Here is a 57,459-nt window from a genome sequence, read left to right as displayed (position 1 = left end):
TCGCTCGCACGATCACCGCTGCCGCGAGCAGGGCGACGTAGCCCGTGACATCCTCGAACCGCCCCTCGATCGCACCGACGACGAGCTGGGCGAGCGCCCACGCGAACGCGATGATCGCGAAAGTCTGCGCGAGCCCCACGACTCCGCCCGCAGCGAGGGTCAGCGAAGCCGTCCGCGAGTGGGTCAGGAGTCGGGGGTCGAACGGTTTCACGAGTGGACGGCGGCCTCGATCGATGCGCGGGTGATGCGCTTGCGGAACACCCAGTAGGTCCACCCCTGGTAGAGGAGGATGAGCGGCAGGAAGATGAGCGCCGTCCAGCTCATGACCGTGAGCGTGTACTCCGAGCTCGACGCGTTCGCGATCGTGAGCGAGTTGGCCGGATCGTTCGAGGCGGGCATGACCGCGGGGAACAGCGCGGCGAACAGGCCGAAGACCGCGGCGGCGATCGTGACGACCATGAAGGCGAACGACCAGCCCTCGGCACCGCGCGCGTTGGCGACCCACGCGGCGATGAGCGCGACGGCGGCGACAGCGGCGAGGATCCAGAATGCCGTCGTGCCGAACGCGAGACCCGTCCAGAGGAGGAAGGTCGCCGCGATCACGATCGTGATGATACCGGCCCGGCGAGCGAGGCGCTGGGCGCGCACCCGCAGGTCACCGTCCGTCTTCAGTGCGACGAAGGTCACTCCGTGCGTGAAGAAGAGGAGCAGGGTCGTCACGCCGCCGAGGAGCGCGTACGGGTTCACGAGGTCGAAGAAGGTGCCGGTGTAGTTGTGGCCTTCGTCGAGGGGCACGCCCTGCACGATGTTCGCGAACGCCACACCCCAGAGCAGCGCGGGCAGCGCCGAGCCGATGACGATGAGTCGGTCGAACCACGCCTTCCACTCGGACTCGGGCCGCTGGTGCCGGTACTCGAACGACACCCCGCGACCGATGAGTGCCGCGAGGATCAGCAGCAGAGCGAGATAGAAGCCGCTGAAGAGCGTCGCGTACCACTCGGGGAAGGCCGCGAAGAGCGAGGCTCCCGCGACGATCACCCAGGTCTCGTTGAGGTCCCACACGGGGCCGATGGTGTTGATGATCTGACGACGATCCGTCTCGTCGCGACCGAGGAATGGCAGCGACATGCCGACGCCGAAGTCGAATCCGTCGAGCACGAAGTAGCCGACGAAGAGGAAGGCGACGATCCAGAACCAGAGTGTGGCGAGGTCCATGCTGTGCTCCTAGTAGACGGTCGTGGCCGGCTCGACGCGGCCGGTCTCGGGGTCGGGGGTCGGGGCTTCGACGGGTCCGCGGTGGATGGCGCGGAGGATGAGTTTGAACTCGACGACGGCGAGAGCGCCGTAGATGAGCGTGAACACGATGAGCGAGATGAGCACCTCGAGACCCGAGACGTTCGGGGACACCGCCGATTCGGTCATCATCTGGCTGAACACGATCCAGGGCTGTCGGCCCATCTCGGTGAAGGTCCAGCCCACGAGCATCGCGAGGAGCGAGAGCGGGAACGACCAGATCGCGGCCTTCCAGACCCAGCGGTTCTTGGGGCTGCGTCCCTTGCGGGTGAGCCACAGGCCGACGACGGCGACGAGGATGTGGAGGAGGCCGAGGCCGATCATCCAGCGGAAGGACCAGTAGGTCACCCAGATGATGGGCGTGTAGTCGGCCGGACCCCAGAGTTCGGTGTACTGCGCCTGCAGGTCGTTGATGCCCTCGACGCAGCCGTCGAACGTGTGCGTCGACAGCAGAGAGAGCAGGTAGGGCACTCGGATCGAGAACAGCTCGCTCGTTCCGTCGGGGGTTCCGAGGGTGAAGATCGAGAACGAGGCATCGGCTCCGCACACCGTGTCGTACGTCGCCTCGGCGGCCGCCATCTTCATCGGTTGGGTCGCGACCATCGCGAGGCTCAGCTGGTCGCCGAAGACGGTCGTGAGGATGCCGGAGACGATCATCGTCCACAGTCCGAACTTGAGCGCGGGACGCATGACGTCGATGTGCTGGTTGCGCGCGAGGTGCCACGCGGCCGCGCTGATGATGAGGCCGGCCGTGACCATGAACGCCGCGGCGATCGTGTGCGGGAACGCGGCGAGCACGACGGGGTTCGTGAGCAGTGCGCCGATGTCGGTGAGTTCGGCGCGGCCCTTCTCGGCGTTGATCTCGAAGCCGACCGGGTTCTGCATGAACGCGTTGGCGGCGAGGATGAAGTACGCCGAGAGCACGCTGCCGACGGCGGTGGCCCAGATCGTCGCGAGGTGGAGCTTCCGCGGGAGCTTGTCCCAGCCGAAGATCCAGAGACCGATGAACGTCGCTTCGAAGAAGAAGGCGAGGAGGCCCTCGAGCGCGAGGGGGGCGCCGAACACGTCACCGACGAAGCGGGAGTACTCCGACCAGTTCATTCCGAACTGGAACTCCTGCACGATGCCCGTCACGACGCCCATGGCGAAGTTGATGAGGAAGATCGTGCCGAAGAATCGGGTCAGCTGGTAGTAGATGATCTTGTCGGTGCGCACCCACGCCGTCTGGAAGATCGCCGTCGTCGTGACGAGGCCGATCGTGAGTGGCACGAACAGGAAGTGGTACAGAGTCGTCAGACCGAACTGCCAACGAGCGAGTAGCAGCGGATCGAGGATCTCGTTCATGTTCTCCCGTTTCGGCTCGGCTGCTGGGGACGTTCGAGTGTTCCTCTACGCAGCATAGAGCAATTTCTACACCATGTAGAGCATCGACCGCGAATCGCGGTAAACTGCTCGTGTGAACACCCTCGGCGACCTCGAACGCTCCATCATGGAGACCCTCTGGAACTCCGTCGAGCCGCTCAGCGCCACCGAACTGCAGTCGCGACTCTCCGCGGTCGGATCGGGTCGCGAGCTCGCTCAGACGACGATCCTCACCGTGCTCTCCCGCCTCGAGAAGAAGGGGTTCGTCGCGTCGCTCCGTGACCGTCGCCCCCGACTCTTCCGAGCCGACCGGTCGCGCGAGGACCACACCGCCGACCTCATGCTCGAAGTGCTCGGCGGCGCCGGCGACCGCGATGCGGCCCTCGCCCGATTCGTCGACACCGTCTCGTCTCGTGAGGCCGACACCCTGCGCCGCCTCCTCGGCTAGCGCCGGCCTGCCCGATGCAGCTCGCCTGCGCCCTCATCGCCAGCCTCGCCATCGTGCTCGCCTGGCCGGCACCCATCATCCTGTCGCGGGCCGAGTGGACGGCGCGCTCCCCCGGTGTCGCGCTCGCGCTCTGGCAGGCGATCGCCCTCGGCGGCGGACTCTCGATGATCGGGGCGTTGCTCGGCTTCGGCATCCTCCCGCTCGACGACGGCTTGCTCGAGGCGATCCCGATCTTCGCCGAGGCCGCCTTCCACGGTCCCTTGCCCGCTCCCATCGGCGTCGTCCAGATGCTCGCGCTGAGCGGCGCCGTCATCCTCGGCGCCCACCTCTTCCTGAACCTCGCGCAGACCGTCATCCGCACGGAACGCCGACGCCGACGCCACCACGCTCTCGTCGGCATCCTCAGCTCGCCGATGACCGAGCGACCCAGCACGCGCGTGCTCGATCACCCCGCGCCGCTCGCGTACTGCGTACCCGGGGTCCGCACCGTGACGGTGCTCTCGAACGGACTCGTCGACCTGTTGGACGACGACGAACTCGATGCCGTCCTCGCCCACGAGCGCAGCCATCTGCGTCAGTACCACCACCTCGTGCTGCTCGCGTTCCAGGCGTGGAACACGGCACTCCCCTGGTTCCCCATCGCGAATCGAGCGGAGTTCGCCGTCGCGGGTCTCGTCGAGATGCTCGCCGACGACGAAGCGACCCGCACGGTGTCGAAGGCGACCCTCGCTCGTGCCATCGCCCGCGTCGGCGACGCGTGGGACGCGCCCGATGCGTCGGGTGGAGCCGGTCGCTCGGTCGACCGCACCGCCCTCGAACTGCGGGCGAACCGCCTCGACGGCACACGCGCTCCGCTCGGTCGGGCTGCCCGGGGGCTCGTCCTGGGAATCGCCTCACTCATCGTGATCGCACCGACGGTCTTCCTGCTTCTGCTCCTCTGACCCCGTACCCTCGAAGAGTGAACGAGCTGCTCACCTGGATTCTGGACACCGTTCAATCAGTCGACCCGGTACTGCGCACCGTCCTCGCGGGCATCGGCATCATGCTCGAGACGTCCGTCCTCATCGGCCTCATCGTGCCGGGCGACACCGTCGTCATCGTCGCGAGCACCGCCGTCGACGGGCCCGTCGAGTACTTCGTCCTCGTCGTCACAGTCGTCGTCGGAGCGCTCCTCGGCGAATCGTTCGGCTTCGCTCTCGGCCGCTTCTTCGGCCCGCGCATCCTGCACTCGCGCCTCGGTCGACGCATCGGCGAGGAGAACTGGGCGAAGGCCCAGCGCTACCTCGACCGTCGTGGCGGCATCGCGGTCTTCATCTCACGATTCCTGCCCGTGCTGCACTCGCTCATCCCGCTGACCGTCGGCATGAGCACGATGCGTTACCGGCGCTTCATGGCGTGGACGGTGCCCGCGTGCATCATCTGGGCGTTCGCCTACGTGAGCGTGGGCGCTCTCGCCGCCGGCAGCTACCGCGACCTCGCCGACGACCTGCACTACGCCGGGTACATCTTCGTCGGCATCATCGTCGTCTTCCTCCTCGTCGTGTTCGGCGTGAAGAAGATCCTTCAGCGCGTCGAGGCGCGCCACATGACGGATGACGGCGAGGACGACTCGGCCTGACCGAGTGTCAGGCCGCCGACGCCCGGCTCTCGGCCGTCGCGAGGTGCTCGCCGAGGTAGCTGTGCAGGATGCGGCGGCACTCCGCGATGTAGCGCTCGTCGCCGGCGGGGTCCGTCGCGAACGCGCGCGCCACGAGGGCCTCGCCGATCTCGACGCAGATGTCGAGCGAGAAGCGCAGGTCGGCGTCGTTCTCGACGTCGAATCCCTCGGCGATCTCACGGGCGAGCCGCACGGCGAAGATGCTCGGGCGCGACTCGTCGCCATCGTCCTCGACCCGCTCGCGGTTGCCCGCGCCGATGACGCTGAAGCCGGGCTCCGAGCGGTACATCTCGACGTAGACGTCGACGACGGTGTCGAGGAGGCTCATCCAATCCTCGGGGTGCTCGATCGAGAGCTCCTCGGCGAGCTTCTGGCGGAAGCGGCGCGTCGCACGCTGACGGAGGGCGGCGAGGATCGCGAGGCGATCGGGGAAGTACCGGTACACCGTTCCGATCGACGCTCCGGCCCTCTCGGCGACCTCGGCCGTCGTCATCCGCTCGGCTTCGCCGTCGTCGACGATCGCCGCGGCGGCGTCGAGAAGATGGTCCAGTCGCTTCGAGCTGCGCGACTGCGTCGGTTCCGTTCGCACGTTGGCCAACGTGTCGTCGTCATCGGTGATGTGTTGGCCGAGCGCCACAGAACCTCCCAAGGTTTTTCGGCTCCCCACCCTACCGGCGGAACCTGGCGGCCGACGACGACCGTCGCACCGCGAGCGTGAGAGACTGGAGGAATGCCGGGAGATCTGCACGCACCTCACAGCGGCAGTCTCCCCTTTCGGAAGCCTCACCGGGCGGCCCGCTTCGAGGACATGGTCCACGCCTTCCGTGAGCGCTGGGTGCGACGCCGCGGACACGTGCCGACGGTCGTGCCGTACACCGGCTACGGCTCGTCCGAATGGGTGCGCATCTTCTGCCGGGTGCTGCTCAGCCGCCCGCCGGGAACCCTGAAGTCCGAGCGCCGGCGCCGTCGCCGCGAACAGGGCATCCGCGGATGGCGGAGCTTCACGAGCGTGCCCGTCGGCGACGTCTCGGTGACGATCGAGGTCGGCGGACAGCGCACGACCGTCGTCGCCGATCGCGGCGGAGTGGTCGACACTCGTATCCCCGCGCAACTCGAGCCCGGCTGGCACACGGCGACCCTCTCGGTCGCCGGCTCGAAGCCCGTCGAGGCCCCGATCCGCATCGTGCCGCCCGAGACGCGCTTCGGCATCATCTCCGACATCGACGACACCGTCATGGTCACGGCCCTGCCGCGGCCCTTCGTCGCCGCCTGGAACACCTTCGTGCTCGACGAGCACGCGCGCACGCCGACGCCCGGCATGGCCGTGCTGCTCGAGCGACTGTCGGCGAAGTACGAGGGCGCCCTCGTCGTCTACCTCTCGACCGGCGCCTGGAACACCGCACCCACGCTCACGCGCTTCCTCTCGCGCAACCTCTACCCCGCCGGGCCGATGCTGCTCACCGACTGGGGCCCCACCCACGACCGGCTCTTCCGCAGCGGCAAGGAGCACAAGCAGAAGAACCTGCGCCGGCTCGCCGAAGAGTTCCCCGACATCCGCTGGCTCCTCATCGGCGACGACGGCCAGCACGATCCCGACCTGTACGCCGAGTTCGCGGCCGAGAACCCCGACAAGGTCTCCGCGATCGCGATCCGCGAGCTCTCCGCCGGTGAGGCCGTGCTCGCGGGTGGTCGCACGAAGCAGGAGTCGTCGGCCAACGCGGTTCCCGTCGTCTCCGGCGCCGACGGGTCGCAGATCGCCGACCGCCTCGGCGAGATCGGCCTGCTCTAGCTTCGAGCGCTCTGCCGTCGCGGCGGGGTGCTCGGCCGCTGCCGGGCGGCTGCCGTTCGAGCGGATGCCGCGGCGGCGCGCCGCGCTGCAGGCACGCGTGACCGGCGTGTCGCGCGGATGTCCGCCGCAACGGTCACGCGCGGCGGCGCGAGACCAGGCCGTCGGGCGGCGTTCAGCCGAGTCGGCGGGCGAGACCGCGATTGATCGAACGCGCCCAGAGCGGGCCGCGGTAGATGAAAGCCGAGTAACCCTGCACGAGGGTGGCCCCCGCGTCGAGTCGCTCCTGCACGTCGTCAGCGGTGTCGACTCCGCCGACCGAGATCACACACAGCTCGGCGGGCACGCTCGCGCGGATGAGCCGCAGGACCTCGAGCGAACGCTTCGCGAGCGGAGCACCCGAGAGTCCTCCGGCACCGGCGGCCTCGACGGCGGCGGCCGACGATCGCAGGCCCTCGCGCGAGATCGTCGTGTTGGTCGCGATGATGCCCGCGAGTCCGAGACGGACGGCCAGCTTCGCGATGCGCTCGACGGCGTCATCCGTCAGGTCGGGCGCGATCTTCACGAGGAGCGGAGTCTCACCGGCCTCGGCCTTGACCGCCTCGAGCAGCGGGGCGAGCTCATCGAGCTCCTGCAGGCCGCGGAGCCCGGGCGTGTTCGGCGAGCTGACGTTCACCACGAGGTAGTCGGCGTGCGGCGCGAGCACGCGAGCGCTCCGCACGTAGTCGGCTGTCGCATTCTCGACGGCCGTGACGCGGCTCTTGCCGATATTCACGCCGAGCACCGGGCGCCGCGAACGTCGGGCGAGTTTCGCGAGACGCAGGGCGGCCGAGTCTGCACCATCGTTGTTGAAGCCCATGCGGTTGATGAGCGCACGATCGGGCACGAGCCGGAAGAGTCGCGGCCGCTCGTTTCCCGGCTGCGCGAGCGCCGTGATGGTGCCGACCTCGACGTGACCGAATCCGAGTTCTCCGAGCCCGAACACGGCGAGTCCGTCCTTGTCGAAGCCCGCGGCGACGCCGAACGGCGAAGGGAAGCGGAGGCCCAGCGCGTCGACCGCAAGGCGCGGATCGGGCCGCGTGACGAGGTTCACGAGGCGGCCGATGCCGAGCCAGGGCAGGCGACGGATGACAGCGAAAGCGAGGTGGTGCGCGTCTTCGGGGTCGAGGCGCGAGAGGAACGTCGAGAAGAGCAGACGGTACATGGCGCTCACTCCGCCGGCCGTGCGGGAAGACGGCCGTGCTCGGCGCGCAGCTGACCGATGGCGTCCTCGAAGTCGTCGAGCGATTCGAAGGCCTGGTAGACGCTCGCGAACCGGAGGTAGGCGACCTCGTCGAGTTCACGGAGGGGCGGGAGCACGGCGAGTCCGATGTCGTTCGCCTCGATCTGCGATGCACCCGTCTGACGGATCGTCTCTTCGACCTTCTGCGCGAGCACCGCGAGGTCGGAATCCGTCACGGGCCGGCCCTGGCAGGCCTTGCGCACACCCGACACGACCTTCTCGCGGCTGAAGGGCTCGACGACGCCCGAGCGCTTGATGACGCTGAGGCTCGCGGTCTCTGTCGTCGAGAAACGACGTGTGCACGACGGGCACTGGCGCCGACGACGGATCGACAGACCGTCGTCACTCGTGCGCGAGTCGATGACGCGCGAATCAGGGTTGCGGCAGAACGGACAGTACATGGTCTCCTCAGGCTTCGGTGCGCGCGCGGTCGAAGCGAGCGGTGACGGCCTCGCCGTGAGCGGGGAGGTCTTCGGCGGCCGAGAGAGCGGCGATGTTCTCGGCGACCTCCCGCAGTGCGGCCTCGGAGTAGCGTACGACCTGCTGCGGCCGGAGGAAGGTCGCGGCCGAGAGCCCGGAGGAGAATCGCGCGTGGCCTCCGGTGGGGAGGACGTGATTCGATCCCGCCGAGTAGTCGCCGAGGCTTACAGGTGAATACGACCCGAGGAAGATCGCGCCGGCATTGACGATCGACGCGAGCACGGCGTCAGGATCGGTCGTCTGGATCTCGAGGTGCTCAGGCGCGAAGGCGTTGCTGAACGCGGTGGCCCCGGCGAGGTCATCGACGAGGACGACGGCAGACTGGCGGCCGCCGAGGGCCGTCTGCACGCGTGCCGAGTGCTTAGTCGCCGCCGCGCGCACGGCGAGCCGCTCGACGACCGCGTCGGCGAGGGCCTCCGACGTCGTGACGAGGACGGCGGCGGCCACCTCGTCGTGCTCGGCCTGGCTCACGAGGTCGGCCGCGACGAGGTCGGCATCGGCCGAGTCGTCGGCGATCACGAGGATGTCGGTCGGACCGGCCTCCGCGTCGATTCCGATGACACCGTGCACGACGCGCTTCGCGGCGGCGACGAACCGGTTACCCGGGCCCGTGACGAGGTCGACGCGCTCGACGAGACCGGGAACGCCGTAGGCGAAGGCGCCGACCGCGCCCGCGCCGCCCATCGCGTAGATCTCGTCGACGCCGAGGAGTTCCGCGACCGCGAGGATCGTGGGGTGGACGCGTCCGCCCTGATCGGCCTGCGCCGGTGAGGCGAGCGCGATCGAGGCCACGCCCGCGGTCTGCGCGGGCACGACGTTCATGACGACGCTCGAGGGGTAGACGGCCTTGCCGCCGGGCACGTAGAGGCCGACGCGCCCGACGGGCGTCCAGCGCTGGACGACCTCGGCGCCGTCGCCGAGCTCCGTCGTCTGCGTGGGGGGCACCTGTGCGGCGCTCGATTCCCGCACCCGTCGGATCGTCTCCTCGATCGCCGCACGGACAGCGGGGTCGAGCCCGGCGAGTGCCTCCGCACGATGCGCGGCGGGAACGCGGAGTGCCTCGGGACGGACGCCGTCGAAGCGCTCGGCCTGCGCCACGAGGGCGGCTTCGCCGTCGCGACGCACGTCGTCGATGAGCGCTGCAGCGGCCGCCATGGCGTCCGAGACGTCGCTCGACGTGCGCGGCACGAGAGAGAGGAGTTCGGCGGGGGTGGGGGTCTGACCTCGAAGGTCGATGCGCTGGATCATCGGGACTAGTTTAGGCCGCACCCGTCACCCGGTTCAGCGCCCCGTCGGATGCCCACCCGCCCGCTCAGAGCAGACAGTTGGGCCCGAGCAGACTCTTCAGCTCCCCGTAGAGATCGGCGGTGAGCTTCACCGGGTATCGGTCGATCCCGAAGATGCGATCGCCTTCCCTGCCGGTCAGCGCGACCTTGACGTCGTTCTGCCCCGGGTGGCGGAGGAGGATGTCTCGCAGGTTCTCCATGCGCTCCGTCGTCGCCGTCCGCTCCGAGAAGCGCAGGCGCAGAGTGCCCTCTTCACCGACAGCTCCGAGCTCGGGCGAGAAGATGCTGAACGCGTGCAGGTTCATGCCGTCATCCCGCATGCTCACCCGCCCCCGCACGACGACGATGGTGTCGGCGACGAGCGCGGACGAGAACTCCTGGTACGCCTTGCCCATGAACATCGCCGTGATCTCACCCGCGAAGTCTTCGACCTGGATCATGCCGTACTGGTTGCCGGACGCCTTCGCGATGCGGTGCTGCACGCTCGTCACGAGTCCGGCGACGGTGACGGTGTCGCCGTCCTGCGTCGACTCCGAGGCCATGAGGTCGGTGATCGTCGTCGAGGCGTGCTTCGCGAGCGGCACCTCGAGCCCCGCGAGCGGGTGGTCGGAGACGTAGAGGCCCAGCATGTCGCGCTCGAACGCGAGCTTGTCGCGCTTCGCCCACTCGGGGCGGTCGGGCACGAGCGAGACGGGCTCGCTCGCCACATCGGCGAGCAGGGAGTCGAAGTCGAACCCGGCCTGACCGGTCGCCTCGACGCGCTTCTCGCTGACGGCGGACTCGACCGCCGACTCGTGGATCTCGACGAGGGCACGACGCGTCGACCCGAGCGAGTCGAACGCGCCGGCCTTGATGAGCGACTCGACGGTGCGCTTGTTGGCGACGGGGAGCGGCGACTTCTTGAGGAAGTCGTGGAACGACTCGAAGCGGCCCTTCTCGTCGCGCGCGGCGCGGATCGCCTCGACGACGTTGAAGCCGACGTTGCGGATCGCCCCGAGCCCGAAGCGGATGTCGTCGCCGACGGCGGCGAAGAAGCCGATCGATTCGTTGACGTCGGGGGCCAGCACCTTGATGCCCATGCGACGGCACTCGTTGAGGTAGAGCGCGAGCTTGTCGCGTGCGTCGCCCACCGAGGTGAGGAGGGCCGCCATGTACTCGGCCGGGAAGTGCTCCTTCAGATAGGCGGTCCAGTACGACAGCACGCCGTAGGCCGCGGAGTGCGCCTTGTTGAAGGCGTAGTCGGAGAACGGCAGAAGGATGTCCCACAGGGTCTTGACCGCGGCGTCCGAGTAGCCGTTGGCGTTCATGCCGCCCTTGAAGCCCTCGAACTGCTTGTCGAGCTCGGACTTCTTCTTCTTACCCATCGCGCGACGCAGGATGTCGGCCTGACCGAGCGAGAACCCGGCGACCTTCTGCGCGATCGACATCACCTGCTCCTGGTAGATGATGAGGCCGTAGGTCGTGCCGAGGATCTCTTCGAGCGGTTCGGCGAGCTCGGGGTGGATCGGGGTGATCTCCTGCAGCCCGTTCTTGCGGAGCGCATAGTTCGTGTGCGAGTTCGCACCCATCGGGCCCGGCCGGTAGAGCGCCAGGATGGCCGAGATGTCCTCGAAGTTGTCGGGCTTCATGAGGCGCAGGAGCGAGCGGATCGGGGGCGAGTCGAGCTGGAAGACGCCGAGGGTGTCGCCGCGCGTCAGCAGTTCGTACGCCGGGGCGTCGTCGAGATCGAGGTCTTCGAGCACGGGACGGAACCCGCGGTTCGACTCGATGTTGTCGAGCGCGTCGTCGATGATCGTCAGGTTGCGGAGCCCGAGGAAGTCCATCTTGATCAGACCGAGCGACTCGCACGCCGGGTAGTCGAACTGCGTGACGATCTGGCCGTCTTGTTCGCGCTTCATGATCGGGATGATGTCGATGAGCGGGTCGCTCGACATGATGACGCCGGCTGCGTGCACGCCCCACTGACGCTTCAGGTTCTCGAGCCCCTGAGCGGTCTCGAAGACCGTGCGCGCCTCGGGATCGCTCTCGATGACGTTGCGGACGTCGGCGGCCTCTTTGTAGCGCGGGTGCTTCGAGTCGAAGATGCCCGAGAGCGGGATGTCCTTGCCCATGATGGGCGGCGGCATGGCCTTCGTGAGCTTCTCGCCCATGCCGAAGGGGAAACCGAGCACGCGCGAGGAGTCCTTGAGCGCCTGCTTCGCCTTGATCGTTCCGTATGTGACGATCTGCGCGACGCGCTCGTCGCCGTACTTCTCGGTCACGTACTTGATGACCTCGCCGCGACGACGCTCGTCGAAGTCGACGTCGAAGTCGGGCATGGAGACGCGGTCGGGGTTGAGGAACCGCTCGAAGATGAGGCCGTGACGAAGCGGATCGAGGTCGGTGATCTTCATCGCGTAGGCCGCCATCGAACCGGCACCCGATCCGCGGCCAGGGCCGACGCGGATGCCGTTCTCCTTCGACCAGTTGATGAAGTCGGCTACGACGAGGAAGTAGCCCGGGAAGCCCATCTGCACGATGACGGAGGTCTCGTAGTCGGCCTGCTTGCGCACGTCGTCGGGGATGCCCGAGGGGTAGCGCTCGTGGAGGCCGCGTTCGACCTCCTTGACGAACCAGCTCTCCTCGCTCTCGCCGTCGGGAACCGGAAAGTTCGGCATGTAGTTCGCGTTGGTGTTGAACTTCACGTCGCAACGCTCGGCGATGAGGAGCGTGTTGTCGCACGCCTCGGGGTAGTCGCGGAAGAGCTCGCGCATCTGCTGCGGCGTCTTCAGGTAGAACTCGTCGGCGTCGAACTTGAACCGGTTCGGGTCGTCGAGCGTCGAGCCCGACTGCACGCACAATAGAGCCGCGTGACTCTTCGAATCGTGCGCGTGGGTGTAGTGCAGATCGTTCGTCGCGACGAGCGGCAGATCGAGCTCTTTCGAGAGCCGGATGAGGTCGCCCATGATGCGCTTCTCGATGCTGAGACCGTGGTCCATGATCTCGGCGAAGTAGTTCTCCTTGCCGAAGATGTCGCGGAAGTCGGCCGCGGCCTTGACGGCCTCGTCGTACTGCCCGAGGCGGAGTCGCGTCTGCACCTCGCCGGAGGGGCAGCCCGTCGTCGCGATGAGCCCGTCGGAGTACTGCGACAGGATCTCGCGATCCATACGGGGCTTGAAGTAGTAGCCCTCGATCGACGCCCGAGACGACAGCCGGAAAAGGTTGTGCATGCCCGCGGTCGTGGCCGAGAGCAGGGTCATGTGCGTGTAGGCGCCAGCACCCGAGACGTCGTCGCCGCCGCCGTTGCCCCACCGGATACGCGTCTTGTCACTGCGGTGGGTACCCGGCGTGACGTATGCCTCGGTACCGATGATGGGCTTGATGCCGGCCTCGGTCGCCGTGCGCCAGAAGTCGAAGGCGCCGAACACGTTGCCGTGGTCGGTGACCGCGACGGCAGGCATGCCCTGCTCCTTCGCGGCGGTGATGAGCTCGCCGACCCGTGCGGCACCGTCGAGCATCGAGTACTCGCTGTGCACGTGCAGATGGACGAAAGAGTCGCCGGACACGGTCCTCCAGAAGGTGGTGCGGGTGGGGATTACAGCCTACGTCGATGCACCGACGCTCAGTCCGCTCCGAGCACCTCGAGCGCGTGAGCGAGGTCGGGAGCGTAGGGCGCCTCGAACTCGACGTACTCGCCGTTCGCGGGGTGCGCGAAGCCGAGACGCACGGCGTGCAGCCACTGGCGCTCGAGCCCGAGCCGCGCCGACAGGGTGGGGTCGGCCCCGTACATCGAGTCGCCGGCGCACGGATGACGCTGTGCAGCCATGTGAACGCGGATCTGGTGCGTGCGCCCGGTCTCGAGCTTGATCTCGAGGAGCGAGGCGTACGGGAAGGCCTCGAGCGTGTCGTAGTGGGTTACGGCGTGCTTGCCGTCACCCGTGACCGCGAACTTCCACTCGGAGCGCGGGTGCCGGCCGATCGGAGCATCGATCGTGCCGGAGAACGGATCGGGGTGCCCCTGAACGACGGCGTGGTAGTACTTCTCGACCTGGCGATCGTGGAACAGGCGCTTCAGGTAGGTGTAGGCGTACTCCGACTTCGCGACGACCATAAGGCCGCTCGTGCCGGCGTCGAGGCGGTGCACGACGCCCTGCCGCTCGGACGCGCCGGAGGTCGAGATGCGGAACCCCGCCGCGGCGAGGGCGCCCACAACCGTCGGACCGTTCCAGCCGACCGACGGATGTGCCGCGACGCCCGCCGGCTTGTTGACGACGACGAGATCGTCGTCGTCGTGGACGATGCCGAGGTCGGGCACGGGGATCGCCTCGAGGACGGCTTCCCGTCGCTCCTCGACCCACTCGACCTCGAGCCAGGCTCCGCCGCGCAGCCGATCGGACTTGCCGACGACACGGCCGTCGAGGGACACTCCCCCGGCTTCGGCCGCCTCGGCGGAGATCGTGCGCGAGAGCCCCAGCATCTTGGCGAGGCCCGCGTCGACGCGCGAGCCCTCGAGGCCGTCCGGAACGGGCAGTGATCGGGACGGCATCAGTTCTCAGTCGCGGGGCGGGGCGAGGACGTCTCGGCAGCCGCCTCGGTCTCGACCGGCTCCGCCGTCTTCTTCGTCTCACGCACGCCGTCGAGGCCGACGCCGCGCAGGGTCAGGATGAGGAAGAGACCCATGCTCGACACGATGGCGATGTCGGCGACGTTGTAGATCGCCGGCAGCATCCACGGGGTGTAGATGAAGTCGATGACGTGGCCCTGACCGAAGCTCGGCTCGCGCACGAGCCGGTCGGTCAGGTTGCCGAGCACTCCACCGAGGAGGAGGCCGAAGACGACCGCCCAGCCGATCGAGCGGATGCGACGGGCGAAAACGATGATGAAGCCGATGACGCCGACGGCGAGGATCGTGAAGATCCACGTCATGCCGCTCGCGATGGAGAACGCGGCTCCGGGGTTACGAACGAATTGCCATTGCAGAACAGAGCCGAAGACCTCGACGACCGCCCCCTCGGTGAGGTTCGTGACGACGAGGTACTTCGACAGCTGGTCGAGACCGTAGAGTGCGGCCGCGACCAGAGTCAGAACGACGAGCGCTCTGGCACTGATCGACGGACGCTTAGGCTCCAAAGCCCTGGAAGCTCGACGCGGGCTTCGCGTCGTCGGCGGCTGCACCGAACGACGTCGGAGCGTTGGGGTTCACGGGAGCCGAGGTGTCGAGATCGCGCAGCTGGCCCTCGATGTAGCTCTTGAGCTTCTGGCGGTACTCGCGCTCGAAGACGCGGAGCTCGTCGACGCGCTTCTCGACCGACTGACGCTCCTGCTCGAGGATGCCGATCTGGGCGCGCTGCTTGGCCTCGGCCTCGGCGACGATACGAGCCGCGGTCGCGTGGCCCTCGGCGATGAGCGCATCGCGCTTCTCGACGCCCTCGCGGACGTGCTCTTCGTGCAGACGACGAGCGAGCTGGAGGAGGTTGGTCGTGCTGGCCTGCTCCTCTTCCTCCGTCATGGTGGCTGCGGGAGCGGCTGCCGGCACCGGAGCGGCCACGACGGCCGGCTGGGGCGCGGGAGTGGGCTCGGCGAATGCGGGAGCGGGCTCGACGACGGCCGCGACCGGCGCGGGGGTCTCGGAGGGAGCGGAGCCCTGACCCTCGCCGGCGAGGCGCTGGCGGAGCTCTTCGTTCTCCTGGTTCAGGCGGCGCAGTTCGACGACGACCTCGTCGAGGAAGTCATCGACCTCGTCCTGGTCGTAGCCCTCTCGGAACTTCGTCGCCTGGAACCGCTTGTTGACTACGTCTTCCGGAGTGAGCGCCATGGGCCTTCCACCTTTACTTCAGTCGTGCGCGCCGATCGGCGCTCGTATAACGCTAGCAAAGAGGCGAGCTCCCTGCAGCGTTCGGATGAGGTCGACGTCATGATCGTGACGGCGAACGGGGATGTCTTTCAGCGGGCGATCCACGACACGACGGACATCGCGATGATGACCGTGAGCATCGCGATGGACCACCCGAAATCGAGGGCGATGCCGCCGAGCCGCAACGGAGGAAGCAGCCGACGGAAGAACTTCACCGGAGGATCGGTGAGCGTGTAGACGAGCTCGACCGCCACCACCCAGCCGCCGCGCGGACGCCACGACCGGTTGAAGTTCTGGATCAGATCAAGGATGAACCGCGCCCACATCATGAAGAAGTAGATGAGCAGCACGTAGTACAGAATGCTCGCTACGAGCTGTATGACTCCCACAGGAAGAGTCTACGGGCGTGCGAAGAACGAGGCGTCGACGTCGCCCTCGGCCTCGCCGTTCTCACCGGAGACGAGCACGTGCTCGGGCGAGAGGAGGAAGACCTTTCCGGTCACTCGCTCGATCTTTCCGTGAAGTCCCTGAGAGAGTCCGCTCGCGAAGTCGATGAGGCGACGAGCATCGCCGTCGCTCATCTGCGAGAGGTTGATGATGACCGGCACGCCCTCGCGGAACGCCTCGGCGATGACCTGGGCGTCGCGGTACTGGCGGGGGTGGACGGTAAGGATCTCGTTCATGTCCGGCACCTGCGTGTTCTTCTGGACGGGGGTCGCCTTCCGCAGCGGTGTCACCGGTGCGGCTGCGCGGACGGGAGCCGCCTGCTGGGCGGCGGGAGCTTCGTGTCGCTCGGAGCGCTCGTGTCGCTCGGAGCGCTCCGAACGCTCAGGGCGCTCGTGAGTCTCCTGCTCGAGTTCCTCATCGGCGAGACCGAGATACACCATGGTCTTCTTGAGCGGGTTCGACATCACTACCTCCGTGTCAGGATCGTCAGTTCGAGGTTAAGCCGGGAGTCGGTCGATTCCCGGTAATGAGGGTGCCGATCCGAAGGTGTGTCGCACCCTCGAAGATCGCCTCCCTGAAGTCCTGCGACATCCCCATCGACAGGGCGGACGCCTCGGGGGCCGTGCGCCTCACCGACTCGGAGAGTTCACGCACACGTGCGAACGCGCGGCGCGGTTCGCCATCGAGGGGCGCGACCGCCATGAGTCCGCGGAGCCGGATGCCGGGCGTCTCGAGCACCTTCTCGACGAGTGCGTCGAGTTCGGCGGGCAGGACCCCGCCCCGGCCGGCGTCATCGGTGAGGTTCACCTGGACGAAGCCGTCGATCACGTCGTCGTCGGAGCGCAGCGCGTCGACGAGCGCGGGACGATCGATCGAGTGGATCGAACTCGCGTAGGCGCGGACCTGCCGCGCCTTCTTCGACTGCAGCTGGCCGATGAAGTGCCAGGAGAGCCCGAGGCCCGAGAGCTCGGCCGCCTTCGCCTGCGCCTCCTGATGACGGTTCTCCCCCACGTCTCGCACGCCCAGGTCGGCGAGCTCGGCGACGAGCGCCGCGGGGTGGAACTTGGTCACGACGATGGTCGTGATCTCGGAGGCGTCGCGATCGGCGTCGGCGGCCGCCGCAGCGACCGCCGATGATACGTCGCGGAGCCGGGAGGCGAGGTTCTCGCTCACTCCCGGCCCCGTCGATTGTGCACGCCCGACCTACTTGAGGAAGTCGGGGATGTCGATCTCGTCGTCGGCCTCGGCGAAGGCCGGGTCGGTGACGATCGCGTCGGCCGTCTGCGTCTCGTTCCAGGCAGCGGTGTCGACGAGCTCGTCGATGTTGAACTCCGAGACGCCGGACTCGCCGAGGACGGCGAGCGAGCTCGGGTCGGCGGCGGCGCCCGTGCCCGCGAAGTTCGCGCGCAGAGCGTCATCCTGTCGGGCCTGCGGCTCGCCGCCGTCGAAGCCGGCGGCGATGACGGTCACCCGCACCTCGTCGCCGAGCGTGTCGTCGATGACGGCACCGAAGATGATGTTCGCTTCGGGGTGCACGGCCTCCTGCACGAGGCGGGCCGCGTCGTTGATCTCGAAGATTCCGAGGTTCGAACCACCCTGGATCGACAGCAGGACTCCGTGAGCGCCGTCGATGGATGCCTCGAGGAGCGGCGACGCGACAGCGAGCTCGGCAGCCTTGATGGCACGATCGGCGCCGCGCGACGAACCGATTCCCATGAGCGCGGAACCCGCACCCTGCATGACCGACTTGACGTCGGCGAAGTCGAGGTTGATGAGGCCCGGCGTCGTGATGAGGTCGGTGATGCCCTGCACACCCGCGAGGAGCACCTGGTCGGCCGTCGCGAACGCCTCGAGCATCGAGATGCCGCGGTCGCTGATCTCGAGCAGGCGGTCGTTCGGCACGACGATGAGGGTGTCGACCTCGTTCTTGAGGGTCGAGACGCCGAGTTCGGCCTGCGTCTGGCGGCGCTTGCCCTCGAAGCCGAAGGGCTTCGTGACGACACCGATGGTGAGTGCGCCGATCGACTTCGCGATGCGTGCCACGACGGGAGCGCCACCGGTACCGGTGCCACCGCCTTCACCCGCGGTCACGAAGACCATGTCGGCCCCGGCGAGGGCCTCTTCGATCTCTTCCGCGTGGTCTTCGGCAGCGCGACGACCCACTTCGGGGTCGGCTCCGGCGCCGAGGCCGCGCGTGAGGTCACGACCGACGTCGAGCTTGACGTCGGCGTCGCTCAGCAGCAATGCCTGGGCATCGGTGTTGATGGCGATGAATTCGACTCCGCGAAGACCGAGTTCGATCATGCGGTTGACGGCGTTGACACCGCCGCCGCCGATTCCGACGACCTTGATGACGGCGAGGTAGTTCTGGTTTGATGACACGTCCGGCCTCCGTTGCGAACCCTAAACCTCAAGTGGAAGCTTAAAGTCTTGCTGAGTATGCAATTCCTGATTCGAAGTTAGAGGCGCGCCCGGTGAACGCCGGGAGGCGCGCCCGCGTGTCGCGACAGTCGGTCAGAACGTGACGGGACTGTTGGGCGACGACACGTCGTATCCGCCCACGGCGTCGGGCGGCGCGGAGACCATGAGTGTCGCCAGCACCGTCGCCTTGAAGCTCGAGTTCTCCGCACTTCCCCACACGACGTCGGTGTCGCCGACGAGCACGAGACGCACGTCGTCCTTCGTCGCGGCCGACGCCGAGACGGCCTGCGCGAGCACCTCGGGCGGCAGGGCCCGGAGGACGCTCGTGACCGCGTGGAAGCCGGCCGACGTCGTGCCACCCTCGACCTCGATGAGCGGGAAGCCCGCGGGCGGCTCGGCGGCCGACTGCATGACGACGCCCGCGGCATCCACGAGCTGGAAGGTGTCACCCTCGCGCACGATGCCGACGGGAACGCGCTCGACGACCCGCACGACGAGCGTGCCCGGCGGGCGCGACTCGGTCGAATAGCTCTGCAGGAGCGGGAACGACTTCATGGCCTCATCGACGCGGCCGCGATCGAGCAGGGGCAGCGGAGTACCGATCTGCGTCGACAGCGCCGCCTCGATGTCGGCGGCGGGAACACGCTCGGCACCGATGACCTCGACCGTCCGCAAGGCCATGAGCGGTGAATATGCGATGAGCACGACGGCCACGACGAGCGCGCCGACGGAGCCGAGGCCGATGACCCAGGCACGTCGACGCCGGCGACCGCGCACGGTGAACCGACGCACCTCGCTCTTCTCGAACCGGCGACGCGCACGCTGCGCACGTTTGATCGCCCGGGCCGATGCCCGGTCGGAGGCGTGCTCGTCGGGCGCCGTCGCCGTCGCCCCGGTCAGACCGGGATCGATGAGCGGGATGACCGGGGCCGTGGCCCTCTCGATCGGAACGTCGGGCGCGATGACGTCGATCGGTTCCGTCTCGTTCGACGGTCGAGACGTCGACGTCGCCCGCGGTTCCGACGGCGGGTTCGACGGCGTACTCGCCGGGGGGCGAGCCGGCTGCCGCCGCACCGGTTGATCGAAGCCCTGGGGCCGCTTCACTCGCGCGTCACTCCGCGCTCGACCTCGAGGGCACCGAGCAGCTGCGGCACGATGCGGTAGACGTCGCCGCAACCGAGGGTGATGACGTAGTCGCCCGGGCGCGCGATACGCGCCGTGTGGTCGGCGGCCTCCTGCCAGTCGGCGACGAAGGCGACCCGTGAGGGGTCGGTGAATCGCTCGGCGACGAGTGCGCCCGTGACGCCCGGCTCGGGGTCCTCCCGAGCACCGTAGACGTCGAGGACGACCGTCTCGTCGGCGAACTCCTCGAGCACATCGGCGAACTCCTGAGCGAAGAGGCGCGTGCGGCTGTACAGGTGCGGCTGGTGCACCGCGATGATGCGTCCCTCCCCGACGACCGTGCGCGCCGCAGACAGAGCGGCGGCGACCTCGGTCGGGTGGTGCGCGTAGTCGTCGAAGACGCTCACGCGGTCGACGACGCCGTGCAGCTCGAAGCGACGCTCGGTGCCGCCGAAGCCGCTGATCGCCTCGAGCGAGGGCGCGGCGTCGAAGCCGAGGCCGACGAGCACGGCGAACGCGCCCGCCGCGTTGATCGCGTTGTGACGCCCGGGCACGCGCAGTCGCGTGGAGTAGGTCTCGCCGTCGACGTCCACCGAGAGGGCGACGGGACCGTTCGTGTCGATGGAGTGCACGCGCACCGTGGCATCCTCGGCCTCACCGAAGGTGATCACGCGCTCGTGCGTGAGCCGCGCGGCGACCCGCGTCGCACCGACGTCGTCGCTCGAGATCACGACGAACTCGCTCGCGTTGTCGGCGAACGTGACGAAGGCGTCCTCGAAGGCCTCGAGCGACCCGTAGTGGTCGAGGTGGTCGGGGTCGACGTTCGTGATGAGCGCGACCGACGTGTCGTAGAGCAGGAACGAGCCGTCCGACTCGTCGGCCTCGACGACGAACAGTTCTCCTGAGCCGCGAGCGGCGCTCACGCCGAGCGACTCGATGACCCCGCCGTTCACGAAGCTCGGGTCGGCGTCGATGCCGAGGAGGCCGGTCACGATCATCCCGGTCGACGTCGTCTTGCCGTGCGCGCCCGCGACGGCGACGAGGCGCTGGCGTCGGATGAGCCACGCGAGCGCCTGCGAGCGGTGGAGGACGGGCAGACCGTTGTCGAGCGCGAGCCGGTATTCGGGGTTGTCCTGCCAGAGCGCCCCCGTGACGACGAGCGCCTCGGCGTCGCCGACGTTGTCGGCGTGGTGCCCGATGACGATGTCGGCACCGAGCTCTCGGAGCGCGTCGATGTTCGACGACTCCCGCACGTCGGAACCGGTCACGCGGTGGCCCGCCGAGAGGAAGAGGCGGGCGATACCGCTCATGCCGGAGCCGCCGATACCGACGAAGTGGACAGCGCCGAGCTCGTCGGGGATCTCGATGGTGGTGTCGGGCTTGATCGTCACGGTCGGTGCTGCTCTTCTCTCGATCGGGTGGGGTCGACGTCCACGTTACGCTCCCGGAGCCGGGCGTTCGCCTGACACGCGATCGACGAGGGCGAGCATCCGGTCGGTGCCATCGGCGATGCCGGCGGATGACGCGCGCTCGCCCATCCGACGGAGCGCTGCCGGGTCCGCCAGGAGGGGCAGGACCGTCGACGACACCCACGCGGGCAGGAAGTCGGCGTCGTCGACGAGGATTCCGCCGCCCGCCTCGACGACGCCGCGCGCGTTCCAGCGCTGCTCGCCGTTCCCGACGGGGTAGGGGACGTAGACGGCGGGGATGCCGAGGGCCGCGAACTCGCTCACGGTCGCAGCGCCCGCACGAGACAGCGCGACATCCGCGATCGCGAGTGCCAGGTCCATCCGGTCGCAGTACTCGATCATGCGGTAACCCGCGAGGTTCGGGTCGGACACCTCGGAGCGCCCGCCGACGATGTGGAGCACCTGCCATCCGGCCGCGAGGAGGGCTTCGGCCGACGCGACGACGGTCGCGTTGATCCGCCGGGCACCGAGCGAGCCGCCCGTGACGAGGATGACGGGCCGATCGGCCTCGAGGCCGAAGTACTCGGCTGCGGCCCCACGCTCGGCGGCTCGGTCGAGCCGCTCGATCTCGGCACGGAGGGGCATTCCCACGAACGTCGCGTGCGGCAGCTTCGTGCCCTCGAACGCGACCCCGACGGCCGTCGTGTAGCGAGCACCCAGCCGGTTGGCGAGTCCGGGTCGCGCGTTCGCCTCGTGGATCGCGATCGGCAGGCCGGCGCGTCGTGCGGCGAGGTAGGCGGGCGTCGAGACGTAGCCGCCGAATCCGGTCACGACGTCGACGCCGCGGTCGGCGAGCGTCTTCTCGAGGCCGCGGACGGTCGCGCGGAAGCGCGGAAGGAACGACACCGCTTGGGCGTTCGGGCGGCGCGGGAACGGCAGGCGCGGGATGGTGAGCAGTTCGTAGCCGCGAGCCGGCACGAGCCGCGACTCGAGACCTTCCTTCGTGCCGAGCACGAGGACCTCGGCGCTCGCGTCGCGTTCGCGGATACGGTCGGCGACGGCGAGGAGCGGATTCACGTGACCGGCGGTACCGCCGCCGGCGAGAAGGTGGACGGTCACTTCGATACCTCAGGGGATTGTCGTGCGACGGAGAGCACGATGCCGATCGCGAGGAGGCCTGACACGAGAGCCGTTCCTCCCGACGAGATGAGCGGCAACGGTACGCCGAGCACGGGGAGGACGCCGAGCACGACGCCCATGTTCACGAAGGCCTGCGCGACGATCCAGATGGTGACGAACGCCGTCGCGGCGCGACCGAAGGGCGTCTGCGCACGACGCAGGATGCGGGAGAACGACACGGCGAGCAGCACGAAGAGCACGAGCACGACGACGGCGCCGACGAGACCGAGCTCCTCCCCGATGATCGCGAAGATGTAGTCGTTGTCGGCGGCCGGGAGCCACATCCACTTCGACTGCGAATTGCCGAGGCCGACACCGAAGAACCCGCCGTTGGCGAGGGCGAACGTGCCGTGCGTCGACTGCCAGCACGTGTTCTCGTAGTCGGTGCAGCCGTCTTCGAAGAAGGCGAGGATGCGCGTGACGCGGTTGGGACTCGCGATCGCGAGGGCGAGCATGCCCGCGATTCCGACGAGCACGGGGATGACGAGGAGTCGGAGCTTCACTCCGATGAGGTAGAGCGCCCCGAGCAGCGAGATCGCCATGATGACGACCGTTCCGAGGTCGCCGCCGAGCATGACGAGCCCGATCGCGGCACCACCGACGAGGAGGATCGGCAGAAGTCCGCGCTTGAACTCGCCGAGCACCGCCTCCTTCCGCGTCACCATGAGGCCGAGCCAGATCACGAGCGCGAGCTTGATGACCTCCGACGGCTGGAACTGGAACCCCGCGATCGAGAGCCAGTTCGTGTTGCCGCCGACCTCGATACCGAGGGGCGTCGCGACGACGAGCAGCTGCAGGAAGCACGAGGCCGCGAGGGCCGGCCACGCGACGGCCATCCAGAACTTCTGCGGCAGACGGCTCGCGAGCAGCATCGCGGGGATGCCGAGAAGCACGAACGCGCCCTGCCGGAGGAAGACGCTGAAGAAGTCGCGGCTGCCGTCGTACGACTCGACCGACGACGACGAGAGCACCATGACGAGCCCGAAGAGCACGAGGAAGATCGTCGTACCCGCGAGCAGGAAGTAGTCGGGGTTCTCGGAGCGGAACACCCGGCCGAGCCGGATGCGCACCGACGAGAAGCCAGAACCGCCCTCGCCCGAACTCGTCCGCTCCGCGCCCGCGTCAGCCTCGCGGGTTCTCGGGATCGTGCGCGGCGGCAGTGCCATCGGCCTCTCCTCCCACGATGTCGAACACGGCCTCCGCGAATCGGCGGCCCCGGTCACCGTAGTCGGTGAACTGGTCCATCGATGCCGCGGCGGGGGCGAGCAGAACAGTGTCGCCGTCCTCCGCGAAACCGAGGGCCGATTCGACCGCTTCGCGCATGACTCCCCCAGTGTCATCCGACTCGACGGCGTGGAGAGGAAGGTGCGGCGCGTGTCGCTCGAACGCCTCGAGAAGCGCGCTCCGATCGGCCCCGATGACGACGGCGCCGCGCAGGCGACCGACGTGGTCGCGAACAAGCGCGTCGACGTCGACGCCCTTCAGGAGTCCGCCGACGATCCACACGACCGAACCGAATGCCCGGAGGGACGCGCCCGCCGCGTGCGGGTTGGTCGCCTTCGAATCGTCGACGAAACGGATGCCTCGGGCGATGAGCACCGTCTGGATGCGGTGCGCATCGAGCCGGAACGTCGCAAGAGCTTCACGGATCGTCTCGGGGGCGACGCCGAGGGAACGCGCGAGAGCTGCGGCGGCGAGGATGTTCGCGACGATGTGCGGGGCGTCGAGCCCCGCGATCGAGAGTTCGGCGAGGGTCGTCAGCTCGAGCGCGGAGTTCCGTCGGTCCTCGAGGAAGGCTCGATCGCACAGGATGCCGTCGACGATCCCGAGGTCGCTCGGGCCCGGCACGTCGAGACCGAAGCCGATCGCGCGGGCACCCTCAGCGACATCCGCCTCTTCCACGAGCAGCCGGGTCACGGGGTCCGCGCGGTTGTATACGCACGCGATGCGCACGTTCTCGTAGACCGTCGCCTTCGCGTCGCGGTAGGCATCGGCGCTGCCGTGCCAGTCGAGGTGGTCGTCGGCGATGTTGAGGCACACGCTCGACGCCGGGTGGAGCGCTCCGGGGCCGGTGCGCGGAATGCGGTGCAGCTGGAAGCTCGAGAGCTCGACGACGAGGACGTCGAAGCCCTGCGGGTCGCGCACGGCGTCGAGGACGGGCACGCCGATGTTGCCGCAGGGGGCCGCGCGCAGCCCGCCGGCGGCGAGGAACGTCGCCGTGAGCTGAGTCGTCGTCGTCTTGCCGTTCGTGCCCGTGACGAGCACCCAGTCGGCAGCGTTGACCTTGTCGCGCACGCGCCAGGCGAGCTCGATGTCTCCCCATACGGCGATGCCCTCGTCATCGGCCCACCGCAGTACGGGGTGGTCGGGCCGGAAGCCGGGCGAGACGACGATGAGGTCGGGGGCGAACTCGGTGAGGTCGGCGGGCGCGCCGTCCAGCGGGTCGACGACGAGTCGAGCGCCGAGGACGTCGAGGATGCGGGCGCGGTCATCGTCGGCGGCGGTCGCGAGCACGAGGACGTCGGCGCCGAGTTCGACGAGGGTGTCGGCGACCGAGAATCCGGTCACTCCGAGTCCGAGGACGGCGACGCGGAGCCCCGACCAGTCGGAGTGCCAGCTCGTCAGCGTATCGAGGCGCTCGCGCGCGGCATCCGTCGTCAACTCTGCAACCACTCGAGGTAGAAGGTGCCGACGCCCGCGGCGACGAGGAGTCCGCCGATGATCCAGAAGCGCACGACGATCGTGACCTCGGCCCACCCCTTCAACTCGAAGTGATGATGGATCGGGCTCATGAGGAAAATGCGTTTACCGCGCGTGATCTTGAAGTACGCGCGCTGCACGATGACCGAACCCGTCTCGATGACGAAGAGACCGCCGATCAGGATGATGAGGAGCTCGGTGCGGCTGAGGATCGCGAGGGCCGCGAGGGCGCCTCCGAGCGCGAGCGAACCGGTGTCGCCCATGTAGAGCTTCGCGGGGTTGGTGTTCCACCAGAGGAAGCCGATGACCGCGCCCACGATGGCCGTCGCGATGATGGCGAGGTCGAGCGGATCGCGCACGTCGTAACAGCGGTAGACATCGTCCGCATCGAGGTTGTCGCCGAAGCACGACTGGTTGAACTGCCAGAAGCCGATGACGATGAAGGCGCCGATCGAGAGGATCGATGCTCCACCGGCGAGACCGTCGAGGCCGTCAGTCACGTTGACGGCGTTCGACGTGCCGACCGTCAGCAAGCAGATCCAGAGCACGAACAGACCGATGCCGACATAGGTGCCGAGAACCAGGAAGTCGATCGGGAGATCACGGATGAACGAGATCGACGTCGATGCCGGGGTCACGCCCTCCGCGTTCGGGAAGTTGATGGCGAGCACGGCGAACACCGTCGCGACGATCACCTGCCCGGCGACCTTCGCCCAGCCGCCGAGTCCGAGGCTCTGCTGCTTCCTCGTCTTCAGGAAGTCGTCGACGAAGCCCACGATGCCGAGCCCGACCATCATGAAGACGACGAGCAGGCCCGAGGCCGTCGGCGGCTCATCGTTCGCGAGCGTGCCCGCGAAGTAGCCGACGAGAGCTCCGAGGATGAAGACGATGCCGCCCATCGTCGGTGTGCCGCGCTTCGTGTGGTGCGACTTCGGTCCGTCGTCGCGGATGAACTGGCCCCACCCGAGGTGGATGAACAGCCGGATGAAGAGCGGAGTGAGGAAGAGGGTGAAGGCGAGGGAGACGGCACCCGCCGTGAGCAGAGCTCTCACGCGAACCACTCTCCCAATCGGTCACCCAGATGGCGGAGTCCCGCCGAGTTCGATGATTTCACGAGGATCGTGTCTCCTGCCCCGATCGAGTCCTTCACGAGGTCGAAGGCCTCATCGGCCGACTCGACGTAGGCGGACTCGCCGTCCCACGACCCTTCGTTGATCGCCGTGATGTGCAGGCGCCGCGCGCCCTCTCCCACGACGACGAGCTGGGAGATCCCGAGACGAACGATGAGGAGTCCGATGCGATCGTGCTCCTCCCCCGAGAGTTCGCCGAGTTCGCTCATCTCGCCGAGCACGGCGATCGTGCGGGAACCCGGTCGCTTGATCTGCGCGAGGGTCTTGAGCGCCGCCGACATCGAGTCGGGGCTCGCGTTGTACGCATCGTTGATGACGGTGATGTCGTCGCGACCGCCGAGGAGCTGCATGCGCCAGCGCTCGGCGAGCGTGACGGACTCGAGAGCCGACACGATGTCGGCGAGACCGACCCCGAGCTCGAGGGCGGCGGCCGTCGTCGCGAGCGCGTTCATGACGTGGTGCTCGCCGAGGACCTGGAAGTGCACCTCTCGGCGCTCACCGCTCCGGAGTTCGAGCACGAAGTCGGTTCCGCGGGCGTGGGCGCGGATGTCGACGGCGCGCACATCGGCGTCGTGGCCGAGTCCGAACCACACGACGCGAGCGGCCGTCTCGGCCTGCATCGGCACGACACGCGGGTCGTCGGCGTTCAGCACGGCGACGTCGGTCTCGAGGAGGTCGGTGACCATCTCCGTCTTGGCGCGGACCGTCTGCTCGATGCCGCCGAACTCGCCCGCGTGCGCGAGGCCGACCTTGAGGACGATGCCGACGTCGGGGCGCGCGAGTCGCACGAGGCGGGCGATCTCGCCGACACCGCTCGCACCCATCTCGGCGACGAGAAACTCGGTCTCGTGGGTCAGTTCGAGCATCGTGAGCGGCGCACCGACCTCGTTGTTGAACGAGGCCCGCGGAGCGATCGTCGGACCGACGCGCTCGAGCACCGCACGCAGCAGGTTCTTCGTCGTCGTCTTGCCGTTCGAGCCCGTCACACCGACGATGCGGAGGCGACCGCCCGCGCGGACACGGGCGACGACCTCGCGCGCGAACTCGCCGAGGGCGACGACCGCGTCGTCGACGACGATCTGGGGCACCTCGAGGTCGAGTTCACGCTCGACGATGAGGAGCGCTGCGCCCTGCTCGAGCGCGGTCGGCGCGAAGAGGTGACCGTCGGTGAACTCGCCCGGCTTGGCGACGAAGACATCGCCCGCACGGACATCGCGGGAATCGGTGTGCACGGCCCCGTCGATGACGAGGTCGGGCGAGGCGACGCCGCGCGTCACCAGCACGCCGCCGGCGGCACGGGCGATCTCGTCGAGTGTGAGTGCGATCATTCGAGCCATCCTGCCTCTCGGAGCGCCTGCCGCGCATCGTCGCGCGCCGAGTACGGGATCTTCACTCCCGCGACCTCGTGGTAGTCCTCATGACCCGGTCCCGCGTAGAGTACCGCGTCGCCCTCGTGCGCGAGCGCGAGCGCCGCGCGGAAAGCCTCACGCGGGTCGGCGATCTCGATGATCTCCCGATCAGGGACAGCCCTCTGCGCACCCTCGATGAGACTCCGGCGGATCAGCGCCGGGTCTTCGAACCGCGGGTGGAAGTCGGTGATGACGACGACGTCGGCGCCGCGCGCGGCGATCGCTCCCATGTCGTCGCGCTTCGTCGTGTCGCGGTCGCCGTCGGCGCCGAAGACCATGACGAGTCGGCCCGGAGTCACCCGACGGATCGCGTCGAGGGTCTGCAGGAAGGCGTCGGGGCTGTGGCCGTAGTCGATGAAGACGAGGGGGCCGCGGTCGCCCGAGATGCGCTCGGCGCGACCCGGGATGTACGCATCGATGCCGCCGTCGCGAGCGAGCGCGTGACTGATGACGTCGAGGTCGACCCCCGACTCGACGAGCATGACGATCGCGAGGCCCGCGTTCGCGGCCATGTACCGGCCGAGGAGGGGGACGCTCGTCGCGATGCTCCGGCCGTCCGGGCCGCTGAGGGTGAAGGATGTCGAGGTCGCGGACTCCTCGTCGATGACGAGCGTCCAGTCGGCGCGGATGCCCGGCTCGGTCGACAGGGTCGTGACCGGGACGCGGGAATCCGCCACGAGACGCGAACCCCAGTCGGAATCGACCGTGACGACGGCCCGGTGGGCGCGATCGGGCTGGAACAGCTCGAGCTTCGCCCGGTAGTACTCGTCCATCGAGGCGTAGTCGTCGAGGTGATCGTGGCTGAGGTTCGTGAATCCGGCGACGTCGAAGACGAGACCGTCGACGCGGTGGCGCGACAGGGCCTGCGCCGACACCTCGACGCCCACGGCCCGCACGCCGACCTCGCGCATGCGAGCGAGGAGGGCGTGGAGCTCACTCGCCTCGGGGGTCGTGAGCGAGCTCGTGACCGCCTCGTCGCCGATGCGGCGCTCCGCGGTCGACGTGAGCCCGGCGCCGATGCCGAGCTGACGCAGGATGCCGTAGAGCAGGTAGACGACGCTCGTCTTGCCGTTCGTGCCGGTGACGGCGAAGAGCGTGGCCTGTTCGTCGTCGTCGCTCGCGTGAACACCCGTGCGGTGAATCCAGGCGGCGACCTCGCCGAGGGCTGCGCGCGCGTCGGGTGTGACGACGATCGGAAGCCCGGAGTCGGCCGCGAGGGACGCTCCGGCTTCGTCGGTCAGCACGGCGACGGCGCCGCGCTCGGCGGCCTGCGCGGCGAAGCTCGCACCGTGGGCGTTCCGGCCCGGTACGCCGACGTAGAGATCGCCGGGCTGCACGTTCGACGAACTGAGGGATGCCCCGGTGATCTCGACTCCCGCGAGCTCACCCTGCGCGTCGAGCTGGAACTGCTCGACGAGGCCGGTGAGCGCTCGCGGACTCGGATGCTGGGGACGGAGTGCCGTGGGCGCCGATCCGGTCACAGGGCCCACTCTCTTACCATCGTGATGGCAGTTCGGGCGCAGGGGCGCCGGAAGGAATCGTCCGGAACTTTTTCAACGCGTAGCTCATGACCTTCTGGAACACGGGTGCCGACGCGGCGGACGAATTCATCTTAACCGGATCCATGATGCTCACCGAAACGACGTACTGGGGGTCGTCCGCGGGAGCGAAGCCGGCCACCGAGACGAGGTATCCGCTCTGGTAGCCGCCGCTGCCGTCGGGCACCTGCGCGGTACCCGTCTTGGCCGCGACGCGGTAGCCCGGGATGTTCCAGGCCTCGCTCAACCAACCCTCGAGGTAGACGCGCTCGAGCATCTGCGACGTCTGGGTCGCCGCGTCCTCCGAGATCACCCGCGTGCCCTCGGTCGACGGCTTCTCGGTCACGGTGCCGTCGGCCGCCGTGCAGCCCGAGACGAGCGAGACCGGCATGCGCACGCCGCCGTTGGCGATCGTCTGGTACGCGCTCGCGATCTGCACAGCGGTCGTCGCGACGCCCTGGCCGAACATCGTCGTGTACTTCGTCTGGTTGTCCCACGCGTCCGTTCCGGGGTCGTGCAGGATGCCGGGCTCCTCGCCGAGGAAGCCGACCTCGGTGGACCGACCGATGCCGAAGGCCTTCATGTAGTCGGTGCGCTGCTCGTCGGAGATCATCTCGCCGAACATCGACATGCCCGTGTTCGACGAGTCGATGAGCACGCCCGTGAGCGTCATCCGCTCGTCCTCGTGGTACGAGCTGTCGTTGATGTTGGCGCCGTTCGGCGGCAGGTAGCGGTAGGGCGCGATGACCCCGGGACTCGTCGCCGTCGCCTTGCCGGCGTCGACGACGGCCGCTGCGGTGAGGGCCTTGTACGTCGAGCCCGGCTCGTACGGCGTCGTGAAGGAGCGCGAACCGCGATCCTCGGCGTCGGTCGCCGCGATGTTGTTGGGGTCGACCGTCGGCACGTCGGCGACGGCGAGGAGCTCGCCCGTCTTCGCGTTCTGCACGACGACCGTCGCCCACTGCGCACCCGTCGCCTCGACCTGGGCGAGCGCGACCTGCTGCGTGAACCACTGGAGGTCGGCGTCGATCGTGAGTCCGAGCTGACCGCCGTCCTTCGCCTGCTCGAGCGTGACCGTGCTGTCGGGCAGGGCGACGAAGTCGGCGCCGCTCGAGACGTACGACTCGAGGCCGTCGTCGCTCGCGAGGCACGAGTCCTCCGAGAGTTCGAGACCGGCGAGCGGGTCGCCCTCATCGCCGACGAATCCGACGAGGTTTCCGGCGACGGCGCCGTTCGGGTAGACCCGGCTGGGATGACGCTCGCGACTCTGCCATGGGATGCCGAGCTCTTCGACGGCGCGGTAGGTCTCGATGTCGACCTGCTTGGAGATGTAGGCGAAGTCGGACTTCGGGTTGTCGGCGAGGGCTGAGTCGATGATCGCGATGATCGACTCCCCCGTCATGCCGAGCACCGCGCCGAGTTCGGCGGCGGCCTGCTCGCGCGTCACGGTCGTCTTCGTGCCGTCGTCAGCTGTGCGCTCGAAACCCCGGGCGTTCTTCGGGGAGACCGTGACGTCGTAGCGCATCACGCTTCCCGAGAGCACGGTGCCGTTCGCGTCGACGATGTCGCCGCGCGTGCCGTAGATGACCCGCTCGATCGATCGCTTGCCCTCGGCATCGCGGTTGAGTTCGGCGGCGCGGACGACCTGGATGTCGACGAGTCGGACGACGAAGACGCCCACGAGTGCGATCAGGAGTACGGCGGCGATGAAGATGCGCCTCGATCGCGCTCTGCTCGTGTTCACTCTGCGTCCTTCCTGCACGGCCGGGCCGTGACTGACCGGCTCAGCTGCATTCGGGGCCCCGTTTCGATCAGTGCGTCGACGGAGTCGGAAGCCCGCCCTGCAAAGCTACCTCCGGCTGCACGGGGGTCGTGGGTGCGACGCTCGGCGTGCCGGATGCCGGAGGTGCGACGGGTGCGCTCGCACCGGAGCCTCCGGCGGGTGCGACGTCGGTCGCGAGAGGGATGCCTTCGATGAGCTTGTTCGGAACGAGCGACGCATCGCCCACGTCGAGCGCCGTCGCGCCGGGAGCACCCAGCACGGCGGCGTCGGAGAGCCGCAGGTAGACGGGGTTCGCGTTCGGCACCATGCCGAGCGCTTCGGCGTTCGCCGCGAGGAACTGGGGCGACGAGACGCGGTCGAGGTCTTCGCTCACGGACTCGGCGGTACGGAGGAGGTCGCTCTGGGTCGCCGCGAGAGCGTCGAGCTCGTACGCGCCCTGCGAGATCGCGATGCTCACGAGCAGCTGGGTCGCGGTGATCGCGGCGATTCCCGAGACCGCGACGACCGCGTAGGCGAGTCGCGGCCGCGCCGCACGGGCACGGGGTACGAGGGAGAGCAGCGGCTTGCGCGGCGCGCGCTCGATCTCGGGAGCGAGCGGGCTTGCAGCGGTAGCGCTCATGACGCCCTCCTCAGTCGTTCGGCTGCGCGCAGGCGCACGGGCTTGGCTCGCGGGTTGCGCTCGGCCTCGGCATCCGTCGCCAGTTCGGCCCCACGGACGAGGAGCCGGAACTCGGGTCGGTGCTCGGGGAGCTCGATGGGCAGGCCGACGGGAGCGGTCGAGGACGACACGCGCTGCAGGTCGCGCTTGACGATGCGGTCCTCAAGCGACTGGTAGGCGAGAACGACGATCCGGCCGCCGACCGCGATCGTGTCGAGTGCCGTCGGGATGGCCGACTCGAGCACCTCGAGCTCTTCGTTGACCTCGATGCGGAGGGCCTGGAAGACGCGCTTCGCGGGGTGGCCGTTGCGCTGGACGGCCACTGGTGTGGCGTCGTGGATGATCGACACGAGTTCGGCGGAGCGCTCGATGGGCTTCTCGGCCCGTGCCCGCACGATCGCCCGGGCGTACCGGGCGGCGAGCTTCTCTTCTCCGTAGTCGAGGAAGATGCGCCGGAGGTCTGCCTCGTCGTACGTCGCGATGACCTCGCCGGCCGTGATGCCGCTCGTGACGTCCATGCGCATGTCGAGCGGTGCGTCCTTGGAGTAGGCGAACCCTCGCTCGGCGCGGTCGAGCTGGAGCGAGGAGACACCGAGGTCGAAGAGCACCCCGTGGACCTCGGGGATGTCGAGGTCGTCGAGGGCGTCTGCGAAGCCGTCGTACACGGTGTGCACGAGGTGCACGCGATCGGCGAAGGGAGCGAGTCGTTCTTCGGCGATCGCGAGCGCGTCGGTGTCGCGGTCGAGGCCGACGAGCGTCGTATTCGGGAACCGCTCGAGGAGCGCCCGGCTGTGACCGCCCATGCCGAGGGTGGCGTCGACGAAGACGGAGCCCGGTGCCTCGAGGGCGGGGGCGAGGAGGTCGATGCAGCGCTCGAGCATGACGGGGGTGTGGATGCGTTCGATGTCGTTCATAGCGTCTCGGTGTCCTGTTCCTGGATCCGGATCCCCATCCGGTCGGTCCTGCTGCCGGGGAAGTGGCCTCAGGGGGCCGGCTGGGAGTCGGGGTCCAGGGGTCAGAAGAGTCCCGGGATCACCTCCTCCGCCGTGTTGGCGAATGCCGCCTCTTGCTCGGTCAGGTAGTCCTGCCACGACGTCTGGCTCCAGATCTCGACCCGGCTGCCCGCACCGATGACGGCGAGGTCGCGGTCGAGACCGGCGTAGGAGCGCAGCGATGCGGGGATCGTGACGCGGTTCTGCTTGTCGGGCGTCTCGGCCGTCGCGCCCGAGAGGAAGACGCGCATGTAGTCACGCGCCTGCTTGCTCGTGACCGGGGCCTGGCGGATCTTGTCGTGCAGGTCTTCGAACTCACGAGCGCTGAAGACGTAGATGCAGTGCTCCTGGCCGCGCGTCAGGACGAGGCCGTTGGAGAGCTCGTCGCGAAATTTGGCGGGAAGGATGATGCGCCCTTTCTCGTCGAGCTTGGGCTCGTAGGTTCCGAGGAACATGTCGCCACCTCCCCTCCGGCCTGGATTGCCTCCACTTTACTCCACAATCGACCACCAAACAACGAAAATGCCCCAGTTCGGGGCGCCGGAAACAAAAAATCCCTTGCCAGGCAAGGGATCTCGGCGGTGGAGGGAAATGGAGCGGTTGGGGGCTCCACGGGGCGTCGTGAGCCCCCGTGACACACCCGGAGGCGCGATCCGAGTGGCTCACGGCTCGTTAAACAGCGACGAGGGCCGATCGGAATCGATCGGCCCTCGTCGGACGTGGAGTGGTGGGGAGGCTACTCGCGACCCTCTTGACGACGTTCCCAGCGGTCGTTCATGCGACCGATGAAACCGCCGGAGTCATGTGCCGCGGCGCGCGGCGAACCGGTCGACGACGTGATGTCTTCGGGCGTGAGTCTCTTCGACGGCGTCAGCGCCAGCAGCACACCCGCGAACATCAGCACGAATCCGGCGATGCCGACGAGGAGCTGAGGGATGGCCACGCCCGCGATGAGCGCGGCGATACCGGCGGCGGCGAGAAGGATGCCGATGGTCACCGATCGGTAGTTGGGACGACCACGTCGCCCCCCGGTCGCGACGAAATCCGCATCATTACGGTAGAGACTGCGCTCCATCTCATCGAGGAGGCGTTGCTCCTGCTCGGAAAGCGGCATCTCATTTCCTCCAGGCTCGGGGTTGTCACCCGTGGGACGATTCTAGTCCCGGTCGCCGTCGGTAGGCTAGGCGGGTGGCCGATCGCTTCCGACTTGTCGATCTCGTCGACGCACGCATCGACGAGTTCATCTCCGACCGTTCCTCCATCATCCTCTCGATTGGACCGGACCTCGCCCCGCTGACCGACTTCTCGCGGCGATTTCTCAGCGGAGGCAAGAGGTTCAGAGCCCTCTTCTGCTACTGGGGATGGCAGTCCGTCGCCGGGCGGGAGGGCTTCGATCCGTTCGCGGACGTCGGGGACACCGACCTCGACTCGGTGGTCTCCGCGGCCGCGGCACTCGAGATCTTCCACGCCGCGGCCCTCGTCCACGACGACATCATCGATAACTCCGACACGCGGCGCGGCTCCCCCGCCGCTCATCGCCTGTTCGAGTCGACGCACCTCGAGTCCGGGTGGGCGGGCGATGCCGACGCGTTCGGACGGTCATCCGCGATCCTCCTCGGCGATCTCCTGCTCGGATGGAGCGACGAGCTCCTCGACGTCGGGCTCGAGCCGCTCGGGCGCGACCGTGCTCGCGCGACGCGTGCGGAGTTCATGCACATGCGCACGGAGGTGACGGCCGGCCAGTACCTCGACATCCTCGAGGAGCAGGCGTGGGTGCGTCAGCAGGAGAGCGAGATGCGATCGCGCGCCGAGCGCGTCATCGTCTACAAGTCGGCCAAGTACAGCATCCAGGCACCGCTCCTCATCGGAGCGGCGATCGGTGGGGCGACCCTCGACCAGCGCGCGGCCCTTCGCGACTTCGGCCTCCCGCTCGGCATCGCCTACCAGCTGCGTGACGACATGCTCGGCGTGTTCGGCGACTCCGCCGTCACCGGCAAGCCGAGCGGAGACGACCTCCGCGAGGGCAAGCGGACCGTGCTCGTCGCGCTCGCCCGCGAACGTCTCGCGGCCGGCCCGCGGAACGTGCTCGACGAGCTGCTCGGCGATCCGACGCTCGGCGACGAACAGGTCAGGATGCTCCAGCGCACGCTCACCGAGTGCGGCGCCGTCGATGCGGTCGAGGCCCTCATCGAGGAACAGGTCTCACTCGCACTCGCCGCGCTCGAGGGATCAACCCTCACTCGCGCAGCGATCGACGAACTCACCGCACTGACGAAGACGGTGACGCGCCGCTCATCGTGAGCGGCGGTAGGTCAGGCGAGGGCTTGGGCGATCCGACGCACTTCGGCCTTGCGGCCGGCGAGCAGCGCATCGATCGGTGATGCGCCGAGGCTCTCTTCGACCTCGAGCATCCACCGGAGCGCTTCCTCGTCGGTGAATCCCGCGTCGCTCAGCACGGTGACCGTGCCCTGGAGTTCGGCGATCGGCTCACCGTCGCGGAGGAACACCGCGGGCACCTTGAGCACACCATCGATGCGTCCGGCGAGCAGGTGGTGGTCGTCGATGAGACGACGCACGCGGCTCGGCGAGAGGTCGAGGATCTCGACGAGGTCGGGGACGGTCAGCCATTCGGCGGCAGCGTTCTCTGTCACGCTCCAAGACTGCCACGTCGGAGCGGACGTCGCAGCACCGACTCGACTTCGCGGACACGCGAGACGGTCGTTGATTAGACCCCCCGTCTGTGGGACGGTTGCCGTCGTCGAGTCAGAACATGAAGGGTGGTACCGATGTCTTCGCCACATCCGGCCGATGACACGAACGAACCGAGCGACTCGTCCCCACGCAGCGAAGCCCGCCGGCGACGAGCGCGCCCCATGACCGGCATCGGCCGGCTCGTCTCCGTGCCCGTCGCCATCGTCAGCGCCGTCGCCGTGACGTTCGGCGTCGCCACTCCGGCCGAGGCGAACCCCACCGTGTCGAAGCGTCCGCCCAAGGCGAAGGCGATCACCCCCGAGGTGCGCACCGCCGGCGCTCGCGTCGCGACCGAGGCGGCACCCGTCGAGTACACCGTGCAGAGCGGCGACACGATCAGCGGAGTCGCGGAGCGCTTCGGCCTGCCGACGGCGTCCGTGCTGGCACGGAACGGTCTCAGCTGGTCATCCCTCATCTTCCCCGGGCAGGTGCTCGCGCTCGTCGACGCCGCCGCTGCGCGACCCGCCCCCGCCGAGATCCGTCGGCACACGGTCGCCGACGGCGAGACGATCAGCGGCATCGCCGCGTCGTACGGCCTCTCGACCTCCGACGTGCTGAGCGCCAACGGGCTCGGACCGCAGAGCCTCATCTTCGCCGGTCAGTCGATCGTGCTCCCCGACTCGGCGTCGCCGGTGCCCGCAGCGGCCGTCGCGCCCGCACCGCCGGCTGCTGCTCCCACGACCCACACCGTCGTCGCGGGCGACACCATCTCGGGGATCGCGGAACGTCTCGGGACGAGCATCCAGGCCGTCCTCGATGCGAACGGACTCGACTGGTCGAGCGTCATCCACCCCGGCGACGTCATCTCCCTACCGGGCGCCCCCGTGCCCGCGGCGATCGTGACCCCGGTCGATGTCGCGGGCCTCACCGACGAGATGGCCGCCAACGCGCGCGTCATCATCGCCGTCGGCCGCGAACTCGCCCTCGGAGACCAGGCGATCGTCATCGCCCTCGCCGCCGCGGCGCAGGAGTCGGGCCTCGTGAACGTCGACTACGGCGACCGCGACTCGCTCGGTCTCTTCCAGCAGCGCCCCAGCATGGGCTGGGGAACCGAAGCCGAGGTCCGCGACCCGACTCGCGCCGCGCGAGCCTTTTACGGCGGCCCGTCGTCGCCGACGGGAGGCGAGCCGCGCGGCCTCATCGACATCCCCGGGTGGGAGACGATGAGCGTGACCGACGCGGCGCAGGCCGTGCAGCTCTCGGCCCACCCCGACCTCTACGCGCAGTGGGAGGGCCCCGCACGCACGTGGCTCAGCGTGCTCGGTTGACAACAGACTCATACCGATGGCGTGTCGCACGGTGTTTCGGTCATGAGGGTGCGCTCCGGCTTCGTACACTCGAACCGTGACCACCCCGCCTGCCGATCCCCTGATCGGCCGTCTCATCGACGGCCGCTACCAGGTGCGCTCGCGAATCGCTCGCGGCGGCATGGCGACGGTCTACCTCGCGACCGATCTGCGCCTCGAGCGACGCGTCGCGATCAAGATCATGCACGGCCACCTGGCCGACGATGCGTCGTTCAAGGACCGCTTCGTGCAGGAGGCGCGATCGGCCGCGCGCCTCGCGCACCCGAACGTCGTCAACGTCTTCGACCAGGGCCAGGACGCCGACTCGGCGTACCTCGTCATGGAGTACCTGCCCGGCATCACGCTCCGTGACCTGCTGAAGGACTACACGTCGCTCACCCCCGAGCAGACGGTCGACATCATGGACGCCGTGCTCTCCGGCCTCGCCGCGGCCCACAAGGCCGGCATCGTGCACCGCGACCTCAAGCCCGAGAACGTGCTGCTCGCCGACGACGGCCGCATCAAGCTCGGCGACTTCGGTCTCGCTCGGGCCGCGAGCGCCAACACGGCGACCGGTCAGGCGCTCCTCGGCACGATCGCCTATCTCTCCCCCGAGCTCGTCACGCGCGGCGTCGCCGATGCCCGCAGCGACATCTACGCCGTCGGCATCATGATGTACGAGATGCTGACGGGCGAGCAGCCCTACGTGGGCGAGGCGCCCATGCAGATCGCGTATCAGCACGCCAACGACCAGGTCCCCGCTCCGAGCAGCAAGAACCCCGCGATCCCCGCCGCCTTCGATGAGCTCGTGCGCTGGTCGACCGAACGCGATCCCGAGCAGCGTCCGCGCGACGCCCGGGAACTGCTCGATCGACTGAGGTCGATCGAGTCGAGCGTTCGTCGTCCCGACCCGATCCCCACGGGCGCGACGCTCGTGCTCGGCGAACGGGGCTCGACGGGCGAGACGCAGTTCCTCGGAACGACGCTGCTCGGCCCCGAGCCCGAGGCCGCAGAACCGGACGACGCGTCCGCGCTCCTCGTCCGCCGCTCCGAGCGTCGCAAGCGCAAGGGCTACTGGCTGTTCGCCCTCGTCATCCTCCTCACGGCCCTCGCGGGCGGCACCGGCTGGTACTTCGGTTCAGGGCCCGGCTCGCAGGTCGTCATCCCCGACGTTCGAGGGGCCGAGATGGATGCCGCCGAGCAGACGCTCCTCGACTCCGGATTCCAGGTCACCCGCGACTCCCGCTACGACTGGGAGATCGCCGTCGGCCTCGCTTCGGCGACATCGCCCGACGGCGCCGCACCGCGCGGATCGACGATCACGCTCTACTCGTCGCTCGGTCCGCGCTCCCTTCCCGTCCCCGACGTCGTGGGTACGCCCGAGGCCGACGCGCGCTCGGCGCTCTCCGAGTTCGCGGTCGCCGCCGACGCCATCACTCAGTTCGACGACGAGATCCCCGCGGGCTCGGTCATCGCGGCCCTCGACTCCGAGGGCAACGGGCTCGGCGACTCGTACTTCGAGAGGGCGCCCATCACGCTCGTCGTCTCTCTCGGGTCCTTGCCCGACCTCGTCGGCGACTCGGTCGAGGACGCGTTCGCGGCGCTCACCGAACTCGGGCTGACCCCCGTCGAGGGCGAGCGCCAGTTTGTGAACGACGGCTCCATCCCCGCCGACCACGTCATCTCGATCTCCCCCGAGGCCGAGGGCCCCGTCCGCCCCGGCGCGACGATCATCGTCACCGTGTCGCAGGGTCAGGACCTCGTCGAGATTCCCGCGACGGCCGGCACGCCCATGGCGGAGGCGCTCGACGCCCTCCGCGAGGCCGGCTTCGAGGTCACGTACAACCTGCCCGACGCGTTCCTCCCGTTCGCGACGGTGACGTCGACGAACCCCGAGGGCGGCGGTCAGGCCGTGCGCGGCTCGACGATCGCCGTCGTCGGCACCATCACGCTCTGAGCCGGGCTCTGCTCGGGTGCACCTCGCCGGGTGAACGACGGAGCCGCCGGCCCGGCAGAAGCCGGAGCCGACGGCTCAGTGTGGAACGGTGATCAGCGTGCGGCGAGCTCCTCGGCCACGAGGAACGCGAGCTCGAGCGACTGCATGTGGTTCAGACGCGGATCGCACAGGCTCTCGTAGCGCGTCGCGAGGGTCGCCTCATCGATGTGCTCCGAGCCGCCGAGGCACTCGGTGACGTCGTCGCCCGTGAGCTCGACGTGGATTCCGCCGGGGTGGGTTCCGGCATCGCGGTGAGCCTCGAAGAAGCCCTTGACCTCGTCGACGACATCGTCGAAACGACGTGTCTTGTAGCCGTTGGGCGTCGTGATGCCGTTGCCGTGCATCGGGTCGGTGACCCACAGCGGCTGCGCGTCGCTCTTCGAGATGGCCTCGAGGAGCGGCGGCAGAGCGTCACGGATCTTCCCGGCGCCCATGCGCGTGATGAACGTCAGACGACCGGGCTCACGCTCGGGGTCGAGCTTGTCGATGAGCTCGAGCATGACCTCGGGCGTCGTCGTCGGGCCGAGCTTGACGCCGATGGGGTTGCGGACGCGCGACAGGAAGTCGACGTGGGCGCCATCGAGCTCGCGCGTACGCTCGCCGATCCACACGAAGTGCGACGACGTGTTGTACGGCGTGCCCGTACGCGAGTCGATGCGCGTCATCGGACGCTCGTAGTCCATGAGGAGGCCCTCGTGGCCGGTGTAGAACTCGACACGTCGGAGCTCGTCGAAGTCGGCACCGCAGGCATCCATGAACTTCACGGCACGATCGATCTCGCGGGCGAGCTTCTCGTAGCGCTGGTTCGCGGGGTTCGCGGCGAAGCCCTGGTTCCAGCTGTGCACCTGACGCAGGTCGGCGAAACCGCCCTGCGTGAACGCACGGATGAGGTTCAGGGTCGACGCGGCCGTGTGGTAGCCGCGGACGAGGCGACCGGGGTCGGCCGCACGCGACTCGGGCGTGAAGTCGTAGCCGTTCACGATGTCGCCGCGGTACGCGGGCAGCGTGACGTCGCCGCGCGTCTCGGTGTCGCTCGAGCGGGGCTTCGCGAACTGACCGGCCATACGGCCCATCTTCACGACCGGCATCGAGGCGCCGTAGGTCAGCACGACGGCCATCTGCAGCACGGTCTTCACGCGGTTGCGGATCTGGTCGGCCGTGGCACCGGCGAAGGTCTCGGCGCAGTCGCCGCCCTGGAGCAGGAACGCCTCACCGCGTGCAGCGGCGGCGAGTCGATCACGCAGCATGTCGACCTCGCCCGCGAACACGAGCGGCGGGAGGCCGGCGAGCTCAGCGGACGCCGCCTGGGCGGCCTCGGGGTCGGGCCAGGATGGCTGCTGCTTGATCGGAAGCGTGCGCCAATAGTCGAGCCCGGCAATCACAGAGGCATCTGCTTGCACGACCGGTTCGACCGACTGAGTCACGGGAGTTCTTCCTACTCGATGTATTCCGCGTGGAGTACGCGGGAGGCGGGAGCGCCGACTGTCGAGCCTAGCGCGAAAGCGACGCGCGCTTCTCCTTGACCGAACTGGCGTAGACGTCGACGTATTCCTGGCCGCTCAGCGCGCGCAGGTTGTAGACCAGTTCGTCCGTGACGGAGCGCAGCACGAAGCGGTCGCCCTCGAGTCCCTCGAAGCGACTGAAGTCGATCGGCTCGCCGATGATGATGCCGATGCGACGGATCTTGGGGATGCGCGAACCGATCGGCATGACCTTCTCGGTGTCGATCATGGCGACGGGGATGACGGGCACGCCCGACTCGAGGACCATGCGTGCGACTCCGGTGCGACCGCGATACATGCGCGCATCGGGGCTCCGCGTGCCCTCCGGATAGATGCCGAGGAGCTGTCCGTCGTGCAGCACCTTCAGGCCCGTGTTGAGCGACGCCTCGGAAGCCTTGCCGCCCGATCGGTCGATCGGGAGCTGCCCCGTGGCCTCGAAGAACAACCGGGTCGCCCAGCCCTTGATGCCGGTGCCCGTGAAGTACTCGCTCTTCGCGAGGAACACCACACGCCTGTTGACGGCGAGCGGGAGGAACACCGAGTCGATGAACGACAGGTGATTCGAGGCGAGGATAGCGCCGCCCGACTTCGGGATGTTCTCGAGGCCCCTGACCCACGGGCGGAAGATCGCGAACAGGATCGGTCCGGCGACGATGTTCTTCATGATCCAGTAGAACAAGGGCCCACCGCCTTTCCGCGTTTCACGAGCGACAACCGGTACAGACTACTCGCTGCCGGACTAGCGGTGGTCGCCGACGTAGATACGCGCGAGGTCGGCGGCGCCGACGACTCCCGCGTCGTTCACGAGCTCGGCGATGACGAAGTCGGGCTCGGGGTGGTAGCCGCGAGCGGGGAGGTGATCGAGATAGGACGCGCGGATCGGCTCGATGAGAAGGTCGCCCGAGGCGGCCACACCGCCGCCGATGACGAAGAGCTGGGGGTCGAGCACGGCCGAGAGGCTCGCCGCCGCCTGACCGATCCAGTGGCCGAGCTGGCGGAGGGCCGCGACGGCGCCCGGATCGCGCTGCGCGATGAGCGAGCCGACGATGCCGCCGTCGAGTGCTCCCGCAGCCTCACGGGCCGAGGCGAGCGCCTGACCGATGCCGCCGGCATCCGCGATCTCGTTCGCGAGGCGGAGGAGTGCCCGGCCCGAGCCGTACTGCTCGATGCACCCGTGCTGGCCGCACCCGCACGCGAGGCCTCCGGGCACGATGCGCAGGTGGCCGAGCTCGGCTCCCGCGCCGAATCCGCCGCGCAGGAGACGGTCGTCGGCGACGATCGCTCCCCCGACGCCCGTGCCGATGGTGAGCATGACCATGTCGCTCACGAGGCGCCCCGCGCCGAACCGGAACTCGGCCCAGCCCGCGGCGTTGGCGTCGTTCTCGATGATGACGGGCACCGAGACGCGCTTCTCGAGCTTCTCGCGGAGGGGCTCGTTGCGCCAGTTGATGTTCGGTGCGTAGTAGACGCTCGACTGCGCGGCATCGATGAACCCGGCCGCGGCGACACCGGCCGCCGCGATCTCCTCACCCTCGGCGAGGGAGTTGATCATCTCGACGATGGTCTGCTCCATGAGGACGGGGTCACCGGCGGGCGACGGTCGACGCTCAGAGCGGAGGATCTCTCCGAACTCGTCGACGACCGCTCCAGCGATCTTCGTTCCACCGATATCGATACCGATCGCGCGCACAGGCAGAACCTTCCGGGGTACTCGAAGAGGGGGTTTTCTCGGGCGGTCGCGCCCGGGCACTGAACTAGAGTGTAGTAAACAGTCTGCCGAGGTCGGCCTCCGTGACGACGGTGTCATAGCAGCCGACTTCCCGGTACCGAAGGAGCTACCGTGACCCAGTTCGATACGCCCGCCCTCGTTGAGGCCGACCCCCAGGCGAACGCGACGGACCTACTCGTCGATCGCGTCGCTCAGACACCGAGTTCCGTACTGTTCTCCGTTCCCGACGGCGACGGGTGGTCGCCGATCACGACCCAGCAGTTCTACGACCAGGTCATCGCGCTCGCGAAGGGACTCGTCGCCGCCGGCATCCAGCCCGGCGACAAGATCGGCCTCATGTCGAAGACCCGCTACGAGTGGACGCTCATCGACTTCGCCACGTGGTTCGCCGGCGCCGTCCTCGTGCCGGTCTACGAGACGAGCTCGCCCCAGCAGGTGAAGTGGAACCTCGCCGACTCGGGCGCGACCTCGGTCATCCTCGAGACCGCCGACCACTTCGCGCGCTTCGACGAGGTGCACCCCGAGCTGCCGGAGATCGGCAACGTCTGGCAGATCGAGCTCGGCGACCTCGACAAGCTCGCCGCGGCCGGCGTCGGAGTGGATGACGCCGAGATCGAGCGTCGACGCACTCTCGCCGTCGGTTCCGACATCGCGACCCTCATCTACACCTCCGGCTCGACCGGCAAGCCCAAGGGCTGCGTGCTGACGCACTCGAACTTCGTGGAGCTCGCCCGGAACTCCGCCGTCGCCCTGAAGGAGGTCGTCCACGACCCGCGCGGCGCCTCGACGCTGCTCTTCATCACCACGGCGCACGTCTTCGCCCGATTCATCTCGGTGCTGTCGGTTCATGCCGGTGTGCGTGTCGGCCACCAGCCCGACACGAAGCTCCTCCTCCCCTCGCTCGGCAGCTTCAAGCCGACGTTCCTCCTCGCGGTCCCCCGCGTCTTCGAGAAGGTCTACAACGTCTCCGAGCAGAAGGCCGAGGCGGGCGGCAAGGGCAAGATCTTCCGCGCGGCCGCCGACGCGGCTGTCGAACACTCGCGACTGGTGCAGGAGGGCAAGCCCGTCCCGTTCGGTCTGAAGATCAAGTTCAAGCTCTTCGACAAGCTCGTCTACTCGAAGCTGCGGACGGCGATGGGCGGCAACGTCACCTACGCCGTCTCGGGTTCCGCGCCCCTCGGCCCGCGACTCGGCCACTTCTACCACTCGCTCGGTATCACGATCCTCGAGGGCTACGGCCTCACCGAGACGACGGCTCCCGCGACCGTGAACCTCGCGAACAAGTCGAAGATCGGCACGGTCGGCCCCGCCCTCCCCGGAGTCTCGGTGCGCACCGCCGACGACGGCGAGATCGAGGTCAAGGGCGTCAACGTCTTCAAGGAGTACTGGAAGAACCCCGAGGCCACGGCGGCGTCGTTCGACGGCGAGTGGTACAAGACGGGCGACCTCGGCTCGTTCGACGCCGACGGCTTCCTGACCATCACCGGACGCAAGAAGGAGATCATCGTCACGGCCGGCGGCAAGAACGTCGCACCGGCCGCGCTCGAAGACCCGATCCGTGCGAACCCGCTCGTCGGCCAGATCGTCGTCGTCGGAGATCAGAAGCCGTTCATCTCGGCCCTCGTCACCCTCGACCCCGAGATGCTGCCCGCGTGGCTCGGCAACAACGGCCAGGATGCCGGCATGAGCCTCGCCGCGGCCGTCAAGAACCCGGCGGTGCTCGCCGAGGTGCAGCGCGCGATCGACGCCGCCAACGAGTCGGTCTCACGCGCGGAGTCGATCCGCAAGTTCGTCGTGCTGAACACCGAGTTCACCGAGGCGAGCGGCCACCTCACGCCGAAGATGAGCATCAAGCGCGACAACATCCTGCGCGACTATTCGGGCGAGATCGAGGGCATGTACAGCGGCGCCCCGGCGACCGAGGGCATCTCGACCGCCGGTTGAGCATCAGACGAACGCCCCCGGAATCATCGATTCCGGGGGCGTTCGTCGTTCAGCCGTGGGGCCAGGTCAGAACCAGTCCGACTCTCGGACGAGGCGCATCGCCGTTCGGCGCTCGCCCTTCTCGAGGCGGTCGAGGTAGAGGATGCCGTCGAGGTGATCGGTCTCGTGCTGCAGAGCCTGCGCCATGAGGCCCGTGCCGGAGAGCTCGATCTCCTCGCCGTCGAGGTCGATTCCGCGCACGCGCGCGAAGGGATAGCGCGGCGTCGGGTGCCAGAGACCCGGCACCGACAGGCAGCCTTCGTCGACGAGCTCCTTCTCGCCCGAGACCTCGACGATCTCGGGGTTCAGGATGTAGCCCACGACGCCGTCGACGTTGTAGCTGAACGCGCGGAGCCCCACGCCGATCTGCGTGGCCGCGACACCGGCCCGACCGGGAAGACGCACGCTGTCGAGGAGGTCGGCGACGAGGCCGCGGACGCGGTCGTCGATGACGTCGATGTGCTCGGTGGCTGACTTCAGAACGGGGTCTCCGAAGAGACGGATCGGGCGTTCGGGCATGCTGGTGTGACGGGTCCTTCCGCGCGGGGGTCAGGCTTGTTCGACGGGGATGCCCTCGATAACGAGAGCCGCGAGCTCTCGCGCCGAGTGCCGCGTGACCGGCCGCAGGCGATCCCAGTGCACGACCGATCCGGCCGCGAGTTGAGGGTCGTAGGGAATGCGCACGATCTCGCGCACGCGCGACTGGAAGTGCGCCTCGATCTCATCGACCTTGACGAGGTGCGTTCCCTGGGTGGCGAGGTTGATCGCGACGATCGCGTTCGAGACGAGGTGTTCGAAGCCGTTGGCCTCGAGCCACGTCAGGGTCTCCGACGCGAGACGCGCCTCGTCGACGCTTCCGCCCGAGACGATGACGACCGAGTCGGCGCGCTCGAGGGTCGCTCGCATGACCGAGTGCACGATTCCCGTGCCGCAGTCGGTGAGGACGATCGAGTAGTAACGCGCGGCGAGCGAGGCGACGACGTTGTAGTCATCGGCGTCGAAGGCCTCCGACAGGTGCGGGTCGGGGTCCGACGCGAGGATGTCGAGTCGGGTCTCATCGCGAGAGACGTACGCCGAGAAGTCGGTGAAGCCGCCGATCGACCCTGCTTTGGCCACGACGTCGCGCACGGTCGCCCGGGTCTGACGATCGACGCGCTCGGCGAGGGTCCCCCGGTCGGGATTCGCATCGACGGCGACGATACGGTCGTCGCGCGCGTCGGCCAGCGCCATGCCGAGCAGAGTCGTGATGGTCGTCTTGCCGACGCCGCCCTTGCGGGTCAGGACGGGGACGAAGCGGGCTCCGCCCTCGAACCGCCGACGGATGCGTGCATCGAGCTCGCGCTTCGCGAGGGTCTTCGGCGAATCGCCGAGGTTCACGGTCTTGAGCGTCGCCGAATAGACGAACCGGTTCCAGCCGCCCGTCGGCGCGGGCCGCGTCGTGCGCGACTGCTCGATGAGGCGCTCGGCCGTGAGGGCGTCGCTCCCCTCGGCACCCGCGGGCGTGAGGCTTCCCGCGGGGACGTCGACGTCGACCGAGGTGACGCGGGACCCCGCCCGCCGCGGCTCGCGGTCGGCGGCGAGGAGCGCGCCGTACGGCGACGAGTCGGCGGCCGACTGCCGGTACGTGCTGCGTGCGACGACCGGCGTCGCGAGCTCGATCGACTGCGTCGACGACGTCGCGCCGTCGATGGCGACGGGGTTGATCGCGACGTCGTCGATCGCCACGGCGACCTCGTCGGCCGGCACCTCGCGCTCGGCCGGCGGCAGGTCGACCTGGATCGTCAGGCTCTCCGGCAGATCCTGGGCGAGATGCGCCCCGGTTCGCGTCGGAAGCTCTCCGACGTACTCATCGGCACCCGCGGTCGCGAGTGCGCCGTCGTCTTTGTCGCTCTGTCGCTCAGCCACGGTGACCCCTTCGGTGCGGGACCCGGCAGGGATCCGCGTGAATTCTAGCGCGGACGCACCACGACGAGCAGGTCTCCGGCCTCGACCTGCTGGGTCGGGGGCACGGCGAGCCGCTCGACGACACCCGCGACGGGCGAGGTGATCGCGGCTTCCATCTTCATCGCTTCGATCGACGCGACGGCCTGTCCTGCGGCGACCTCGGCACCGACCTCGACCTGGAGCGTCACGACGCCCGAGAACGGAGCGGCGACCTGGCCGGGCTGCGAGGCGTCCGCCTTCTCTGCGGCCTTCGACTCGACGGTGATGCCCCGATCGCGCACGAACACCGGACGGAGCTGACCGTTGAGGATCGACATGACGGTGCGCATGCCCTTCTCGTCGGCTTCACCGATCGCCTCGAGACCGACGTAGAGCTTCACGCCCTTCTCGATCTCGACGACGTGCTCCGACGCCTGCGTGAGGCCGTAGAGGTAGTCGCTCGTCTCGACCATCGACAGGTCGCCGAAGAGCTCACGGATCTGCTCGAACTGACGCGTGGGCGCCGGGAAGAGCAGACGGTTGAGCGTCGAGCGTCGGGTCTCGCTGTCGGACTCGAGAGCGGCGACGTCCTCCGGGCTCAGCTCGGCGACACCGACGCGGACGTCGCGGCCCGCGAGCACCTTCGTGCGGAAGGGCTCGGGCCACCCGCCCGGCAGATCGCCGAGCTCGCCGGCCATGAAGCCGACGACCGAATCGGGGATGTCGTAGTTCTGCGGGTTCTCGGCGAAGTCGGCCGGGTCGGCCTTGACGGCGGCGAGGTGGAGGGCGAGGTCGCCCACGACCTTCGACGAGGGAGTGACCTTCGGGACGCGCCCGAGGATGCGATCGGCGGCCGCGTAGAGGTCTTCGATGCGCTCGAAGTCGTCGGCGAGGCCGAGGGCGATCGCCTGCTGGCGCAGGTTCGACAGTTGTCCGCCCGGGATCTCGTGGTTGTAGACGCGGCCTGTCGGCCCCGGCAGTCCCGACTCGAACGGCTTGTAGGTGCGGCGCACGGCCTCCCAGTAGGGCTCAAGGTCGCTGATCGCCGCGAGGGAGATACCGGTGTCGCGCTCGGTGTGGGCGAGGGCCGCGACGAGCGACGATGCCGAGGGCTGGCTCGTCGTGCCCGCCATCGGTGCGCTGGCCACATCCACGGCATCCGCACCGGCACGGCTCGCCGCGAGGAGCGTCGCGAGCTGACCGCCAGCGGTGTCGTGGGTGTGGACGTGCACGGGCACGTCGAAGCGCTCACGCAGGGCGCCGACGAGCTTCTCGGCGGCCGCGGGCCGGAGAAGACCCGCCATGTCCTTGATCGCGAGGATGTGCGCACCCGACTCGACGATCTGCTCCGCGAGGCGCAGGTAGTAGTCGAGCGTGTACAGGTCTTCGGCGGGGTCGAGCAGGTCACCCGTGTAGCAGAGGGCGACCTCGGCGATCGCGGCGCCCGTGTCGAGCACGGAGTCGATCGCGGGGCGCATCTGCGACACGTCGTTGAGCGCGTCGAAGATGCGGAAGATGTCGATGCCGGTCTCTTGGGCCTCGCGCACGAACGCATCGGTCACCTGCGTCGGGTACGGCGTGTAGCCGACCGTGTTGCGGCCGCGCAGGAGCATCTGGATGTTGATGTTCGGCAGGGCCTCGCGGAGGGCCGCGAGGCGCTCCCACGGGTCTTCGCCGAGGAAGCGGAGGGCGACGTCGTACGTCGCACCGCCCCAGGCCTCGACCGAGAGCAGCTCGGGCGTCATCCGTGCGACGTAGGGGGCGACCGCGACGAGGTCGCGTGTGCGCACACGGGTGGCGAGCAGCGACTGGTGAGCGTCGCGGAACGTCGTGTCGGTCACCGCGAGGGGGGTCTGCGCGCGAAGAGCGGCGGCGAAGCCCACGGGGCCGAGTTCGAGCAGACGCTGACGCGAGCCGTCGGGCGCCGGGGTCGACACGTCGATGTTCGGCAGCTTGTCGCCGGGGCGCACCGTCGTCGGGGCCTTGCCGTTCGGCTGGTTGACCGTCACGTCGGCGAGCCAGTTGAGGATCTTGGTTCCGCGGTCCTTCGACTCGCGGCCCTTCAGGAGACCGGGACGCTCGTCGATGAACGACGTCGAGAGGTCGCCCGCCTCGAACGCCGGGTCGTCGAGCACGGCCTGCAGGAACGAGACGTTCGTCGCGACACCGCGGATGCGGAACTCGGCGAGGGCGCGCTTGGCGCGCTGCACGGCGGTCGCGTAGTCACGGCCGCGGCACGTGAGCTTCGCGAGCATCGAGTCGAAGTGGGGGCTGATCTGCGCACCCGGGTTGATGGTTCCGCCGTCGAGACGGACACCCGCACCACCGGGCGAGCGGTAGGTCGTGATCTTGCCGGTGTCGGGCCGGAAGCCCGCCATCGGGTCCTCCGTCGTGATGCGGCACTGGAGGGCTGCGCCGCGCAGACGGATGTTCTCCTGCTCGAGACCGAGGTCGGCGAGGCTCTCGCCCGCCGCGATGCGCATCTGCGAGACGACGAGGTCGACGTCGGTCACTTCTTCGGTGACGGTGTGCTCGACCTGGATGCGCGGGTTCATCTCGATGAAGACGTGCTCGCCGGCACGCTCCCCCGCGGTGTCGAGGAGGAACTCGACGGTTCCCGCATTGACGTAGTTGATCGACTTCGCGAACGCGACGGCGTCGCTGTAGAGCCGCTGACGCACCTCGTCGGAGAGGTTCGGGGCGGGCGCGATCTCGATGACCTTCTGGTGGCGGCGCTGCACGGAGCAGTCGCGCTCGAAGAGGTGCACCGTTCCGCCCTCGGCGTCGGCGAGGATCTGAACTTCGATGTGGCGAGGGCGGAGGACGGCCTGCTCGAGGAACATCGTCGCGTCGCCGAAGGCGCTGTCGGCCTCGCGCATCGCCTCTTCGAGCGCGGGGCGCAGCTCGTCCTTCGTGTTGACGCGGCGCATGCCGCGCCCGCCGCCACCGGCGACGGCCTTGGCGAAGATCGGGAACCCGATCTCGTCGGCCTGGCTGATGAGCAGGTCGATGTCGCGCGACGGCGGCGTCGATCCGAGCACGGGGACGCCGGCGGCGATCGCGTGCTCCTTCGCGGTGACCTTGTTGCCGGCCATCTCGAGGACTTCCTTCGGCGGACCGATGAAGACGATGCCCGCGTCGCGCGCGGCCTGAGCGAGCTCGGGGTTTTCGGAGAGGAAGCCGTAACCCGGGTAGATCGCGTCGGCGCCGCTCTCCTTGGCGACGCGGATGATCTCCGAGACGTCGAGGTACGCGCGCACCGGGTGACCGGGCTCGCCGATCTCGTAGGCCTCATCGGCTTTCAGCCGGTGGAGCGAGTTCCGATCCTCATAGGGGAAGACGGCGACGGTCTTCGCTCCCAGCTCATAGGCGGCACGAAATGCGCGAATAGCGATTTCACCGCGATTGGCAACGAGGATCTTCGTGAACATGGCGTCCTTCCGAGTAGCACGGCGCACAGCGAACGTTTAGGTTCTCCCAGACTAGTGAAGGTAACGTGTCTCTTCGTGCACGTACTCAGCGTCAGCTCCCTCAAGGGCGGGGTCGGTAAGACCACCGTCACCCTCGGACTGGCGTCAGCGGCGTTCTCCCGGGGCATCCGTACACTCGTCGTCGATCTCGACCCGCAATCGGATGTCTCGACCGGAATGGATATCTCCGTCGCCGGTCATTTGAATGTCGCCGACGTCCTCGCGTCTCCGAAGGAGAAGATCGTCCGATCGGCCATCGCGCCGAGCGGCTGGGCCTTGACGACCCCGGGCTCCACCATCGACGTCATGATCGGCAGCCCGTCGGCCATCAACTTCGATGGACCGCACCCGTCGATCCGCGACATCTGGAAGCTCGAAGAGGCCCTCGCCAATGTCGAGGCCGACTACGAGCTCGTCCTCATCGACTGCGCCCCCTCGCTCAACGCGCTCACGCGCACGGCGTGGGCCGCGAGCGATCGCGTCGCCGTCGTCACCGAGCCCGGCCTGTTCTCCGTCGCGGCAGCCGACCGTGCCCTCCGCGCGATCGAGGAGATCCGCCGCGGACTCTCGCCGCGCCTGCAGCCCCTCGGCATCATCGTGAACCGAGCACGCGTGCAGTCCCTCGAGCACCAGTTCCGCATCAAGGAACTGCGCGACATGTTCGGGCCCCTCGTGCTCTCCCCCCAACTTCCGGAGCGCACGTCGCTCCAGCAGGCGCAGGGCGCCGCCAAGCCGCTGCACATGTGGCCCGGCGAGAGCGCGGAAGAGATGGCACGTCACTTCGACCAGCTGCTCGACCGCGTGCTGCGCACCGCCCGCATCGGCGAGTACGCCCAGCAGGGCTGAGGACGGCTTCCCGCCGAGCAGAACCTCCGAAACGAGGAACGCTCCGGCCTGCCGAGCAGGACCGGAGCGAGCGCGTGAGCCCGTGAGGCTAGGAGATCTTCTTGGTCTTCGTCGTGCGACGGGCGGCGAGTTCGTCGAGCGGGTCGACGGTCTGCGTGTCGAGCTCGACGAGACTCGTCTCGACCTCGCGCAAGACCTTGCCGACGGCGATGCCGAAGACGCCCTGGCCGCGGCTGACGAGGTCGATGACCTCGTCGTTCGAGGTGCAGAGGTAGACGCTCGCACCGTCGCTCATGAGGGTCGTCTGGGCGAGGTCGCTGATCCCTGCCTCGCGCAGCTGGTTGACCGCGATGCGGATCTGCTGGAGCGAGATGCCGGTATCGAGCAGTCTCTTCACGAGCTTGAGGACGAGGATGTCGCGGAAGCCGTACAGGCGCTGCGTGCCCGAACCCGATGCGCCGCGCACGGTGGGCTCGACGAGCTCGGTGCGTGCCCAGTAGTCGAGCTGGCGGTAGCTGATGCCCGCGGCACGAGCGGCGACGGCGCCGCGGTAGCCCGACGCGTCGTCCATTTCGGGCATGCCGTCGGTGAACAGCAGTCCGAGGTCGTACGCCCCGTCACTCTGGCTGAGCTCACTCATGCGGCCGCCCTTCTGTAGTTGCGCCACCGTGTCGGTGGAATCGACGCCGTGCGGCGCAAGGTCCACGCTATCGAGGCCACGAGGGCCGATCAATCACATCGGGCCGAACGTCTCGGCGTGTCGCGATGCTCATCGTGCGAGTCGACCGATCGCGCCCCGGATGAGGCTCGATCGGACCGTCTCGAGCTGACCGGCGATCTCGAGACCGCGCTCGGTCGCGCTCGCCTTGCTCGACGCCTCACGCCTGCGCAGTGCGGGTGCGAGCGCCGCGGAGATGAGAGCCGATTCACGATCGGCCGCCGCCCGGAGTCCGCGCAGGTGACGCGGTTCGATCCCTGCACGACGAAGCCCGACGAGCGCCTGCAGTACCGCGAGTGCATCGTCGTTGTACGCATCGGCGGGCACGATGAGCGACGCGGCGACGGCCTCGTCGAGGAGGCTCGCCGACGCTCCGGCCTCGCGGAGGAGCTCCTCGCGCGGCATCCGTCGGCCGACGCCGAGCATGCTCGCACCCTGCACCTGGCCCGGGAAGGCGGGGTTGCGACCCGCGTCGAGGTCGGTGACGTAGGCACGGATGACCTTGAGCGGAAGGTAGTGGTCACGCTGGAGCGACAGGATGAGTCGTAGCCGTTCGAGGTCGGCCTCGCAGAACTTGCGGTAGCCCGATTCGGTGCGCGCCGGCGTGATGAGGCCCTGCTCCTCGAGGAAGCGCAGTTTCGACGGCGTGAGCTCGGGGTAATCCGGGCTCAACCGGGCGAGCACCTGTCCGATGCTCAGAAGGGGCGCGTGGCCGCGGGATTCGGCAGCGGCACCCGCCACTATTCGCTCGCCTGCACTGCCAGGTCGTGCCGCGAGGCGTAGAAGGTGAGTCGGAACTTGCCGACCTGGACCTCGGCGCCGTCGCTCAGGAGGGCGGTGTCGATACGGACCCCGTCGAAGTAGGTGCCGTTCAGCGACGTGAGGTCGCGGACCTCGAACGCGGTGCCGTGACGGTGGAACTCGGCGTGCTTGCGCGAGACCGTCACGTCGTCGAGGAAGATGTCGGCGTTCGGGTGACGACCCACGGTCGTGACGTCGGTGTCGAGGAGGAAGCGCGAACCCGCACCCGGACCGCGGCGGGCGATCAGGAGCGCCGAACCGGTCGGCAGGGCCGCGATGGCCTCCTGCTCCTCGGCAGAGATTCCGGCATCGATGGCCGCGAGCTGCGCAGCAGCCTCACGGCTGAAGCCCAGCGTCGTATCGGGACCGCCTGATGACAGCACGGAGTGCGCGCCCGTCAGATCGGACTCGTCGGCGCCGCCGACGGCTTCGCTGTTCTCGTTGTCGCCCACGGTGGACCTCCTATCAATCCAGCGTATCGGATCGAAGGCCGACCGAGTGCCGATCGGAGCGGATCACACGGAAGGTTTCGAGCGCGTAGATCGCACCGGCCCACCAGTACAGGAAGGCGCCCCACAGGGTGAGCGCCCAGCCGAGCGGGAGGCTCACGGCGGAGAGCTCGGGGAACGCCGCTCCGAGCATGATCACGGGGAGGCCGAAGAAGAGCGCGAACGTCGCGACCTTGCCGAGGGTGTGGACGGGGAGCGGCCCGTATCCGTGGTTCGCGAGCACGACGCCGAGCACGGCGAGGAGCACGTCACGGCCCACGATGACGACGACGATCCACCACGGCACGAACTCGCGCCACGCGAGCCCGATGAGCGTCGCGAAGATGTAGAGGCGGTCGGCCGCGGGATCGAGCAGCTGGCCGAGGCGCGTCACCTGGTTCAGACGGCGGGCGAGGTATCCGTCGGCGAGGTCGGTCAGGCTCGCGGTCACGAGCACGATGAGCGCGCCGAGATACTCGCCCGCGACGATGAACGCGAGGAACACCGGCACGAGGGCGATGCGCAGCATGCTGAGCACGTTCGGCACCGTCCACACGCGTGAACCCGGATCCCGCTCGCCCCCTGCCACACGGGAAGTCTATCGACCGCTAACATGCGGGCATGGGTCCCCTCGTGATCTGCCTCATCGTCTGCGGCTGCATCGCAGCGGCGTGCTGGCTCCTGTCCGTCCTCACGCACGAGCACTCGTGGGTCGACCGCATCTGGTCGATCGCACCCGTCGCCTACGTCTGGATCTTCGCGGCGTCGACCGGGCTCGCCGATGCACGGCTCGTGCTCATGGCCGTGCTCGTCACCCTCTGGGGGGCGCGGCTCACGTTCAACTTCGCGCGGAAGGGCGGCTACGCCCCCGGCGGGGAGGACTACCGCTGGGGATATCTGAGGGATCGGATGCCGCGCTGGGCGTTCCCGCTCTTCAACGTCTTCTTCATCGCGGCGTATCAGAACGCCCTCATCCTCCTGATCTGTCTCCCGGCACTCACCGTCGTGGAGGCTGCGCCGTCGCCGCTCGGCCTCGCCGACGTGCTCGTGGCGCTGCTCTTCCTCGCTCTCCTCGTGGGCGAGACGATCGCCGACGAGCAGCAGTGGCGCTTCCACCAGGCGAAGGCCGCGCGCGCCGCAACCGGCGGAGCGAGCGAGCCGCGCTTCCTGACGACGGGGTTGTTCCGCTACTCACGGCACCCGAACTTCTTCTTCGAGCAGGCGCAGTGGTGGGCGTTCTACCTGTTCGCCGTGACGGCCACGGGAGCGTGGCTGCACCCGACGGTCGCCGGCGCCGTGCTCCTGACCGCGCTCTTCATCGGCTCGACCTGGATGACCGAGAAGATCTCCCGCGAGCGCTACCCCGAGTACGCCGAGTACCAGAAAACGACGTCGGCGATCGTGCCGCTGCCGCCGAGGGCAGCCGCCGTGCGGGTCACGAACTGAGGGCGTCGACGAGCTCCGGCCAGCTAGCGGCGAAGCCGGGGTGGAGCGGCAGGGCGGCGACGTCATCGAGGGCCACCCAACGGATCTCGATGCTCTCGGGATCGGTCACACCCGGCTCGAAGTCGCGCACGACATCGACGACGACGGTCGTGTACGACCAGTAGCCGAGATCGAAGACGCGCTCGAATCGGACCTCGACGCCGTCGCGGGGAACGCCGGCCTCCTCGCCCGCCTCGCGCAGGGCGCCGTCGACCGCCGACTCCCCCTCGTGCCGCGCGCCGCCGGGGATTCCCCAGGTACCGCCGAAGTGGCTCCACTCCGCACGGTGCTGGAGGAGCACACCGAGACGCTCGTGCACGACGAGGAGGCCCGCCGCTCCGAAGCGCCCCCAGTGGCGATCACCGCTCGGTCCTTCGACCCAGGCATCACCCGTCGTACCGCTCATGACTCCTAGTATCGCGCGCCGATCAGCGGTCGTCGTCCGGAGTCTCGGGTAGCTGGTCGAGGATGTCGCGCATTCCGTCGAGGAAGCGGGCGATCGTGCGACGCTCGTCGAGGTCGAACTCCTCGGCGAGGCCCCGCATCATGCCGTGCATGCCGCCGAGGGTCGAACGCATGCGCTCGTGCGCGAACGGCAGGGTCGTCAGGAGCCGCGCACGCCGGTCGGTCGGGTGCTCGGTCTGGGCGATGTGCCCGGCGGCGACGAGTCGGGCGACGACCTTCGTCGTCGCGGCCGAACTGATCTCAAGATGGCGTGCGAGCTCGGCGCTCGAGAGCGGGTTGCCCGTGCGTTCGGCACTCACGATGGCACGGAGCGCGAAGAGGTCGGTCTCGTTCATGTCCATCGACTCGCGCGTGCGACGGCGCATGCCGTCCTCCGAGTCGCGGTAACGCCGCACGGCCTGCAGCACGAGATAGATGTCGTCGGGCTCGCCAGAACCCTCCCCGTACCAATAACGTCGAGGGAGGGAACGAACGTCGTCGCCGTTACTCACACCTCGATGGTAGCGTGAGAATCGCTAACCGGGTTAGCATTATCGGCAACAGTTCGGAGGGAGTCGTCGATGACGATCGAGCAGATGGACCGGACGACCGACGATCACGTCGTACTCCTCGACGCCGAGGGCAACCCGATCGGCACCGCTCCGAAGAGCGCGGCGCACGGGCCCGACACCGCCCTCCACCTCGCCTTCTCGTGCCACGTCCTCAACCCGATCGGCGAAGTCCTCGTGACGCGTCGAGCGCTCGCGAAGGCCACCTGGCCGGGCGTGTGGACGAACTCGTTCTGCGGTCATCCGAAGCCCGCCGAACCCGTCGTCGCCGCGGTCCGCCGCCGTGCCGAGTTCGAGCTCGGCATCGGCCTCGACTCCCTCGAGCTCGGCCTCCCCCTCTTCCGCTACCGGGCGACCGATGCGAGCGGCACCGTCGAGAACGAGGTGTGCCCCGTCTACATCGCGACGACGACCGCCGACCTCGAACCCAACCCGAGCGAGGTCGCCGAGTGGGCATGGGTGCAACCCGCGGCGCTCGCCCGGGCCGTGCACGACACTCCCTTCGCCTTCAGCCCGTGGCTCGCGCTGCAGGTCCGCGAGATGGAGCTCTACCGTGACTGACACCATCGACCGCACCGCCCACATTGACGAGATCGACGCCCAGTTGCGTGCCCTCTTCGCCGTCGAGCGCGTGCGCGCGACCGCCTACGGCGAGCACTACACGGCGCTCTGGGAGACGCTCGAGCAGGCGAGCTCCGGAGGCAAGCGCATCCGGCCGACGCTCGTCAGGCTCGCCTACTTCGCACTCGGCGGCCGCAACACCGGAGCCGTCGACCAGGTGGCCGTCGCCTTCGAGCTGCTGCACACCGCCTTCGTCATCCACGACGACGTCATCGACCACGACACCCGGCGCCGCGGTCAGCCGAACATCGCCGGCGCCTTCGCCGATCGCGGTCGACGCCTCGGCGTCGACGAGGCCGGTTCCGACGCCTGGGGTGAGGCGGCCGCCGTGCTCGCCGGCGACCTCGCGCTCAGCCTCTCGCACCGCACGATCGCGCGGCTCGACGTCGGTGCCGACATCCGGCTCCCCCTCCTCGACATCCTCGATCGGTCGGTGTTCGTGTCGGCCGCCGGCGAGCTCGCCGACGTCGCCTACGCGATCCTCGGCGACCGGCCGGTCATCGACCGCGTGCTGTCGACGCTCGAGCAGAAGACCGCGGTCTACTCCGTCGAGGCGCCCCTGCAGGCGGGCGCCGTGCTCGCGGGAGCCGACACCCGCCAGATCGAGGCGCTCGGCCGGTTCGGGCGCCTCGCCGGCGTCGCGTTCCAGCTCGCCGACGACATCCTCGGCGTCTTCGGCGAGGAGAACGAGCTCGGCAAGAGCACGATCGCCGACCTCCGCGAGGGCAAGCGCACGGCGCTCATGGCTTTCGCCGCGACGACCGACGCCTGGGCGCGGATCGAACCGCTCCTCGGTTCGGCGAGCCTCGACGAGGCCGGCGCCGACGAGATCCGGGCGGCTCTGCGCGAGAGCGGTGCGCTCAGCGCGACGGTCGAACTCGCGCGCGAGCACGTGACCCTCGCGGTCTTCGAGATCGAGTCCTCCGACCTCCCCCGAGACCTCGTCTCCGCACTCACCGATTTCGCGCGCAGCGCCGTCGAGAGGACCCGATGAGCGACCGTCGCCGCACGAACACGACGCTCGGGCTCTACACCAGCACCGCCTCCGATGCCTCGGGCACCGTCATTCGCCGCTACTCGACGTCGTTCGGCGCCGCAGCACGCATGCTCGAACCGGGCATCCGGCGGCGCATCCGAGACATCTACGCCCTCGTGCGGATCGCCGACGAGATCGTCGACGGGGCGGCGGCCGAGGCGGGCCTCGCGGCCGACGAGCTGCTCGACATCCTAGACGAGCTCGAGCGGGAGACCGAGACGGCGATGCGTCGCGGCTACAGCGCGAACATCGTCGTGCACGCCTTCGCCGTGACCGCGCGCGAGTGCGGGATCGAACCGAGCCTCACCCGCCCGTTCTTCGCCTCGATGCGCCGTGACCTCGACGACAGTCCGTTCACGGCCGAGGAGATCGGCCCGTACATCCACGGGTCCGCAGAAGTGGTCGGACTCATGTGCTTGCGGGCGTTCTTCGCGGGCGAGACGATCGAGCCTGCTCGACGTGCCGCACTCGATGAGGGCGCCATCCACCTCGGCGCCGCGTTCCAGAAGGTCAACTTCCTCCGCGACGCGGCCGTCGACTACCGCACGCTCGGCCGCAACTACTTCCCGTGGCTCGATCCGACCCGCATGACGGATGTCGAGAAGCACGCGATCCTCGACGACATCGACGCCGACCTCCGCATCGCCGCCGACTCGCTTCCCCTGCTGCCGCGCTCGGCGCGACCCGCGGTCACCGCGGCCCACGGCCTCTTCCGTCGGCTGTCGACCAAGCTCCGGAAGACCCCGGCCGCCGAACTCCTGACGCGCCGCGTGCGCGTGCCCGATTCCGAGAAACTCATCATCGCCGCCCGTTCGGCACTGGGAGGACGCCCGTGACCCGCGACCGTATCGTCATCATCGGAGCGGGGATCGCGGGTCTCGCGAGCGCCGCCCTGCTCGCGCGCGATGGAGCCGACGTCGTCGTGCTCGAAGCCTCCGACGTCGTCGGAGGCCGCGCGGGCTCGTGGGAGTCCGAGGGATTCCGATTCGACACGGGGCCGTCGTGGTACCTCATGCCCGAGGTCTTCGATCACTTCTTCCGACTGTTCGGTTCGAGCGCCGCCGAGGAGCTCGACCTCGTCGAGCTCGACCCCGGCTACCGGGTCTACTCCGACGGCTACGACGACGCCCTCGACATCCGCGCCGACCGCGAGTCGAACGTCGCGCTCTTCGAGGCGCAGGAGGCGGGAGCGGGTGCGGCCCTCGAGCGTTACCTCGACTCGTCGGAGGAGGCGTACTCGCTCGCGCTCGAGCGCTTCCTCTATTCCGACTTCTCGGCGCCGTCGGCATTCCTCGACGCCTCCCTGCTCCCCCGGCTGCCGAAGCTCACCCGACTCCTGACGAACTCGCTCGACGCGTTCGCGGGCGACTACGTGAGCGACCGGCGCCTCCGCCAGGTGCTCGGCTACCCGGCGGTCTTCCTCGGCACGTCGCCGTACAAGGCGCCGGCGCTCTACCACCTCATGAGCCACCTCGACCTCGAGCAGGGGGTGCTCTACCCGCGCGGCGGGTTCACGACGATCATCGCGGCCATCGAGCGCATCGCGCGCGCCCAGGGCGTTCGCATCGAGACCGGGGCGCGCGTCACGCGCATCCG

General features: G+C 68.7%; 55 protein-coding genes (2 of these 55 running past the window's edge). 14 read left to right on the top strand and 41 right to left on the bottom strand.

Features of this window, described 5'->3' with window-relative positions:
• The 3 genes in view from cydD to BJ972_RS02475 are tightly spaced (at most 9 nt apart) and all read right to left on the bottom strand, a layout consistent with a single transcriptional unit that may run on beyond the window.
• A protein-coding gene (cydD, locus tag BJ972_RS02485; RefSeq protein ID WP_129175104.1) for a thiol reductant ABC exporter subunit CydD crosses the window boundary here: on the bottom strand, positions 1-211 show its start. The gene continues 1,409 nt to the left of window position 1, outside the view; 211 of the gene's 1,620 nt are visible here — the first part of the coding sequence; it begins with the start codon at positions 209-211; its stop codon lies beyond the left edge, outside the window.
• A complete protein-coding gene (gene cydB / locus BJ972_RS02480) occupies positions 208-1,215 on the bottom strand; it encodes a cytochrome d ubiquinol oxidase subunit II (RefSeq protein ID WP_129175102.1) in 1,008 nt (335 codons plus the stop codon). Before cydB ends, cydD begins: the two co-directional genes overlap by 4 nt.
• 9 nt (positions 1,216-1,224) lie before the next feature.
• Positions 1,225-2,637, bottom strand: coding sequence for a cytochrome ubiquinol oxidase subunit I (locus BJ972_RS02475; protein ID WP_129175100.1), 1,413 nt, complete (start codon positions 2,635-2,637; stop codon positions 1,225-1,227).
• A gap of 112 nt (positions 2,638-2,749) precedes the next feature.
• On the opposite strand from BJ972_RS02475, the gene BJ972_RS02470 reads away from it, so the two are divergent.
• Genes BJ972_RS02470 through BJ972_RS02460 form a run of 3 tightly spaced genes read left to right on the top strand, consistent with a single transcriptional unit; the run spans position 2,750 to position 4,721 of the window.
• On the top strand, positions 2,750-3,103 hold the full coding sequence (locus tag BJ972_RS02470) for a BlaI/MecI/CopY family transcriptional regulator (RefSeq protein WP_129175098.1): 354 nt from the start codon (positions 2,750-2,752) through the stop codon (positions 3,101-3,103).
• A gap of 14 nt (positions 3,104-3,117) precedes the next feature.
• Entirely contained in the window at positions 3,118-4,044 is a 927-nt protein-coding gene (locus tag BJ972_RS02465; RefSeq protein ID WP_129175096.1) for a M56 family metallopeptidase, read from the top strand.
• 17 nt (positions 4,045-4,061) lie between these two features.
• Positions 4,062-4,721 (top strand): DedA family protein, encoded by a 660-nt coding sequence (locus tag BJ972_RS02460; RefSeq protein WP_129175094.1) that lies wholly within the window; start codon positions 4,062-4,064, stop codon positions 4,719-4,721.
• A gap of 7 nt (positions 4,722-4,728) precedes the next feature.
• Here BJ972_RS02460 and BJ972_RS02455 read toward each other — a convergent pair whose 3' ends face one another.
• Complete coding sequence (locus BJ972_RS02455; RefSeq protein WP_164989934.1) at positions 4,729-5,397, bottom strand: TetR/AcrR family transcriptional regulator; 669 nt, start codon at positions 5,395-5,397, stop codon at positions 4,729-4,731.
• Between the two features lie 93 nt (positions 5,398-5,490).
• Between BJ972_RS02455 and BJ972_RS02450 the strand changes: the two genes are divergently transcribed.
• The gene (locus tag BJ972_RS02450; RefSeq protein ID WP_129175090.1) at positions 5,491-6,549 is read left to right on the top strand and encodes an App1 family protein phosphatidate phosphatase; all 1,059 of its coding nucleotides are present in this window, start codon (positions 5,491-5,493) and stop codon (positions 6,547-6,549) included.
• Positions 6,550-6,721: 172 nt separating this feature from the next.
• Here BJ972_RS02450 and BJ972_RS02445 read toward each other — a convergent pair whose 3' ends face one another.
• The 24 genes from BJ972_RS02445 to BJ972_RS02330 all read right to left on the bottom strand — a co-directional run bounded on the left by BJ972_RS02445 (position 6,722) and on the right by BJ972_RS02330 (position 33,329).
• Positions 6,722-7,750, bottom strand: coding sequence for a quinone-dependent dihydroorotate dehydrogenase (locus tag BJ972_RS02445; RefSeq protein ID WP_129175357.1), 1,029 nt, complete (start codon positions 7,748-7,750; stop codon positions 6,722-6,724).
• A 5-nt stretch (positions 7,751-7,755) separates the two neighbouring features.
• Positions 7,756-8,229, bottom strand: a complete 474-nt coding sequence (gene nrdR / locus BJ972_RS02440; protein WP_129175088.1) for a transcriptional regulator NrdR — start codon at positions 8,227-8,229, stop codon at positions 7,756-7,758.
• 7 nt (positions 8,230-8,236) lie between these two features.
• The gene (hisD, locus tag BJ972_RS02435; RefSeq protein WP_129175086.1) at positions 8,237-9,556 is read right to left on the bottom strand and encodes a histidinol dehydrogenase; all 1,320 of its coding nucleotides are present in this window, start codon (positions 9,554-9,556) and stop codon (positions 8,237-8,239) included.
• Positions 9,557-9,620: 64 nt separating this feature from the next.
• A complete protein-coding gene (gene dnaE, locus BJ972_RS02430; RefSeq protein ID WP_218851108.1) occupies positions 9,621-13,091 on the bottom strand; it encodes a DNA polymerase III subunit alpha in 3,471 nt (1,156 codons plus the stop codon).
• Between the two features lie 104 nt (positions 13,092-13,195).
• Positions 13,196-14,119 carry an RluA family pseudouridine synthase gene (locus tag BJ972_RS02425; protein ID WP_129175082.1) on the bottom strand — a complete coding sequence of 308 codons (924 nt, stop codon included), beginning with the start codon at positions 14,117-14,119 and terminating at the stop codon, positions 13,196-13,198.
• Positions 14,119-14,703 (bottom strand): signal peptidase II, encoded by a 585-nt coding sequence (gene lspA, locus BJ972_RS02420; protein ID WP_218850982.1) that lies wholly within the window; start codon positions 14,701-14,703, stop codon positions 14,119-14,121. The genes BJ972_RS02425 and lspA overlap by 1 nt, the downstream gene beginning before the upstream one ends.
• Entirely contained in the window at positions 14,693-15,388 is a 696-nt protein-coding gene (locus BJ972_RS02415) for a DivIVA domain-containing protein (protein WP_129175080.1), read from the bottom strand. The genes lspA and BJ972_RS02415 overlap by 11 nt, the downstream gene beginning before the upstream one ends.
• 128 nt (positions 15,389-15,516) lie before the next feature.
• On the bottom strand, positions 15,517-15,816 hold the full coding sequence (locus tag BJ972_RS02410) for a YggT family protein (RefSeq protein WP_129175078.1): 300 nt from the start codon (positions 15,814-15,816) through the stop codon (positions 15,517-15,519).
• 9 nt (positions 15,817-15,825) lie between these two features.
• Positions 15,826-16,338 (bottom strand): cell division protein SepF, encoded by a 513-nt coding sequence (locus BJ972_RS02405; RefSeq protein ID WP_129175076.1) that lies wholly within the window; start codon positions 16,336-16,338, stop codon positions 15,826-15,828.
• A 22-nt stretch (positions 16,339-16,360) separates the two neighbouring features.
• Positions 16,361-17,047, bottom strand: a complete 687-nt coding sequence (locus tag BJ972_RS02400; protein WP_129175074.1) for a YggS family pyridoxal phosphate-dependent enzyme — start codon at positions 17,045-17,047, stop codon at positions 16,361-16,363.
• Positions 17,048-17,077: 30 nt separating this feature from the next.
• A complete protein-coding gene (gene ftsZ / locus BJ972_RS02395; RefSeq protein ID WP_129175072.1) occupies positions 17,078-18,256 on the bottom strand; it encodes a cell division protein FtsZ in 1,179 nt (392 codons plus the stop codon).
• Between the two features lie 132 nt (positions 18,257-18,388).
• Positions 18,389-19,399, bottom strand: coding sequence for a cell division protein FtsQ/DivIB (locus tag BJ972_RS17625; protein ID WP_129175070.1), 1,011 nt, complete (start codon positions 19,397-19,399; stop codon positions 18,389-18,391).
• Complete coding sequence (gene murC / locus BJ972_RS02385) at positions 19,396-20,808, bottom strand: UDP-N-acetylmuramate--L-alanine ligase (RefSeq protein WP_129175068.1); 1,413 nt, start codon at positions 20,806-20,808, stop codon at positions 19,396-19,398. Before murC ends, BJ972_RS17625 begins: the two co-directional genes overlap by 4 nt.
• A 45-nt stretch (positions 20,809-20,853) precedes the next feature.
• Complete coding sequence (locus tag BJ972_RS02380; RefSeq protein ID WP_129175066.1) at positions 20,854-21,945, bottom strand: UDP-N-acetylglucosamine--N-acetylmuramyl-(pentapeptide) pyrophosphoryl-undecaprenol N-acetylglucosamine transferase; 1,092 nt, start codon at positions 21,943-21,945, stop codon at positions 20,854-20,856.
• Positions 21,942-23,171: a putative lipid II flippase FtsW gene (gene ftsW / locus BJ972_RS02375; protein WP_129175064.1), complete on the bottom strand. Its 1,230-nt coding sequence runs from the start codon at positions 23,169-23,171 to the stop codon at positions 21,942-21,944. The genes BJ972_RS02380 and ftsW overlap by 4 nt, the downstream gene beginning before the upstream one ends.
• Entirely contained in the window at positions 23,128-24,678 is a 1,551-nt protein-coding gene (murD, locus tag BJ972_RS02370; protein ID WP_129175062.1) for a UDP-N-acetylmuramoyl-L-alanine--D-glutamate ligase, read from the bottom strand. The genes ftsW and murD overlap by 44 nt, the downstream gene beginning before the upstream one ends.
• Positions 24,663-25,757, bottom strand: a complete 1,095-nt coding sequence (mraY, locus tag BJ972_RS02365; protein WP_129175060.1) for a phospho-N-acetylmuramoyl-pentapeptide-transferase — start codon at positions 25,755-25,757, stop codon at positions 24,663-24,665. Before mraY ends, murD begins: the two co-directional genes overlap by 16 nt.
• Positions 25,754-27,163, bottom strand: coding sequence for a UDP-N-acetylmuramoyl-tripeptide--D-alanyl-D-alanine ligase (locus tag BJ972_RS02360; RefSeq protein ID WP_129175058.1), 1,410 nt, complete (start codon positions 27,161-27,163; stop codon positions 25,754-25,756). The genes mraY and BJ972_RS02360 overlap by 4 nt, the downstream gene beginning before the upstream one ends.
• Positions 27,160-28,725 carry a Mur ligase family protein gene (locus BJ972_RS02355; protein ID WP_129175056.1) on the bottom strand — a complete coding sequence of 522 codons (1,566 nt, stop codon included), beginning with the start codon at positions 28,723-28,725 and terminating at the stop codon, positions 27,160-27,162. Before BJ972_RS02355 ends, BJ972_RS02360 begins: the two co-directional genes overlap by 4 nt.
• A 13-nt stretch (positions 28,726-28,738) precedes the next feature.
• Positions 28,739-30,526: a peptidoglycan D,D-transpeptidase FtsI family protein gene (locus BJ972_RS02350; RefSeq protein WP_129175054.1), complete on the bottom strand. Its 1,788-nt coding sequence runs from the start codon at positions 30,524-30,526 to the stop codon at positions 28,739-28,741.
• 67 nt (positions 30,527-30,593) lie between these two features.
• Complete coding sequence (gene ftsL / locus BJ972_RS02345) at positions 30,594-31,184, bottom strand: cell division protein FtsL (protein ID WP_129175052.1); 591 nt, start codon at positions 31,182-31,184, stop codon at positions 30,594-30,596.
• Entirely contained in the window at positions 31,181-32,137 is a 957-nt protein-coding gene (rsmH, locus tag BJ972_RS02340; RefSeq protein ID WP_129175050.1) for a 16S rRNA (cytosine(1402)-N(4))-methyltransferase RsmH, read from the bottom strand. Before rsmH ends, ftsL begins: the two co-directional genes overlap by 4 nt.
• Before the next feature lie 101 nt (positions 32,138-32,238).
• A complete protein-coding gene (mraZ, locus tag BJ972_RS02335) occupies positions 32,239-32,670 on the bottom strand; it encodes a division/cell wall cluster transcriptional repressor MraZ (RefSeq protein WP_129175049.1) in 432 nt (143 codons plus the stop codon).
• Positions 32,671-32,951: 281 nt separating this feature from the next.
• The gene (locus BJ972_RS02330) at positions 32,952-33,329 is read right to left on the bottom strand and encodes an SCO2097 family morphological protein (RefSeq protein ID WP_129175047.1); all 378 of its coding nucleotides are present in this window, start codon (positions 33,327-33,329) and stop codon (positions 32,952-32,954) included.
• A gap of 74 nt (positions 33,330-33,403) precedes the next feature.
• On the opposite strand from BJ972_RS02330, the gene BJ972_RS02325 reads away from it, so the two are divergent.
• The gene (locus BJ972_RS02325) at positions 33,404-34,516 is read left to right on the top strand and encodes a polyprenyl synthetase family protein (protein ID WP_129175045.1); all 1,113 of its coding nucleotides are present in this window, start codon (positions 33,404-33,406) and stop codon (positions 34,514-34,516) included.
• 11 nt (positions 34,517-34,527) lie between these two features.
• Here the strand turns inward: BJ972_RS02325 and BJ972_RS17070 are convergent, their stop codons facing one another.
• Positions 34,528-34,866: an Rv2175c family DNA-binding protein gene (locus BJ972_RS17070; RefSeq protein WP_129175043.1), complete on the bottom strand. Its 339-nt coding sequence runs from the start codon at positions 34,864-34,866 to the stop codon at positions 34,528-34,530.
• 222 nt (positions 34,867-35,088) lie between these two features.
• On the opposite strand from BJ972_RS17070, the gene BJ972_RS02315 reads away from it, so the two are divergent.
• Complete coding sequence (locus BJ972_RS02315; RefSeq protein ID WP_129175041.1) at positions 35,089-36,234, top strand: LysM peptidoglycan-binding domain-containing protein; 1,146 nt, start codon at positions 35,089-35,091, stop codon at positions 36,232-36,234.
• A 76-nt stretch (positions 36,235-36,310) separates the two neighbouring features.
• Positions 36,311-38,209, top strand: a complete 1,899-nt coding sequence (gene pknB, locus BJ972_RS02310; RefSeq protein ID WP_129175039.1) for a Stk1 family PASTA domain-containing Ser/Thr kinase — start codon at positions 36,311-36,313, stop codon at positions 38,207-38,209.
• A gap of 92 nt (positions 38,210-38,301) precedes the next feature.
• Here the strand turns inward: pknB and BJ972_RS02305 are convergent, their stop codons facing one another.
• The 3 genes from BJ972_RS02305 to BJ972_RS02295 form a co-directional block, all read right to left on the bottom strand.
• Positions 38,302-39,630: a class II 3-deoxy-7-phosphoheptulonate synthase gene (locus BJ972_RS02305; protein WP_129175353.1), complete on the bottom strand. Its 1,329-nt coding sequence runs from the start codon at positions 39,628-39,630 to the stop codon at positions 38,302-38,304.
• A gap of 109 nt (positions 39,631-39,739) precedes the next feature.
• Positions 39,740-40,429 carry a lysophospholipid acyltransferase family protein gene (locus tag BJ972_RS02300; protein ID WP_129175037.1) on the bottom strand — a complete coding sequence of 230 codons (690 nt, stop codon included), beginning with the start codon at positions 40,427-40,429 and terminating at the stop codon, positions 39,740-39,742.
• 60 nt (positions 40,430-40,489) lie between these two features.
• Entirely contained in the window at positions 40,490-41,440 is a 951-nt protein-coding gene (locus tag BJ972_RS02295) for an ROK family glucokinase (protein ID WP_129175035.1), read from the bottom strand.
• Between the two features lie 150 nt (positions 41,441-41,590).
• Here BJ972_RS02295 and BJ972_RS02290 point away from each other — a divergent pair, with 150 nt between their 5' ends.
• Complete coding sequence (locus BJ972_RS02290) at positions 41,591-43,423, top strand: AMP-dependent synthetase/ligase (RefSeq protein ID WP_129175033.1); 1,833 nt, start codon at positions 41,591-41,593, stop codon at positions 43,421-43,423.
• Between the two features lie 66 nt (positions 43,424-43,489).
• On the opposite strand, the gene def is transcribed toward BJ972_RS02290, so the two are convergent.
• The 3 genes from def to BJ972_RS02275 are packed head-to-tail and all read right to left on the bottom strand — an operon-like array spanning position 43,490 to position 48,816.
• Positions 43,490-43,981, bottom strand: a complete 492-nt coding sequence (def, locus tag BJ972_RS02285) for a peptide deformylase (protein ID WP_129175031.1) — start codon at positions 43,979-43,981, stop codon at positions 43,490-43,492.
• 30 nt (positions 43,982-44,011) lie between these two features.
• Positions 44,012-45,367, bottom strand: coding sequence for a MinD/ParA family ATP-binding protein (locus BJ972_RS02280; RefSeq protein WP_129175029.1), 1,356 nt, complete (start codon positions 45,365-45,367; stop codon positions 44,012-44,014).
• A 44-nt stretch (positions 45,368-45,411) separates the two neighbouring features.
• Entirely contained in the window at positions 45,412-48,816 is a 3,405-nt protein-coding gene (locus tag BJ972_RS02275) for a pyruvate carboxylase (protein WP_129175027.1), read from the bottom strand.
• 75 nt (positions 48,817-48,891) lie between these two features.
• On the opposite strand from BJ972_RS02275, the gene BJ972_RS02270 reads away from it, so the two are divergent.
• Positions 48,892-49,701 carry a ParA family protein gene (locus BJ972_RS02270; protein ID WP_129175026.1) on the top strand — a complete coding sequence of 270 codons (810 nt, stop codon included), beginning with the start codon at positions 48,892-48,894 and terminating at the stop codon, positions 49,699-49,701.
• An 88-nt stretch (positions 49,702-49,789) separates the two neighbouring features.
• Here BJ972_RS02270 and BJ972_RS02265 read toward each other — a convergent pair whose 3' ends face one another.
• The 4 genes from BJ972_RS02265 to BJ972_RS02250 all read right to left on the bottom strand — a co-directional run bounded on the left by BJ972_RS02265 (position 49,790) and on the right by BJ972_RS02250 (position 52,297).
• Positions 49,790-50,341 (bottom strand): MerR family transcriptional regulator, encoded by a 552-nt coding sequence (locus tag BJ972_RS02265; protein ID WP_129175025.1) that lies wholly within the window; start codon positions 50,339-50,341, stop codon positions 49,790-49,792.
• Between the two features lie 129 nt (positions 50,342-50,470).
• Positions 50,471-51,163 carry a transcriptional regulator FtsR gene (ftsR, locus tag BJ972_RS02260; RefSeq protein ID WP_373366833.1) on the bottom strand — a complete coding sequence of 231 codons (693 nt, stop codon included), beginning with the start codon at positions 51,161-51,163 and terminating at the stop codon, positions 50,471-50,473.
• Positions 51,160-51,573, bottom strand: a complete 414-nt coding sequence (locus BJ972_RS02255) for an FHA domain-containing protein (protein ID WP_241830820.1) — start codon at positions 51,571-51,573, stop codon at positions 51,160-51,162. Before BJ972_RS02255 ends, ftsR begins: the two co-directional genes overlap by 4 nt.
• A gap of 112 nt (positions 51,574-51,685) precedes the next feature.
• Entirely contained in the window at positions 51,686-52,297 is a 612-nt protein-coding gene (locus tag BJ972_RS02250; RefSeq protein ID WP_129175023.1) for a CDP-alcohol phosphatidyltransferase family protein, read from the bottom strand.
• Positions 52,298-52,329: 32 nt separating this feature from the next.
• On the opposite strand from BJ972_RS02250, the gene BJ972_RS02245 reads away from it, so the two are divergent.
• A complete protein-coding gene (locus BJ972_RS02245; RefSeq protein ID WP_129175022.1) occupies positions 52,330-53,154 on the top strand; it encodes a DUF1295 domain-containing protein in 825 nt (274 codons plus the stop codon).
• On the opposite strand, the gene BJ972_RS02240 is transcribed toward BJ972_RS02245, so the two are convergent.
• Together BJ972_RS02240 and BJ972_RS02235 are read right to left on the bottom strand one after the other, a co-directional pair.
• Positions 53,144-53,599: an NUDIX domain-containing protein gene (locus tag BJ972_RS02240; protein ID WP_129175020.1), complete on the bottom strand. Its 456-nt coding sequence runs from the start codon at positions 53,597-53,599 to the stop codon at positions 53,144-53,146. The two genes, BJ972_RS02245 and BJ972_RS02240, sit on opposite strands and share 11 nt — an antisense overlap.
• Before the next feature lie 22 nt (positions 53,600-53,621).
• Positions 53,622-54,149: a MarR family winged helix-turn-helix transcriptional regulator gene (locus BJ972_RS02235; protein WP_129175018.1), complete on the bottom strand. Its 528-nt coding sequence runs from the start codon at positions 54,147-54,149 to the stop codon at positions 53,622-53,624.
• Between the two features lie 69 nt (positions 54,150-54,218).
• Here BJ972_RS02235 and idi point away from each other — a divergent pair, with 69 nt between their 5' ends.
• The 4 genes in view from idi to crtI are tightly spaced (each overlapping or abutting the next) and all read left to right on the top strand, a layout consistent with a single transcriptional unit that may run on beyond the window.
• Complete coding sequence (idi, locus tag BJ972_RS02230) at positions 54,219-54,767, top strand: isopentenyl-diphosphate Delta-isomerase (protein WP_241830811.1); 549 nt, start codon at positions 54,219-54,221, stop codon at positions 54,765-54,767.
• Positions 54,760-55,821: a polyprenyl synthetase family protein gene (locus BJ972_RS02225; protein WP_129175016.1), complete on the top strand. Its 1,062-nt coding sequence runs from the start codon at positions 54,760-54,762 to the stop codon at positions 55,819-55,821. The genes idi and BJ972_RS02225 overlap by 8 nt, the downstream gene beginning before the upstream one ends.
• Complete coding sequence (locus tag BJ972_RS02220) at positions 55,818-56,699, top strand: phytoene/squalene synthase family protein (protein ID WP_129175014.1); 882 nt, start codon at positions 55,818-55,820, stop codon at positions 56,697-56,699. The genes BJ972_RS02225 and BJ972_RS02220 overlap by 4 nt, the downstream gene beginning before the upstream one ends.
• Positions 56,696-57,459 carry the start of a phytoene desaturase family protein gene (gene crtI / locus BJ972_RS02215; protein WP_129175012.1) on the top strand. The gene runs 811 nt beyond the window's last position, so the window shows 764 of its 1,575 coding nt (coding positions 1-764); the start codon lies at positions 56,696-56,698; its stop codon lies beyond the right edge, outside the window. The genes BJ972_RS02220 and crtI overlap by 4 nt, the downstream gene beginning before the upstream one ends.

The organism is Agromyces atrinae (genome assembly GCF_013407835.1).
GTDB classification, from domain to species: Bacteria; Actinomycetota; Actinomycetes; order Actinomycetales; family Microbacteriaceae; genus Agromyces; species Agromyces atrinae.
The sequence above is the reverse complement of the archived record's forward strand: the minus strand, read 5'-3'. Positions and strand labels throughout refer to the sequence as shown.

What these genes read in the sequence shown, in the direction of transcription:
- BJ972_RS02405 (WP_129175076.1), bottom strand. Translation starts at nt 16,338, where the DNA reads ATGTCGAACCCGCTCAAGAAGACCATGGTGTATCTCGGTCTCGCCGAT.
- def (WP_129175031.1), bottom strand. Translation starts at nt 43,981, where the DNA reads ATGCCCGAACGCCCGATCCGTCTCTTCGGAGACCCCGTTCTGAAGTCA.
- BJ972_RS02330 (WP_129175047.1), bottom strand. Translation starts at nt 33,329, where the DNA reads ATGCCGCTTTCCGAGCAGGAGCAACGCCTCCTCGATGAGATGGAGCGC.
- BJ972_RS02360 (WP_129175058.1), bottom strand. Translation starts at nt 27,163, where the DNA reads ATGATCGCACTCACACTCGACGAGATCGCCCGTGCCGCCGGCGGCGTG.
- dnaE (WP_218851108.1), bottom strand. Translation starts at nt 13,091, where the DNA reads ATGCTCGACGGTGCCGCACGGGTCGGCGAGCTCATCACCGCCGCGAAG.
- mraZ (WP_129175049.1), bottom strand. Translation starts at nt 32,670, where the DNA reads ATGTTCCTCGGAACCTACGAGCCCAAGCTCGACGAGAAAGGGCGCATC.
- cydB (WP_129175102.1), bottom strand. Translation starts at nt 1,215, where the DNA reads ATGGACCTCGCCACACTCTGGTTCTGGATCGTCGCCTTCCTCTTCGTC.
- BJ972_RS02445 (WP_129175357.1), bottom strand. Translation starts at nt 7,750, where the DNA reads ATGTACCGTCTGCTCTTCTCGACGTTCCTCTCGCGCCTCGACCCCGAA.
- BJ972_RS02220 (WP_129175014.1), top strand. Translation starts at nt 55,818, where the DNA reads ATGAGCGACCGTCGCCGCACGAACACGACGCTCGGGCTCTACACCAGC.
- hisD (WP_129175086.1), bottom strand. Translation starts at nt 9,556, where the DNA reads ATGATCCAGCGCATCGACCTTCGAGGTCAGACCCCCACCCCCGCCGAA.
- ftsL (WP_129175052.1), bottom strand. Translation starts at nt 31,184, where the DNA reads ATGAGCGCTACCGCTGCAAGCCCGCTCGCTCCCGAGATCGAGCGCGCG.
- BJ972_RS02265 (WP_129175025.1), bottom strand. Translation starts at nt 50,341, where the DNA reads ATGAGTGAGCTCAGCCAGAGTGACGGGGCGTACGACCTCGGACTGCTG.
- BJ972_RS02450 (WP_129175090.1), top strand. Translation starts at nt 5,491, where the DNA reads ATGCCGGGAGATCTGCACGCACCTCACAGCGGCAGTCTCCCCTTTCGG.
- idi (WP_241830811.1), top strand. Translation starts at nt 54,219, where the DNA reads ATGACGATCGAGCAGATGGACCGGACGACCGACGATCACGTCGTACTC.
- rsmH (WP_129175050.1), bottom strand. Translation starts at nt 32,137, where the DNA reads ATGAACGACATCGAACGCATCCACACCCCCGTCATGCTCGAGCGCTGC.
- BJ972_RS02315 (WP_129175041.1), top strand. Translation starts at nt 35,089, where the DNA reads ATGACCGGCATCGGCCGGCTCGTCTCCGTGCCCGTCGCCATCGTCAGC.
- BJ972_RS02245 (WP_129175022.1), top strand. Translation starts at nt 52,330, where the DNA reads ATGGGTCCCCTCGTGATCTGCCTCATCGTCTGCGGCTGCATCGCAGCG.
- BJ972_RS02240 (WP_129175020.1), bottom strand. Translation starts at nt 53,599, where the DNA reads ATGAGCGGTACGACGGGTGATGCCTGGGTCGAAGGACCGAGCGGTGAT.
- nrdR (WP_129175088.1), bottom strand. Translation starts at nt 8,229, where the DNA reads ATGTACTGTCCGTTCTGCCGCAACCCTGATTCGCGCGTCATCGACTCG.
- BJ972_RS02465 (WP_129175096.1), top strand. Translation starts at nt 3,118, where the DNA reads ATGCAGCTCGCCTGCGCCCTCATCGCCAGCCTCGCCATCGTGCTCGCC.
- BJ972_RS02475 (WP_129175100.1), bottom strand. Translation starts at nt 2,637, where the DNA reads ATGAACGAGATCCTCGATCCGCTGCTACTCGCTCGTTGGCAGTTCGGT.
- ftsW (WP_129175064.1), bottom strand. Translation starts at nt 23,171, where the DNA reads ATGGCACTGCCGCCGCGCACGATCCCGAGAACCCGCGAGGCTGACGCG.
- BJ972_RS02415 (WP_129175080.1), bottom strand. Translation starts at nt 15,388, where the DNA reads ATGGCGCTCACTCCGGAAGACGTAGTCAACAAGCGGTTCCAGGCGACG.
- BJ972_RS02275 (WP_129175027.1), bottom strand. Translation starts at nt 48,816, where the DNA reads ATGTTCACGAAGATCCTCGTTGCCAATCGCGGTGAAATCGCTATTCGC.
- BJ972_RS02425 (WP_129175082.1), bottom strand. Translation starts at nt 14,119, where the DNA reads ATGCCGTCCCGATCACTGCCCGTTCCGGACGGCCTCGAGGGCTCGCGC.